The sequence below is a fragment of the Xanthomonas sp. NCPPB 1067 genome, from assembly GCF_020783795.1.
Taxonomy (GTDB): domain Bacteria; phylum Pseudomonadota; class Gammaproteobacteria; order Xanthomonadales; family Xanthomonadaceae; genus Xanthomonas; species Xanthomonas melonis.
The window spans coordinates 57,045-114,715 of record NZ_JAJGQG010000013.1; the positions used below are offsets into that span (position 1 = coordinate 57,045).

At 66.8% G+C, this 57,671-nt stretch carries 46 protein-coding genes and 1 other RNA gene (2 of these 47 cut by a window edge); 26 read left to right on the forward strand and 21 right to left on the reverse strand.

All coding sequences use genetic code 11. The features are described from left to right. Positions 1-308, reverse strand: the start of a protein-coding gene (locus LL962_RS11725; protein ID WP_228317012.1) for a LysR substrate-binding domain-containing protein. The gene continues 685 nt to the left of window position 1, outside the view; only the first 308 of its 993 coding nucleotides appear in the window; it begins with the start codon at positions 306-308; the stop codon falls past the left edge of the window. 170 nt (positions 309-478) lie between these two features. Between LL962_RS11725 and LL962_RS11730 the strand changes: the two genes are divergently transcribed. Then, entirely contained in the window at positions 479-1,366 is an 888-nt protein-coding gene (locus tag LL962_RS11730) for a DMT family transporter (RefSeq protein WP_228317014.1), read from the forward strand. A gap of 43 nt (positions 1,367-1,409) precedes the next feature. Here the strand turns inward: LL962_RS11730 and LL962_RS11735 are convergent, their stop codons facing one another. The 4 genes from LL962_RS11735 to trxA form a co-directional block, all read right to left on the reverse strand. Then, complete coding sequence (locus tag LL962_RS11735; RefSeq protein ID WP_104587368.1) at positions 1,410-2,312, reverse strand: peptidylprolyl isomerase; 903 nt, start codon at positions 2,310-2,312, stop codon at positions 1,410-1,412. Positions 2,313-2,573: 261 nt separating this feature from the next. Continuing rightward, positions 2,574-2,813, reverse strand: coding sequence for a DUF378 domain-containing protein (locus LL962_RS11740; protein ID WP_104587369.1), 240 nt, complete (start codon positions 2,811-2,813; stop codon positions 2,574-2,576). A 165-nt stretch (positions 2,814-2,978) separates the two neighbouring features. Then, positions 2,979-3,428, reverse strand: a complete 450-nt coding sequence (locus LL962_RS11745) for a DUF4442 domain-containing protein (protein WP_104587370.1) — start codon at positions 3,426-3,428, stop codon at positions 2,979-2,981. A 285-nt stretch (positions 3,429-3,713) separates the two neighbouring features. Next, positions 3,714-4,571, reverse strand: coding sequence for a thioredoxin (trxA, locus tag LL962_RS11750; RefSeq protein ID WP_228317015.1), 858 nt, complete (start codon positions 4,569-4,571; stop codon positions 3,714-3,716). A gap of 161 nt (positions 4,572-4,732) precedes the next feature. Here trxA and LL962_RS11755 point away from each other — a divergent pair, with 161 nt between their 5' ends. The 7 genes from LL962_RS11755 (at position 4,733) to LL962_RS11785 (ending at position 12,828) form a co-directional block, all read left to right on the forward strand. Further along, positions 4,733-5,350: a DUF998 domain-containing protein gene (locus LL962_RS11755; protein WP_104587372.1), complete on the forward strand. Its 618-nt coding sequence runs from the start codon at positions 4,733-4,735 to the stop codon at positions 5,348-5,350. A 67-nt stretch (positions 5,351-5,417) separates the two neighbouring features. Beyond that, a complete protein-coding gene (gene leuS / locus LL962_RS11760; RefSeq protein WP_228317016.1) occupies positions 5,418-8,060 on the forward strand; it encodes a leucine--tRNA ligase in 2,643 nt (880 codons plus the stop codon). 413 nt (positions 8,061-8,473) lie between these two features. Beyond that, positions 8,474-9,115 carry an LPS-assembly lipoprotein LptE gene (locus tag LL962_RS11765; RefSeq protein ID WP_104587373.1) on the forward strand — a complete coding sequence of 214 codons (642 nt, stop codon included), beginning with the start codon at positions 8,474-8,476 and terminating at the stop codon, positions 9,113-9,115. Positions 9,116-9,269: 154 nt separating this feature from the next. Continuing rightward, a complete protein-coding gene (gene holA / locus LL962_RS11770; protein ID WP_104587374.1) occupies positions 9,270-10,298 on the forward strand; it encodes a DNA polymerase III subunit delta in 1,029 nt (342 codons plus the stop codon). Beyond that, on the forward strand, positions 10,295-11,227 hold the full coding sequence (gene nadD / locus LL962_RS11775; RefSeq protein ID WP_228317017.1) for a nicotinate-nucleotide adenylyltransferase: 933 nt from the start codon (positions 10,295-10,297) through the stop codon (positions 11,225-11,227). The genes holA and nadD overlap by 4 nt, the downstream gene beginning before the upstream one ends. 56 nt (positions 11,228-11,283) lie before the next feature. Next, on the forward strand, positions 11,284-11,694 hold the full coding sequence (gene rsfS, locus LL962_RS11780; protein ID WP_104587376.1) for a ribosome silencing factor: 411 nt from the start codon (positions 11,284-11,286) through the stop codon (positions 11,692-11,694). Between the two features lie 9 nt (positions 11,695-11,703). Next, complete coding sequence (locus LL962_RS11785) at positions 11,704-12,828, forward strand: J domain-containing protein (protein WP_228317018.1); 1,125 nt, start codon at positions 11,704-11,706, stop codon at positions 12,826-12,828. Between the two features lie 293 nt (positions 12,829-13,121). Here LL962_RS11785 and LL962_RS11790 read toward each other — a convergent pair whose 3' ends face one another. Next, on the reverse strand, positions 13,122-14,657 hold the full coding sequence (locus tag LL962_RS11790) for an alkaline phosphatase PhoX (RefSeq protein WP_228317019.1): 1,536 nt from the start codon (positions 14,655-14,657) through the stop codon (positions 13,122-13,124). 120 nt (positions 14,658-14,777) lie between these two features. Between LL962_RS11790 and rlmH the strand changes: the two genes are divergently transcribed. Beyond that, positions 14,778-15,248, forward strand: a complete 471-nt coding sequence (gene rlmH, locus LL962_RS11795; RefSeq protein ID WP_104587379.1) for a 23S rRNA (pseudouridine(1915)-N(3))-methyltransferase RlmH — start codon at positions 14,778-14,780, stop codon at positions 15,246-15,248. Between the two features lie 131 nt (positions 15,249-15,379). Here rlmH and LL962_RS11800 read toward each other — a convergent pair whose 3' ends face one another. From LL962_RS11800 to LL962_RS11810, 3 genes are all read right to left on the reverse strand, one after another. Continuing rightward, the gene (locus LL962_RS11800) at positions 15,380-16,054 is read right to left on the reverse strand and encodes a TonB family protein (protein WP_441004868.1); all 675 of its coding nucleotides are present in this window, start codon (positions 16,052-16,054) and stop codon (positions 15,380-15,382) included. Positions 16,055-16,527: 473 nt separating this feature from the next. Continuing rightward, positions 16,528-19,638, reverse strand: a complete 3,111-nt coding sequence (locus LL962_RS11805) for a TonB-dependent receptor domain-containing protein (protein WP_425509877.1) — start codon at positions 19,636-19,638, stop codon at positions 16,528-16,530. Positions 19,639-19,941: 303 nt separating this feature from the next. Then, the gene (locus tag LL962_RS11810; RefSeq protein WP_228317020.1) at positions 19,942-20,685 is read right to left on the reverse strand and encodes an SIMPL domain-containing protein; all 744 of its coding nucleotides are present in this window, start codon (positions 20,683-20,685) and stop codon (positions 19,942-19,944) included. Positions 20,686-20,814: 129 nt separating this feature from the next. On the opposite strand from LL962_RS11810, the gene LL962_RS11815 reads away from it, so the two are divergent. The 4 genes from LL962_RS11815 to tldD all read left to right on the forward strand — a co-directional run bounded on the left by LL962_RS11815 (position 20,815) and on the right by tldD (position 28,502). Continuing rightward, positions 20,815-21,387 carry a Maf-like protein gene (locus LL962_RS11815; protein WP_104587383.1) on the forward strand — a complete coding sequence of 191 codons (573 nt, stop codon included), beginning with the start codon at positions 20,815-20,817 and terminating at the stop codon, positions 21,385-21,387. Continuing rightward, on the forward strand, positions 21,388-22,887 hold the full coding sequence (gene rng, locus LL962_RS11820; RefSeq protein ID WP_104587384.1) for a ribonuclease G: 1,500 nt from the start codon (positions 21,388-21,390) through the stop codon (positions 22,885-22,887). It begins immediately after the preceding gene. A 140-nt stretch (positions 22,888-23,027) separates the two neighbouring features. Further along, a complete protein-coding gene (locus LL962_RS11825; RefSeq protein ID WP_228317021.1) occupies positions 23,028-26,936 on the forward strand; it encodes a YhdP family protein in 3,909 nt (1,302 codons plus the stop codon). Between the two features lie 120 nt (positions 26,937-27,056). Further along, complete coding sequence (gene tldD / locus LL962_RS11830; RefSeq protein WP_228317022.1) at positions 27,057-28,502, forward strand: metalloprotease TldD; 1,446 nt, start codon at positions 27,057-27,059, stop codon at positions 28,500-28,502. Between the two features lie 122 nt (positions 28,503-28,624). Here tldD and yjgA read toward each other — a convergent pair whose 3' ends face one another. Beyond that, positions 28,625-29,176, reverse strand: coding sequence for a ribosome biogenesis factor YjgA (gene yjgA / locus LL962_RS11835; RefSeq protein WP_228317023.1), 552 nt, complete (start codon positions 29,174-29,176; stop codon positions 28,625-28,627). A gap of 308 nt (positions 29,177-29,484) precedes the next feature. Between yjgA and pmbA the strand changes: the two genes are divergently transcribed. Continuing rightward, positions 29,485-30,852 carry a metalloprotease PmbA gene (pmbA, locus tag LL962_RS11840; protein WP_228317024.1) on the forward strand — a complete coding sequence of 456 codons (1,368 nt, stop codon included), beginning with the start codon at positions 29,485-29,487 and terminating at the stop codon, positions 30,850-30,852. Between the two features lie 353 nt (positions 30,853-31,205). Beyond that, complete coding sequence (locus LL962_RS11845) at positions 31,206-31,595, forward strand: DUF4870 domain-containing protein (protein WP_104587388.1); 390 nt, start codon at positions 31,206-31,208, stop codon at positions 31,593-31,595. Between the two features lie 69 nt (positions 31,596-31,664). Here LL962_RS11845 and LL962_RS11850 read toward each other — a convergent pair whose 3' ends face one another. From LL962_RS11850 to LL962_RS11870, 5 genes are all read right to left on the reverse strand, one after another. Continuing rightward, entirely contained in the window at positions 31,665-32,753 is a 1,089-nt protein-coding gene (locus LL962_RS11850; protein WP_228317025.1) for a M35 family metallo-endopeptidase, read from the reverse strand. Between the two features lie 426 nt (positions 32,754-33,179). Then, the gene (locus tag LL962_RS11855) at positions 33,180-34,055 is read right to left on the reverse strand and encodes a polyprenyl synthetase family protein (RefSeq protein WP_228317026.1); all 876 of its coding nucleotides are present in this window, start codon (positions 34,053-34,055) and stop codon (positions 33,180-33,182) included. A gap of 1 nt (position 34,056) precedes the next feature. Continuing rightward, entirely contained in the window at positions 34,057-34,320 is a 264-nt protein-coding gene (locus tag LL962_RS11860; protein ID WP_228317027.1) for an exodeoxyribonuclease VII small subunit, read from the reverse strand. A 31-nt stretch (positions 34,321-34,351) separates the two neighbouring features. Beyond that, the gene (tilS, locus tag LL962_RS11865; protein WP_228317028.1) at positions 34,352-35,656 is read right to left on the reverse strand and encodes a tRNA lysidine(34) synthetase TilS; all 1,305 of its coding nucleotides are present in this window, start codon (positions 35,654-35,656) and stop codon (positions 34,352-34,354) included. A 12-nt stretch (positions 35,657-35,668) separates the two neighbouring features. Then, positions 35,669-37,402 (reverse strand): alkaline phosphatase, encoded by a 1,734-nt coding sequence (locus LL962_RS11870; RefSeq protein WP_228317029.1) that lies wholly within the window; start codon positions 37,400-37,402, stop codon positions 35,669-35,671. A gap of 115 nt (positions 37,403-37,517) precedes the next feature. Here LL962_RS11870 and LL962_RS11875 point away from each other — a divergent pair, with 115 nt between their 5' ends. The 3 genes from LL962_RS11875 (at position 37,518) to LL962_RS11885 (ending at position 40,380) form a co-directional block, all read left to right on the forward strand. Beyond that, entirely contained in the window at positions 37,518-38,858 is a 1,341-nt protein-coding gene (locus LL962_RS11875) for a dicarboxylate/amino acid:cation symporter (protein ID WP_104587393.1), read from the forward strand. A 9-nt stretch (positions 38,859-38,867) separates the two neighbouring features. Continuing rightward, positions 38,868-39,704: a class I SAM-dependent methyltransferase gene (locus LL962_RS11880; RefSeq protein WP_228317030.1), complete on the forward strand. Its 837-nt coding sequence runs from the start codon at positions 38,868-38,870 to the stop codon at positions 39,702-39,704. A 184-nt stretch (positions 39,705-39,888) separates the two neighbouring features. After that, positions 39,889-40,380, forward strand: a complete 492-nt coding sequence (locus LL962_RS11885) for an acyl-CoA thioesterase (RefSeq protein ID WP_104587394.1) — start codon at positions 39,889-39,891, stop codon at positions 40,378-40,380. Between the two features lie 153 nt (positions 40,381-40,533). On the opposite strand, the gene LL962_RS11890 is transcribed toward LL962_RS11885, so the two are convergent. Together LL962_RS11890 and LL962_RS11895 are read right to left on the reverse strand one after the other, a co-directional pair. Further along, a complete protein-coding gene (locus LL962_RS11890) occupies positions 40,534-41,283 on the reverse strand; it encodes a C40 family peptidase (RefSeq protein ID WP_104587395.1) in 750 nt (249 codons plus the stop codon). 109 nt (positions 41,284-41,392) lie between these two features. Next, on the reverse strand, positions 41,393-41,932 hold the full coding sequence (locus tag LL962_RS11895; RefSeq protein WP_167395323.1) for a C40 family peptidase: 540 nt from the start codon (positions 41,930-41,932) through the stop codon (positions 41,393-41,395). Between the two features lie 110 nt (positions 41,933-42,042). Between LL962_RS11895 and LL962_RS11900 the strand changes: the two genes are divergently transcribed. From LL962_RS11900 to LL962_RS11930, 7 genes are all read left to right on the forward strand, one after another. After that, complete coding sequence (locus tag LL962_RS11900; RefSeq protein ID WP_104587397.1) at positions 42,043-42,522, forward strand: FKBP-type peptidyl-prolyl cis-trans isomerase; 480 nt, start codon at positions 42,043-42,045, stop codon at positions 42,520-42,522. A 60-nt stretch (positions 42,523-42,582) separates the two neighbouring features. Next, positions 42,583-42,658: non-coding RNA, sX9 sRNA (locus LL962_RS11905), on the forward strand. A 236-nt stretch (positions 42,659-42,894) separates the two neighbouring features. Then, complete coding sequence (locus LL962_RS11910) at positions 42,895-44,124, forward strand: DUF418 domain-containing protein (protein ID WP_228317031.1); 1,230 nt, start codon at positions 42,895-42,897, stop codon at positions 44,122-44,124. 5 nt (positions 44,125-44,129) lie between these two features. Further along, positions 44,130-45,380, forward strand: a complete 1,251-nt coding sequence (locus LL962_RS11915) for an NAD(P)/FAD-dependent oxidoreductase (protein ID WP_228317050.1) — start codon at positions 44,130-44,132, stop codon at positions 45,378-45,380. Further along, positions 45,377-46,747, forward strand: coding sequence for a glutathione-disulfide reductase (gene gorA, locus LL962_RS11920; protein ID WP_228317032.1), 1,371 nt, complete (start codon positions 45,377-45,379; stop codon positions 46,745-46,747). Before LL962_RS11915 ends, gorA begins: the two co-directional genes overlap by 4 nt. A 297-nt stretch (positions 46,748-47,044) precedes the next feature. Next, entirely contained in the window at positions 47,045-47,452 is a 408-nt protein-coding gene (locus LL962_RS11925; protein WP_228317033.1) for an MGMT family protein, read from the forward strand. A 40-nt stretch (positions 47,453-47,492) separates the two neighbouring features. Further along, positions 47,493-48,182, forward strand: coding sequence for a rhomboid family intramembrane serine protease (locus tag LL962_RS11930; RefSeq protein ID WP_104587402.1), 690 nt, complete (start codon positions 47,493-47,495; stop codon positions 48,180-48,182). Between the two features lie 98 nt (positions 48,183-48,280). Here the strand turns inward: LL962_RS11930 and LL962_RS11935 are convergent, their stop codons facing one another. The 3 genes from LL962_RS11935 to LL962_RS11945 all read right to left on the reverse strand — a co-directional run bounded on the left by LL962_RS11935 (position 48,281) and on the right by LL962_RS11945 (position 54,985). Beyond that, a complete protein-coding gene (locus LL962_RS11935; protein ID WP_228317051.1) occupies positions 48,281-50,296 on the reverse strand; it encodes a M13 family metallopeptidase in 2,016 nt (671 codons plus the stop codon). Between the two features lie 182 nt (positions 50,297-50,478). Next, on the reverse strand, positions 50,479-52,578 hold the full coding sequence (locus tag LL962_RS11940; RefSeq protein WP_228317034.1) for a M13 family metallopeptidase: 2,100 nt from the start codon (positions 52,576-52,578) through the stop codon (positions 50,479-50,481). Between the two features lie 304 nt (positions 52,579-52,882). After that, entirely contained in the window at positions 52,883-54,985 is a 2,103-nt protein-coding gene (locus tag LL962_RS11945) for a M13 family metallopeptidase (RefSeq protein ID WP_228317052.1), read from the reverse strand. 402 nt (positions 54,986-55,387) lie between these two features. Here LL962_RS11945 and LL962_RS11950 point away from each other — a divergent pair, with 402 nt between their 5' ends. Continuing rightward, positions 55,388-56,983, forward strand: coding sequence for a phytoene desaturase family protein (locus tag LL962_RS11950; RefSeq protein ID WP_228317035.1), 1,596 nt, complete (start codon positions 55,388-55,390; stop codon positions 56,981-56,983). A 109-nt stretch (positions 56,984-57,092) separates the two neighbouring features. Here the strand turns inward: LL962_RS11950 and LL962_RS11955 are convergent, their stop codons facing one another. After that, positions 57,093-57,671: the end of a TonB-dependent receptor gene (locus tag LL962_RS11955; protein ID WP_228317036.1), read on the reverse strand. 2,514 nt of this gene lie beyond the right edge of the window; 579 of the gene's 3,093 nt are visible here — the last part of the coding sequence; its start codon lies beyond the right edge, outside the window — the gene reads right to left on this strand; the stop codon is at positions 57,093-57,095.

Below are 57,671 nucleotides of genomic sequence, written 5' to 3' on the forward strand. Positions count from 1 at the left end.
GAGCGCAGGGTGGTCACGCGCAACGGAATGGCGTCTTCGCGCGGATGCAGGTTGCCTGCCACTGCGGCGATCTCGGCCAGCGCGGTGGTGGCGGCATCGGCCAGCTGGCGCCCTTCGGCAGTGAGCTTGACCCCGCGCGGCAACCGCTGGAACAGGGTCGTCCCCAGCAGCGCCTCGAGCTTGCGCACGTGGTGGCTCACTGCGCTGGCGGTCAGATGCAGTTCCTCGGCCGCGTGCGCGAAATTCTGATGGCGGGCGGCAGCGGCGAACACGCCCAGCGCGGGCAACAGGGTCGGGCGGAACTTCATCGAGGCATGAGTCAGATTTGTGGCTGACCGCGATACTACGCGCTTGTCGTGGCTTGAGCGGCGGCGGATGCTGCGGTCTCCCATCGCAATGATCGTGCCATGTCCAGCCTTCCATCCAGCGCCGTTTCCTCTGTTTCAGGTGCATCGAGGCCGGCGGAGGGGGCATGCCCATGAGCGCGCAACCGTCGCTGCAGCAGGCCGTGACCACGCGCGACTGGCGCACCCCGCTCGAGCTGGGTTTCCTTGGCGTGGTCTGGGGCTGCTCGTTCCTGTTCATGCGCGTGGCGGCGCCTGTCTTCGGCACGGCGGCGTTGGTGGAGATCCGCCTTGCGCTGGGTGCGTTGGTGTTGCTGCCGTTCCTGTGGCTGGCACGCGCGCGTTTTCCGCTGCATCGCTGGCCGATGCTGGCGGCGATCGGCGTGCTGAACTCTGCGTTGCCCTTTCTGCTGTTCGCCTGGGGTGCCCAGCACGCACCGGCCGCCGTCGGGGCGATCTGCAATGCGATGACGGTGCTGTTCACTGCACTGGTCGCCTTCCTGTTCTTCGGCGAGAAGATCGGCACGCGCCGCGCGCTGGCCTTGCTGGTCGGATTCATTGGCGTGCTGGTGCTGGCCACGGGAAAATCCGCCGGTCTGAGCGTGGGCCCGGCCGCATTGGCCGGCGCCACCGCCTCGCTGCTGTACGGCATCGGCTACAACCTGGTGAAGCGCCACATGGGCGACCTGCCACCGGCGGCATCGGCAGCGTCCACGCTGGGCTGCAGCGCCGCGCTGCTCGCTCCGCTGGCCTGGTGGCAATGGCCCGCCACACCGGTGCCTGCGGCGGCCTGGGCCTGCGCAACGGCCCTGGGCGTGGTCTGCACCGGGTTGGCGTTCCTGATGTATTACCGCCTGATCCAGCGCATCGGCCCGGCGCGTGCATCCACCGTGACGTATCTGGTGCCTGTGTTCGGTGCGTTACTGGCCTGGTCGCTGCTGGGCGAGCCGCTGACCTGGACCATGCTGCTGGCCGGCGTCCTCATCCTCGGTAGCGTGGCCTTCAGCCAGCGCGCGCGCTGAGCAAGCGCGCCCGCTTTATAAATCCCGAATCCCGAATCCCGAACTAGCCACCCGGCGGTGCCCGCACCGGCAACGGCACATTGCACAGGTCGATATGCCCGGCCGGGCGCTTGTAGAAATCGTCCTTGCGATTGCGACGGGCCTCGACCACCTCGCGGAAGGTCTGGCTGTCGGTGCGCAGTAGCTGCAGCGGCGTACGCTCGGGTTCCGGCACTTCGCTGGCCAGGCGGATCGCACGGATCGGCGAGCGTTGCGCTGCTTCCTTGTAGAAGCCCATCGGGTCAGGTCCGCGTGGGATCACGCTGAGCAATTCCATGCCCTTGACCACGCGGCCAACCACGGTGATGTTGCGGTCCAGCTGACGCGGCGATTGCCCGGTGACGACGTATAGCTCGGCGCCGATGCTGCTGTCTTCGTCGTTGTTGCGGCCCGCGCCCAGGGTGCCGTAGCAATGCGCCAGCCAGGTCTTGCCGCTGGCCGGGTCGCGGCCGACCGGAAAACCGTCGACGAAGCCGACCTGCGGTGCCCATCCATCGCTGTCGGGCAGACGCTGGAACTGCAGGCCTTGCGATGCGCGTTCGAATTCGGCAGGCAGATGCGTCTTGGCCGATCCCAAGGACTTGGCCTTGCCAGGAGTTTCACCCTCCGGGTCGCCGAACTGCACGACAAAATTGTCCTGCGAGCGGTAGATGCTCAACCCGTCCCAGAAGCGCTCGTGCGCCAGGACGCGGATATTGGCGACATGTGCGGGAGCGAACTCCGGCGCCAGTTCGATGATCGCTCGACCGGTGTCCAGCTCTAGATACAGGGTGCGCGCAGGGTCCAGCACGCGCCACGCAGACGCCGGCGAGGCATCGAGTATCTGTTGCGGACTCCGATACGCGGCGCTGGCGGTCAACGGCGGCAGGGCGAACAGGCAGGCAAGAGCGAGAGAACGTAGACGCATGAAGACGGCCGGCGGCAGGGATGGCCGATTCTTGCCGACTCATCGCCACAACGCAAAATCCGGACGCCGACAGTGTGCAGCCGGCGTCCGGATCGTCCTGTTGGCGCTTGGATAACGTGGTTGCAGTGCGAGCATTACGCTCGACATTGCATCTTTGCCGAGAGCTGCCGCCGGTCGGGTGGTCTTGCCTGTCCTTCCGCGATTGCCTCAGCGTGTCGATGCGTTCGCGCCTGCATCATGCGCAATACCCGGGCAATGCGCTCAATGGCTGCGAACATGCGGCGAGGTGTGATGCTGCGCCGGCGCATGGCTGTTGCGGAACAACGGGACCAGTTGCCACAGTGCGGACACGCCGACCAGCACGTACACCGCGCGCGCCAGCAACGCATCCTGACCACCGAACAAGGCGGCGACCAGATCGAACTGGAACAGGCCAACCAGCCCCCAGTTCACTCCGCCAACGATGAGAAGCACCAGGGTGATGACATTGATCGTTTTCATGGGGCAGTCCGTAGTGGGATTGGAGACCACAGGGTTTACTGCACCACCGAAATGTAGGGTGAGGCTATGCCGCATGGCGTTGGCGCGCCAGGGACGTGCGCGTCACATGGCAGGGACACTTATGCAGACGCATCCATGCACGCATGGCGGCCGAGGCCGCAACCGTCAGCGGCCGGGTTTGCGCTTGACGTAGAGCTGCTTGCGCACGCGCGCGACCACTTCGCCAGCGCTGTCGTGCACCTCGTTCTCGAACCAGCGCAGATGCTTCTGACCACCGTCGGTAGCCTCGCGCACTTCGGCCAGCACCGCAGTGTCGATCACGAAATCCGCGCTCACCGTGCCACGCCCGGGCTTGACGAAGTCGATGCTGCCGGCCTTGTCCCAGACATAATAGTCGCGGCCGAGATTCTGCATCATCAGCAACATCCAGAACGGGTCCGTCATTGCGAACAGGCTGCCGCCGAAATGGGTGCCGACGTAGTTGCGATTCCACGGACGCTGCCGCAATTCCACCCGGGCATAGCGGTAGTCCGACGACAGCACGGTGATGTGGATGCCTGAGAACAGATACGGTGGCCACACGTTGAGGCCGAGCTTGAACAATGGGGCACGCATGCGGGCCGGATTCCCTGGCGAAGTGGAGACGCAGCATAACATTCGCATGCGTATGGTGGCGATGCCACAGGGCCGACATCGCAGTGTTCGTGCCCGTGCTGCGCGCCGGATCAGGCGGCGCGTCATTTCTTGTCGCGCAGTCGCGCAGCAACGCACCTCGGTGGGAGCGGACCTGGCCGCGACGGCGCGTTATCAGGGATGCGTCACCAGCAACTGGCGGGCAATGCCCCGCCGCGGCCGGGTCCGCTCCTGTGTCTCCATGTGGCGCCGCAGCGCCACCGGCTGTCAGAACACCAGCGCCGACATCTTGCGGCGATAGCGCCCGACCAAGTCTTCGTCTTCGATGACGCGGAACGCGTCGATCAGGCTGCGACGCGGCAGGTTGTCGTCGAAGGCACGGTCCTGCCGCAGCATTTCCAGGAACTGCTCCAGCGCCGCTTCGTCGTCACCGTCGAGCAGGTGGCGCACGCCCAGCAGATGGCGCGCGCGCAGGTCGGCGCCGTCGGCGGCCACGCTGGCCTGCAATGCCGCCACGTCCGGGGCGTCCTTGAGCACGTTGGCAAAGCCCAGCCGTGCCTTGGCGCGTACCGCGCGGTCGTCGGTGGCCAGGTTGGCGGGCAGTGCGTCGATCAACTGTTCGGCCTCGGCGCTGTCGCCGGTCTTGAGCAGTGCCAGCGCCAGATCCAGCTTGAGTTCGTCCTTGTCCGGCTCGGCGGCGATCGCCTCGCGCAACGCCGCGGCCTGTGCCTGCGGGTCGAGGGGTGCGGCGGGAAGTTCTTCGGCCACCTGCGGCTCGGCCGGCAGCACACCGTGTTGCGTCAGAAATTCGCGGATCTGGCCTTCGGGCATCGCGCCGGGGAAGCCGTCCACCAACTCGCCGCCCTTGACCAGGAACACCGTCGGTACCGAGCGGATCTGGAACGCCGCTGCGATCTGCTGCTCCTTGTCCACGTCGACCTTGGCCAGCTCGAAGGCGCCGTGATAGTCGGCCGCCAGCTTCTCCAGGATCGGGGTCAGCGTCTTGCACGGCCCGCACCAGGTGGCCCAGAAGTCCACCAGCACCGGTGTCGTCAACGATTTCTGCAGGACCTCGGTCTCGAAGGTGTCGGTGGTGACATCGAATACATGCGTTTTGTCGGACATGGGTTTCCTGGAAGTTAAGGACGGCAACAGTGGACCGTAATGGTGGCAAACCCGGCCGACACAAGGCCGGGGCAGGGGGCGGCAGGGGTTCACGCCGCTGCCGCCCGGCCCGACAATGCCGCGTCCTGGTGGCGCGCTGCGCCCCGAACCGGAGTACCACAATGGGAAGTACCGACGGCGCGCAGCGCTACCTGGGCCTGATCGCGGCAAGCGTGTTCGTGCTGGCGCTGGCCGGTTTCGGCGCCACGCTGCCGGGCTATCTGCAGGCCAGCCACCCGGTCGCACTGCTGGGCGCGGCCGGCGTGCCGCGTGCCCTGGCCTTCAACCTGCTGGCCTTCGTGCTGGTCGGTGCGCTGGGCATGGTCACCGGGGTCAGCCTGCTGGCGCGCATGCCGCTCAAGGCCGGTTGGGGCCTGCGCGTGGGTGGCCAACTGGTCGTGCTGGCCGGCCTGGCCTTCGTCGGCATGGGCATGCTGCCGCTGGATCCGGCCGACCTGGATGGCCGCGCCAGCCAGGCGCATGCCACGGCCTGGCTGCTGTGGGCGGTGGCCTTCGTGCCGGCCATGCTGCTGATCGCCGCGGGCCTGCTCAATGCCCCCGGCACCCGTGGCCTGGCCTGGCTGAGCCTGGCCGCCGGCCTGCTGGTGGCGGTGCTGGCATTTGGCCCGCCCGGCCTGCTGCGGCAGGCCATCGCCCAGCGTCTGGCGTTCCTGGCCTGGGTCGGCTGGCTGGCGGTGGCTGCCTGGATCTGGCCGCTGAAGTCGGCGGCGCTACGGTAACGGTTTGGTGCACCTGCTGCACTGCGGTACCCTGTACCGCTTTGCACCGCCCGAGCATCCGCTCCCAATGTCCACCGTCGAACCGAACGCCTACGACCCGCAGCAGGTCGAATCTTCCGCCCAGCAGTTCTGGGATGCCACCCGCGCCTTCCAGGTCGACGAGAACTCGGAGAAACCCAAGTTCTATTGCCTGTCGATGCTGCCGTACCCCTCCGGTGCGCTGCACATGGGGCATGTGCGCAACTACACCATCTCCGACGTGGTCAGCCGCTACAAGCGCATGACCGGCCACAACGTGATGCAGCCGATGGGCTGGGATGCGTTCGGCCTGCCGGCAGAGAATGCCGCGATCAAGAACAAGACCGCGCCAGCCAAGTGGACCTACGCCAACATCGCGCACATGCGCGGGCAGCTGAAGTCGCTGGGCTATGCGATCGACTGGTCGCGCGAGTTCGCCACCTGCACGCCGGACTACTACGTGCACGAGCAGCGCATGTTCACCCGGCTGATGCGCAAGGGCCTGGCCTATCGCCGCAACGCGGTGGTGAACTGGGACCCGATCGATCAGACCGTGCTGGCCAACGAGCAGGTCATCGATGGCCGCGGCTGGCGCTCCGGCGCGCTGGTGGAAAAGCGCGAGATTCCGCAGTGGTTCCTGCGCATCACCGATTACGCCCAGGAGCTGCTGGACGGCCTGGATCAGCTGGAAGGCTGGCCGGACTCGGTCAAGACCATGCAGCGCAACTGGATCGGGCGCTCGGAAGGGCTGGAGATCCAGTTCGACGTGCGCGACACCGATGGCGCCGTGCTGGACCCGCTGCGCGTGTTCACCACCCGTCCCGATACGCTGATGGGCGTGACCTTCGTGTCGATCGCCGCCGAGCACCCGCTGGCACTGCATGCGGCCAGGTCCAATCCGGAGCTGGCGCGGCTGCTGGAAGAACTCAAGCACGGCGGCGTGTCCGAAGCCGAGCTGGAAACCCAGGAAAAGCGCGGCATGGCCACCGGCCTGACCGCGGTGCACCCGATCAGCGGCGAGCAGGTGCCGGTGTGGGTGGCCAACTTCGTGCTGATGGGCTACGGCACCGGCGCGGTGATGGCGGTGCCCGGCCATGACCAGCGCGATTTCGAATTCGCCAACAAGTACGGCCTGCCGATCGTGCAGGTGGTCAAGCTGCGCGATCCGCGCAACGACGAAGAGCGGACCTGGGACACCAGCCAGTGGCGCGACTGGTACACCGACAAGAGCCGCGAACTGGAACTGATCCATTCGGCCGAGTTCGACGGGCTGGACTACCAGGGCGCCTTCGAAGCGCTGGCCGAGCGCTTCGAGCGCAAGGGCCAGGGCCAGCGCCGGGTCAATTACCGCCTGCGCGACTGGGGCGTGAGCCGCCAGCGTTACTGGGGTTGCCCGATTCCGGTGATCTACTGCGCCAAGTGCGGCGCGGTGCCGGTGCCCGAGGACCAGTTGCCGGTGGTGCTGCCGGAGAACGTGGAATTCTCCGGCACCGGTTCGCCGATCAAGACCGATCCGAGCTGGCGCCAGACCACCTGCCCCGATTGCGGCGGTCCGGCCGAACGCGAGACCGACACTTTCGACACTTTCATGGAGTCGAGCTGGTACGTGGCGCGCTACACCAGCCCGAATGCGCGCGACATGGTGGACCGCCGCGCCAATTACTGGATGCCGGCTGACCTGTACGTGGGCGGTATCGAACACGCCATCCTGCACCTGATGTATTTCCGCTTCTATCACAAGCTCATGCGCGACGCGCGGCTGGTGGATAGCGACGAGCCGGTGACCAACCTGCTGACGCAGGGCATGGTCATCGCCGACACGTTCTATCGCGACGCCGACAACGGCGGCAAGGACTGGATCAACCCGGCCGACGTGGAGATCCAGCGCGACGAGCGTGGCCGTGTCACCGGTGCGGTGCTGATCGCCGACGGCCAGCCGGTGCAGATCGGCGGCACCGAGAAGATGTCCAAGTCCAAGAACAATGGCGTGGACCCGCAGTCGATGGTGGCCAAGTACGGCGCCGACACGGTGCGGCTGTTCTCGATGTTCGCTGCGCCGCCGGAGCAGTCACTGGAATGGAACGAGGCCGGGGTGGATGGCATGGCGCGTTTCCTGCGCCGGCTATGGGTGCAGGTACACAAGCATGTGGGCGATGGTGCTGCCGTTGCGCTGGATGCCGCCAGCCTGAGCGCCGAACAGAAAGCGATCCGCCGCAAGACCCACGAAACCATCGGCAAGGTCGGCGACGATTATGGCCGCCGCCACAGCTTCAACACCGCGATTGCGGCGGTGATGGAGCTCTCCAATGCGTTGGCCAGGTTCGAGGACGCCAGCGCGCAGGGCAGGGCGGTGCGACAGGAAGCGCTGGAAGCGATGGTGCTGTTGCTCAATCCGATCACCCCGCACGCCAGCCATGCCCTGTGGCAGGTGCTGGGCCGTGGCGAGACGCTGCTGGAAGACGTGCCATTCCCGCAGGCCGACGCCAGCGCGCTGGTGCGCGATGCACTGACCCTGGCGGTACAGATCAACGGCAAGCTGCGCGGCACGATCGAGGTGGCGGCGGACGCGGCGCGCGAGCAGGTCGAAGCGCTGGCCCAGGCCGAGCCGAACGCAGCGAAGTTCCTCGACGGACTGACGGTGCGCAAGATCATCATCGTACCGGGCAAGATCGTGAATATCGTGGCCGGCTGATCGTTGCTGATCGGTCGGGTCGCCGTTGCCGCTGCGGGCAGTTGCCCGGAGCGGGGCGGCGAGGCGATGCAAGGGTGCCGCAGCGGTCTTGGCGAGGTGTTGCCCTGGCGTGCGGTGTTGCGCAGGCCGGGTTGCTGCGGTGGTCCTCTGCGATTTGACTGCACCGGCGCGTCGCGACGCATGGGTGCAGTTTCCGCGATGGTTCCCGCTACGCCAGTTCAGTGGCGCGTGGCGACGTGCAGGTGAGATTGCCGGGGTGGCTTCTGGTCATCCAATTCACTGGCGCGTGGCGACGCGTTCGCCATTCCTGGGCGCTGCGTTTTTTCGCGGCGCCCTATCAAGCCCCGTTCACGCGGGCTGCGTCAGGCTAGCCGCCTGTTGCCGCCACCGGGGCGCTCCTCCAGACTGTGCCCATGATCCGATTTCCTACTGCCTTCGCCGCATCCCTCGTGCTGGTTTCCAGCCTCACCGCCTGCGGCTTCCATCTGCGTAATTCGCTCGCGTTGCCACCGGATACGCCGGCGGTGAAGGTACAGTCCACCACGCAATACAGCGAGCTGGCCAAGCTGCTGCGCCGCGGGCTCCGGGCAGCCGGCGCCACGCTGGCCGAAGACGATGCCAAGACCGGCTTCGCGCAACTGCAGGTGCTGTCCGAACGCTGGGGCGACCTACCCATCGCCATCGACAGCCAGGGCCGCGCGCAGGAATACAGCCTGCGCTATGCCGCCATCTTTACGCTCACCACCGCCAATGGCTCGGTGCTGGTGCCGCAGCAGGTGATCGAATTGTCGCGCGACTACGTGTCGCCGCCGGTGGACGCCACCGGTACCGCGACCGAGCGCGAGATCCTCGCCGACGAACTGCGCAAGGACATGTCCGCCTCGATCCTGCGCCGCATCGACAGCGTGGTGCGCGCACGCGTGCAGCGCGGCGAGGGGCTGGAAAGCACCCCGAGTGCGCCGCTGCCGCCAGCCGCCACACCGCCGGCGCAGCCGTCCACGCCCGAGTCCAGCGTGCCGGCATCGCTGCCGCCAGCGCCGACGTCGAACAACTGAGCGCGTGGGTATCGATACGACGACGCAGTGGCCAGGCGGGCACCGCCGACCGGCGCCGGCACGCGCACGGGCGGCAGCGCGACTGCTGCCTCAGCGGGCCATGACGCGCCGGCCTCGCCTAGTCGTCGCCGGTCTGCACGCGCGGTCGTAGCCCATGGAACTTCGCCCAGAACAGCTGGCCGGCCAGTCCAGCCAGCCCCTGCAGCCGGCCTATCTGATCGCCGGCCCGGAAACCTTGCGTGTGCTCGAAGCCGCCGACGCCATTCGTGCGCGCGCCCGCGCCGAAGGAATCGGCGAACGCGAGGTGTTCGATGCCGACGGCCGTGATTTCGATTGGCACCAGCTGGACGCCAGCTTCAACGCGCCCAGCCTGTTCAGCCCGCGCCGGCTGGTCGAGGTTCGCCTGCCCAGCGGCAAGCCTGGCAAGGAGGGCGCCGAGGTCATTACCCGCTTCTGCGCCGATCCGCCACCGGATGTGGTGCTGCTGATCACCGCCAACGACTGGAGCAAGGCGCACCAGGGCAAGTGGGCCGACGCGGTCGGCCGGATCGGCACGATCGCCGTGGCCTGGGCGATCAAACCGCATGAGCTGTCCGACTGGATCGAACGTCGCCTGCGCAGCCATGGGCTGCGCGCCGATGCGGCCGCCGTGCAGCGGTTGAGCGAGCGGGTGGAGGGCAATCTGCTCGCCGCCGCGCAGGAAATCGACAAGCTGGCCCTGCTGGCCGACGGCAAGCCGCTGGACCTGGAAGCGATGGAATCGCTGGTTGCCGACGCGGCTCGGTACGACGTGTTCCGGCTGGCCGAGACCGTGCTTTCCGGCCAACCGGCTGCGGTGATCCGCATGCTGGCCGGCCTGCGTGCCGAGGGCGAGGCGGTGGCGGCACTGATGCCGATCCTGATCAAGGAGCTGCTGCGTACTGCCGCGCTGGCCAAGGTGCAGGCCAACGGCGGCAATCTGGCTGCCGAAATGAAGTCGCAGGGCATCTGGGAATCGCGCCAGGCTCCATTCAAGCGCGCGCTGCAGCGGCATCCCGAACCGCGCCGCTGGGAGCGGTTCGTCGCCGAGGCCGGGCTGGTCGACCGCATGGCCAAGGGGCGCGCCGACGGCGACGCCTGGGTCGGCCTGGAACGTCTGCTGGTGGCGGTGGCCGAAGCGCGTGCGGTGAGATTGCTGGTGTGAAGGCCGGGAGAGCCGGGACGGCCGGGACCGGGGACCGGGGACCGGGGACCGGGGAAGGGCAGCAGCAACCGCGGCAGCCGCAACGCGATCAGCGTGCGGCCTTCGGCGTTACGCCTGGCTCTTCCGGGTCCCCGGTCCCGGGTCCCCAGCCCCCACTCGAGCAAGGGCTAGCGCAGCACCAGCAGCCCGACAAGCGTGCGGCTGCCGATTCCGCAACCCACTCTCCCGGGTCCCCGGTCCCCGGTCCCCGGTCCCGGCTCCCCCAACTCCATCTTTACTACGGCGGCACCTTCGACCCGATCCACCTGGGCCACCTCGCCATCGCCTGTGCGGCGCGCGACGAATGGGACGCCTGCGTGCATCTGGTGCCGGCCGCCGATCCGCCGCATCGCGCGGTCCCGGGGGCGACGGCCGAGCAGCGGGCCCGGATGCTGGAACTGGCGCTGGCCGGGCAGGCAGGGCTGGTGCTGGATGCGCGCGAGCTGCAACGCGCCAGCGCCGACGGCGTGCCGTCCTACACCGTGGATACCCTGCGTGAGCTGCGCGCCGAGCTCGGCCCGCAGACCCCGATTGCCTGGTTGTTGGGCGCCGATGCCTTCGTCGCATTGAGCAGGTGGCATCAGTGGCAGGCGTTGTTCGGGCTGGCGCATTTCGTCATCGCCGCGCGCCCTGGAACCACGCTGGATCTGTCCGCCGCGCCCGAGCTCGCCGCAGCGGTGCAGGCGCGATGGGCCGCCCACGCGGACGAACTCACGACCGCGCCGGCCGGCCGGCTATGGCGCTTGCGGCAACCGTTGCGCGGCGAATCGGCCAGCGCCGTGCGTTCCCGCATCGCCAGTGGCGCCCGGTGGCAGGCGCTGGTTCCGGCTGCGGTGGCGGACTTCATCGCGCAGCACGGTCTGTACGGTTGCGCCCGCCCTGCAAGCTGAACACGCATCCGTGCGGACCGGCCTATAATTCGCGTCAATTCCATCGAGTTGCCGCTTTGACCAGTCAAGCCCACGTCATCAAGACCTCCATTCCCAATCCGCCGCCGTCCGTGCCGGCGCTGTTGGCCACCGTGCGCGCGGCCGTGGAAGAGCTCAAAGCCAAGGACGTGGTCGAGATCGACGTGCGCGGCAAGTCCAGCGTCTGCGACTACATGGTGATCGCCTCCGGTACCTCCACCCGCCACGTCAAGTCGATCGCAGACGAAGTGGTCAAGTTCGCCAAGCGTCTGGACGTGATGCCGCTGGGCGTGGAAGGCGAGCGCGAAGCCGAATGGGTCCTGGTGGACCTGGGCGATGTCGTGGTGCATGTGATGCTGCCGCGTGTGCGCGAGTTCTATGCACTGGAGCGGTTGTGGACCGTGGGCGACCAGCGGCCCGAGGACGATGACGTCGCCGGTTCCGAGTAACCGCCGAGCATGTCTCGCAAGTCCCCTGCATCCTCGTCCCAAGCGTCCATCTCCAGTGCATTGCAGTCCCTGAGCCAGGTGCCAGGCGCTGCGGGTGGCCAGGACATCTCGCCCGCGCGCAAGCGCTTCGACCGGCTGCTGCGCGATCTGCAGAAGCATCGTGCGCAGCTGCATGCCTGGCGCGAAGCGGTCGACCGTTGGCGGGCACGGTATCTGGACGAAGTCGTGCCGTTGCTGGATCAGCACCGAGCGCTGGAGATCGAACAGATCCATCTGCTGGACAACATCGCCGCCACGGTGAAGCTGAGCAAAACCGACCGCGAGTTCGTGTCGGACGAGATCTGCGATCTGGCCGGGCCGCTGATCGACGACGGTCATGTTGCGCTCAAACCGATCTATGAACGCCACAGCGAGATCGGTTACGACGAGGAAATGAGCGAATCCGACGCGATGATGAAACACGTCATCGGTCAGATGTATGGGCTGGACCCCGAGGAAGTGGAGGCGGTCGATTCGCCAGAGGAACTCTTCGAGCGGATCAATGCACGCCTGGACCAGGCACAGGCCGATGCCGAGTCCGCGCGCGCGCAATCCCGGCAGCACCGTCGTCGCCGCCCGGACAAGAAGACTGCGGCCGTGCCGGCAGAGCCGCCCCCGTTGCGCGAGCTGTATCGGAAACTGGCCAGCAACCTGCACCCGGATCGCGCCAGCGACGCAGGCGATCACGCCACCCGCACCGAACTCATGCAGCGCCTCAATGCCGCCTACAAGGCGAGCGATCTGCTTGGCCTGCTCGAACTGCAGGCAGAGATCGGTCTGCTGGATGCGCAGGGCGTGGATGCGATCAATCCAGTGCGTTTGCAGGACTACAACCGCGAGCTGGATCGTCAGTGCAAGGAGCTCAGACAGCAACTGACCCTGCATGCGATCGAGTTCTGCGACGAGTACGGACTCGACCTGCCGACGCAACCCAGGCCCGAGCAACTGGACAGGCTGCTGACGCACTGCAAGCGCGACGTGGTCGATGATGTGAGCGAGCTGCAGCAGGTATTGCGCCAGATGCGTGCGCTGGGCGATGCGCAGTCGATCAAACGTTGGCTCAAACTGCAGCGCACCAGTTTTCGGTTCGGCTGAACGCGGCGGCGCACCGCTGCGTCCACGGACGGATAGCAGACGGCGGGCGATGACGTTTTACGCGTCCATGCCGTGATGGCTCCGGACTGCAGCGTCGCGCACGTCCGTAACGCAGTCATCGGCGGGAGTCGCGCTGCCTGACTCGCCGTCGCGCCATCCCTTGGATGCGTACGAGGGCGCGTGGCCGAGGCATTCGGCCGTCGAGGACTGCACGCGCGGCGCGATCGCCCGATCGCGCCGCTACCACTGCGGCCACCGCCTGAAGAGCATGCCTCCAGACAGTGGCCCCTGCATCACAGCGGCCCGCGTTCCCACGGCCCGGTGATCGCCAGGGTGATGCCCGGGGTCTGAATGTTGACGAACAAGGTACGCGCCAGCGGGTCCCAGCAGGCACCGCAGAACTCGGTGTCGCGGTAGTCGCCCTCGGTGATGTTCTTGCCGGCGTCGGCGATCTGCTGCGAGGTGAGCTGCACGTTGTTCTTGGCCAGGTAGAACGACTCGCCGTTGCGGGTCAGGCCGAGCAGACGCGCGCCGGGGCCGTATTCGTCCGGGCTTTCGCCACCGTCTTCGCACAGCACCACGCCGCCGCGCGCGCTGACGGTGACGTTGTCCGGGTTGTGCGCGGCCAGCTGATTGCCACTGACGAACAGCGCGCTCAGGCGTTGGGTGAACAGGTCCAGCACCCACACCGCACCATTGCCGTAGCCACGCCGGCCCTGCGCATCCATCCCGGTGCTGGTGTCGACGATGAACAGCTTGCCGTAGCTGTACCAGATGCCTTCGCCACGGCTCATGCGCAGCGCGCCATCGGCCCAGGCCTGGGCGAACGGGCCGCTCAAGGTGTCGTTGGCACCGATATCGGGGAAACCTGCCGGTGCGGCGATGCCGTCCAGATCGGGTTCTGCGATATCCACCCACTCCAGCTGGAACTGCTGGCCGATGCCGGCCACGGTCAGGTCCGCGTTGCGTCGCCCACGCACACGCGCGGCCTGCAGCCGTCCACCGTTTTCCAGCGAGCCGTTGCGGCCGCGGCGATCGTTGGGGATGAAGCGGTACAGGCCCGACTTGTTGCGGTCGTCTTCGGTGAGATAGACGATGCCGGTGCGCGGGTCGATCGCCACCGCCTCATGGCTGAAGCGGCCCAGGCCCACCAGCGGCCGGCCGGTGGTGCGATGGCTATCCGGGTCCACTTCGAACACGTAGCCGTGCTTGCGGCCGGTGCTGGAGACCGCGTTGGTCTTGATCTCTTCGCAGCTCAGCCAGGTGCCCCAGGGAGTCGGACCGCCGGCACAGTTGACCAGCGTGCCACCGAGACTGGGCTCCAGGCTGCCCCAGCCGCGCCGGCCGTAACTCAGCGTGGTGGTGCCGCCACCGGCTTGCTGGGTGCCGCTGACGATGCCGGTGTCGTACATTGCCGGCGCTCGGAACGGGTTGCCGGCGCCGCGCTCGTGATTGCGGATCAACACGTACTCCAGGCCGCGCAACGGGTTGCTGCCGGGGCGCCAGTCGGGTCGGCGCAGGCCGACCACGGCCATGCCGTCGTGACGGTCGGGGCAGGGCTGGCCGTCGTCCATGCGGTCGCCGCTCCAGCCGAACGAGCGGTAGCTGAATCCGCGTGGCAACTGCAACAACGGCAGGCCGGTGCTCTGGTCGGCCACCGGTGCCAACGGGCCGTAGCGGCTGGGCACCGGCGCCAGGCGCAGCGACGGCGAGGTGGCGGCCAGGGCCTGGCGCGACTGCAAGGCGCTCAGGCTGCCAAGGGCGCCGGCAGCCATGACGGCAGCGCTTCCCTTGAGGACCTGGCGGCGGGCGGGATCGAAAATCGGCATCGAACGACTCCTGCGGGCTGGGTGGTCGAGCGACACTAATTGCCGCCTGTAACCACGCCATGACACGCGACGACACACCTTCGCGCGATGCCCAGGCTGTGACGCGGATATCATGTAGCGATGAAATGCCGATTGATCGCCACCGGCGAACGCGCACCGGCCTGGGTGGCGCAGGGGTTCGCCGAATACCAGAAACGTCTCTCGCACTGGATGCCGCTGGAGCTGATCGAGATCGAGCCCGGCCTGCGCGGTAAGGGGCGCGATGCGCAACGCGCCATCGACGACGAAGGCCGCCGCGTGCTGGCGGCGCTGCCGAAGAATGCATACGTCGTGGCGCTGGATGTGCCGGGCCGCCCGCTCAGTTCCGAACAGCTGGCCCAGCGCATGGAGCACTGGCGCGGCCAGGGGCGCGACCTGGCGTTTCTGATCGGCGGCCCGGAAGGCCATGCAGCCGATGTGCTGAAGAGCGCCGGCGAAAGCTGGTCGCTCGGTCCGTTGACCCTTCCGCACATGCTGGTACGACTGGTCGTGGCCGAGCAGCTGTACCGCGCCGCCGCGATGCTGGCCAATCATCCGTATCACCGCGCCTAGCTACGCGCGCGATGCCGTCTGGGGGCGCGGCGCCGCGTGATTGCTCGGCGGATGGTGCGCACGGGCGACGCCTGTGCGCAGTTGTGCCGATGCGGCGGCCGCAACTGCAAGCCGCCGCAGCCGGTTGCGGCTCAATGCAATGAGAAGCTCACCGGCACCAGACCATAGGCCTGCACGGCCTGACCGTTCTGCATCGCGGGCTGGAAGCGCCAATTGCGCAGCACCTGGCTGCGTGCCGCCAGGTCGAGCACACGATGCCCGCTGCTGGTCTGCACACTCACCTCGGTTGGCCGTCCATCGGTGCCGACCAGTACGCGCAGCAGCACGGTGCCTTGCTGGCCTGCGCGCAAGGCGGCTGCCGGATAACTCGGTGCAGGCGAGCTCAGGTACTGCAATTGACCCGCCTCGACCGGGCCGCTGCTGGGCGTTGCTGCAACCGGCGCAGTCTCGGCCACCGGATCGGCCGCAGCGGGAATTGCGACTGTCGCGCTGTCCACCACCGGCGCCTCGCTGTCGACAGGGGTTTGCACCTGCACGGCGACCGGCTTGGGGGGCACCTGCGTCTTCGGAGTGAACTCCACGTCGATCGGAATCACCTTGGGTGGCGCCGGCGGGGTCTGGAGGGTGATCGGCATGATCCAGCGCGGTTCCGGCGCGGGCTGTGGAACCGCCCGATACGACAAGGGAATCAGCAACAAGCCACCGGCCAGCAGATGCAGGGCCACTGCGGTACTCATCGCCAGAACGCGCGAAGCGTCGATGCCTGTGGGACGGAAGGAAACCTGCGATTGCGTGCGAACCATCATCCACCTCCAGAACGGAACTGCGGAAAGGACCAACGCGGCCCGGACGCGTTACACCATCCGGTAGCGTAGGTTTACCGCAGCCGGGGCAGCTGTACAAGCGATTCGCGTGGCCTTGGATGCGCGGAGGCCAGGTCTCCGACGGGAGCGAATTCGGCTGCCCCATCACGCATGCCCAGGCGTCGTGACAGGCGCAAGCCTTCGCGCGCGCCGATTGATGTACCGGCTTGGTCAATGCACGCACCGGGCGCACGACGCATTGCCTGCCGATGACGATTCCCGACTAGCTCCGGCAGTTCGGCAGTTCGGCAGTTCGGCAGTCGATGAGTCGACGGTCGGCGATCCCGTGCGCGTAAGCGCTGCTCTGCCTCAATCCCCCTCGTGCCTGCTGACAGATGCGGTGCAACGCCGGTAGCCGTCCAGAAAAAGCCCAGCCCGTTGCAGGGCTGGGCAAGCGACGCTGACGGGAGAGGGCGTCAGTAGTCGTACGACACCGAGAACATGGCGTAGCGCGGCTGGGTGAAGAAGCGGCCGATATCGTAGGTATTGGACAACGTGAAGGCGTCGTCTTCCCAGGTGGAATCAACCTGCAGCGGCTTGCGCTCGTTGAAGATGTTGAAGGCCTGCAGGGTCATGGCGAGCTTGTTGCCCGCGAAGGCAGGGCGATAGGTCAGGCCCAGGTCGACGATCCTGGTCCAGGGAAGGCGCCCGGCATCTCCTGGACGCGAAGGCCGGCCGTTGCAGGTGTGGTACGCCGAACCGTAGCCCACCGGATCGCCGGCATCGGAATCTTCGCTGATGCCGTTGATGCTGACATAGCCCAGGCAGGACTTCGGTGTGCCGGACAACACGCGGATATTGCCGGCGAGCAACCATTCGGGGGCGATCTGGTACGAGCCGTAGATCTTGATCTGGTGCCGACGATCGTTGGCCAGGTAGCCGCCCGAATACCACATCAATGCGGCCGCATCCCAATCCTGTGTCTTGGAAACATCGGTCTGGCCGATATCGGACTTGACCTGGCCTTCGGTATTGCCGAAGTTGCGCGACCAGGTGTAGTCGATGCGGCCTTCCCACTTGCCATCGAACGGGTGTTGCAGGAAAAGATCCACCGCCAGATAGGTGCGCTTGGCCTTCTTGTCGAATCCCCAGTCCGACGGCGACATCGAGACCGCGGTGCGGCCGGACCCACTGAGGTTGGCCAGGCTGAAGGAGTTTGTTTCGCCGGGATTGAAGATGATGCAGCCGGGCACGTTGACGGTGCTGGGATCCACCCCGATCGCGGTCAACTTGGTACGCATCCGGTCGGCGTCGCAGACGTCGTCGATGGTGGTGCCCAGGGTGCGATAGGTGGCCTTGGCGCCAGTGACCCAGCTTTCGCCCAGTGTCTTGTCGAAGCCGAGCATGAACTCGTCCTGGTACATCGACTTCAGGTCGGTGGCGGCGATACCCGCTGCGTCGGGTGCCTGACCGCACTCGAGGTTGGAAGAGACGATGTTGCCCGAACACGAGAACCCCGCGCTGGGATCCACTGCCACTGGCGTCAGTCCGGTCGGGTTGCCCTGCGCATCGATGCCGGAATAGGTGAAGTACTCGCGCGTGAACGTGGACGGCGATGCGCCGCGGATCGCCACGCTATTGGGAAGCGCCAGATAGTAACGGCCCGCGTTGCCATAGACTTTGAGCGAGGAGTCGCCGAACACGTCCCAGCTCACTCCCAGGCGCGGAGCCCACTGGTCGCCGCTGGTGACATAAGGGGCGCCGACATCGTTGAAATTGGTGAACTTGTCGTTGCGGATGCCGAGTGTCAGCAGCAAGGTATCGCTGACTTGCCACTTGTCTTCGAGAAAATAGGCTTTCTGCTGCACAGACATGCTGGTCGCGGTGTTGAACACCGATTGATAGACGTAATACCCGTTGCCGCCGGCCGGACCCACTCCCAGCGATGCGCTGATGGGCGAGGTCGGACGGGAGGAGCGACCGTAGATCCAGCGATAGCCGGGGCCGGTGGTGATCACTCCTTCGTTGTTGGCATTGAAATACATGTTGTCTACGCCCGCAGTCAGCGTGTGGCTGCCCAGAACGTATTCGAGGTCGATGCGCAGGCCACGGGTGGAGTTTTCGCCGTCGCGGGCCTGGCTGGAGGTCTGGTTGTTGCGGATCTCGCTACCACCGGTGATTGCCGGATCCTGCAGATTGGTATTGGTCAGCAGCGGTGCGGTACTGGGGTTGTTGCGGAAGTCGGTCTGACGGCTCTTGCCGTAGGTGGCGCTCAGGGTCAGATCGTCGGTGATGTAGCTGGTGTACTTGCCGATGTAATAGCGGTCGTTGACCTTGATCGTATCGGCGAATGCGCCATTGGCCTCGCCTGGGACGCCCGCATAGCCAGTGAAATCGCTGTAAGCACCGGCCTCGCGGTAATTGTTCTTGACCCCGGTCAGTTCGAGGATATTGCTGTCATTGATGTTCCAGTCGATCTTGGCGTAGACCTTCGGTTCATCGATGCGGTAGCTGTTGCGGCCGATCACCGGATCGTCCCGGCGTGCAGTGGAAACGCCTTCGCTGCGTTCCTGCTCTGCGGCAACGAACACGAACAGGCGATCCTCGATCAGCGGGCCGCCGCCATAGACGCTGTAGACCGTGTTCCAAAAAGTGTCGTCCTTTCGACTACGGTAAAGAGTGCCGGGCAGGCTTTCATCGCTGTATTCGTAGCCGGCAGGTGGGGCGGTATCCGGATAGAAGACATTCTTGTACTCACTGGATAGCGACTTCGGGCGCCACAGGACCTGTGCGCCGAAATGCCATTCGTTGGTGCCACGCTTGCCGACCTGGCTGAGCACGCCGCCTGCAGAGCGGCCATACCGAGCGCTATATCCGCCGGTGTAGGTCTCCTGTTGATCGATGGCGCCGAACGGAAGGGTCACGCCGCCGATATTGGAAAGCGGATTGGAGCTGAGGTAGCCATTGAGGTAGTAAGCGTTTTCGGTGACGCCGGCGCCGCCGAACGAAATGGCATTGCCGAAATAGCCGCTGCCTTGTACGGCACCGGGCGACAGCAGGGCGATGGCCTCGCCGGAACGTGCCAGCGGCAGGCGCTGCAATTGCTCGGCGGTGATCACGGTACGCGAAGCGGTGGCGGAGACATCCACTGGCGAGATGTTCTTGCCGGTCACCGTGATGGTGCCCAGGGTGGCGGTATCGCCGGATGCGTCGCTACCGCCGAAGGACACGTCGGTGCCGGCGCCTACGCGCAGGGCGATGTTCCGACGCGTCTCCGCTGCCTGGCCTTCCCGTTGCAGGGTGACGGTGTAGGTGCCGACCGGGAGATTGCCGATCGCGTAACGTCCATTGGCGTCGACCGTGGCTGAGCGGGTGAAGCCGGTATCGCTCTGTGCGGTCACGGTGGCTCCGCTGTTGCCGGGCGCGTTTCCATAGATGCCGGCAGTGGTGCTCTGCGCCGCTGCAGGGCCAATAGTCAGGACCCCCACCGCTCCACCGAGCGCAAGTGCAAGCACACTGATCCGCGCCAGGCGTGAACGCGAAGGCGGTCGAGAACAACGTAACGAAACCGGGTGGGCAATCATCATCTCTCTCCAGATGGGCGCCGTTACGAAATGTGACGGTGCGCTGACAATCGATCCTAGAGAGAGGCAGAGCCTGCTTAAAGAATGATTTCTCTAAATTTCATGTTTTTTTAAGCACAAAAGCCAATAACTGCCTATTCATAATATCTATTCGTGACTTAGGGCACTTGTAGGTTACCTGCCTTTCAGTATCTGGTCGGCTCGTTGGCGCAGGAGGCCGCTTGCCAAGCCACACTAACGAAACTGCCCTCAGAAGAGGGCAGTTCGAGCAAGGTCACGACATCTTCGAGCGTGTTGCCAACCGCCTCAACGTCCCAATTCGAACGTCACATCCAGGTTGATCGACAAGGTGCTCTCGCCTGGGGCTACCGGCGTATCCATTTCGGCCTTGGCCGAGCGCATCGAGGCGGCCATCATCATCGGGCGGGCGCCGCCACCGCTGCGCCCCTCGGAGATGCTCACGATGCGGCGCACCTTCAGGCCCAGCGACTTGGCATAGGTCTCGGCGCGGGCCTGGGCCTTCTTCAGCGCGGCGGTGCGGGCTTCGTCATACACCGGTTCGGGCTGGTCGATCGAGAAGCTGGGGCCGTTGATGTCGTTGATGTCGTTGGCGCCGTTGGCGACCAGGGCGTCGAGCACCTTGCCCAGCTTGGCGATGTCGCGCACCTTCAGGCTGACGGTGTTGCTGGCCTGGTAGCCGTTGATCTTCGGCGCTTCGTTTTCCTTGTAGGTGTACTGCGGGCTGAGGTTGATGCCACTGGTCTGCACATCCTTGTCGGCAATGCCGGCGGCCTTCACCGCGCTCATGACCTTGCTCATCTGCTCGGCGTTCTGGCGCATGGCGGCGTTGCCGTCGGCGGCCTGGGTGACCACGCCCGCGGACAGCGTGGCGATGTCCGGCACGCGCTTGGCCTCGGCCTCGGCCGAGACGTTGAGCAGGGTGCCGTCGTTGGGAAGGGCGTAGCTCGGCGCAGGTTGGGCGTGGGCGGTCATGGCGGTTCCGGCGGCGAGGGACAGAGCCAGTAGCAATGGCTTGAGGGTGGTACGCATGGGATCTCCTTGTCTGTGTCACGAGCGTGTTGGGGCATCGATGAACATGTTGTGAGTCGGACCCGGGCCGGCCGCGCTGCGCGTCCGCGAAGCGAGCGGGCGAGCGCGGGCAACAGGTATGCTGGGCGGATGCTCTATCTCGCCTCCCGTTCGCCACGCCGACAAGAACTCCTGCAGCGTCTCGACGTGCCTTTCCATACCCTGGAACTGGACGTGCCCGAGCTGCGCGCGCCGGGCGAATCGCCTGACCAGTATGTGCAGCGCGTGGCGCTGGACAAGGCGCGTTTCGGCCTTGCGCAGGTGCAGGCCCGCGACCCCGATGCGATCGTGCTGGGCTCCGATACCGAAGTGGTGCTGGGCGATCGGGTGTTCGGCAAGCCGGCCGATGTGGACGATGCGATCGCCATGCTGCGCATGTTGTCCGGGCGCACCCACCAGGTACTCACGGCGGTGGTCCTAGTCTGCGCACAGCGCGCCCCGGCGCAGGCGTTGGTGGTGTCGGAGGTGACCTTCGCCATGCTGGACGACGCGCAGATCGCTGCATACGCGGCCTGTGGCGAGCCGATGGGCAAGGCCGGCGCGTACGCGATCCAGGGCCGTGCGGAAGGCTTCATCACCCATCTGTCCGGTAGCTACTCCGGCGTGATGGGATTGCCGTTGTTTCACACCTCGCAGTTGCTCACAGCCTTCGGAGCGCATTAGATGTCGGAAGAGATTTTGGTCAACGTCACCCCGCGCGAGACTCGCGTGGCGGTGATCGAGAACGGCATGCTGCAGGAACTGCATATCGAGCGCGGCTGGCGCCGGGGCGTGGTCGGCAACATCTACAAGGGCAAGGTGCAGCGGGTGATGCCGGGCATGCAGGCGGCCTTCGTCGAAGTGGGGCTGGAGCGGGCTGCGTTCCTGCACGCCAACGACGTGGTGCGGCCGGTGCCGGCACCGGCAAGCGTGGTCGACACCGAGGAAACCCCGCTCCCGCCACCGCCGGCGACGTCGGTGCCCATTGTCGAACTGTTGCGCGATGGCCAGGACATCGTGGTGCAGGTGGTCAAGGATCCGATCGGCACCAAGGGTGCGCGCCTGACCACCCAGATCAGCATCCCATCGCGCTATCTGGTGCTGCTGCCGCAGTCCAAGGTCGTGGGGGTTTCGGCGCGGATCGAGGACGAGGCGGAGCGGTTGCGCCTGAAGACCATCGTCAGCGAGGTCTCGGCCCAGCACGGCGGCTTCGGCTACATCATCCGCACCAATGCCGAGGGCCAGCCGGCCGAGGCGCTGGCCGAGGACATCGCCTATCTGTCGCGGGTCTGGAACGTGGTCGAGCGACGCGGCCGCGAAGGCCAGCCGTGCAGCATCATCTACGAAGACCTGAGCCTGCCGCTGCGTGCGGTGCGCGACCTGATCCGCCGCGACGTGGAAAAGGTCAAGGTCGATTCCAACGAGACCTTCGTGCAGTTGCAGGCGTTCGTGGCCAAGTACATGCCGGTGCTGGCCGAGCGCCTGGAGCTGTACACCGGCGACCGGCCGATCTTCGACCTGTACGGTGTCGAGGACGAGATCGGGCGTGCACTGAACAAGCAGGTGCCGCTGAAGTCCGGCGGCTATCTGGTGATCGACCAGACCGAGGCGATGACCACCATCGACGTCAATACCGGCTCGTTCGTGGGGCAGCGCAATCTGGAAGAAACCGTGTTCCGTACCAACCTGGAAGCGGCGCAGGCGGTGGCGCGGCAACTGCGGCTGCGCAATCTGGGCGGCATCATCATCATCGACTTCATCGACATGGACGATGCGGAGCATCGCCGCCAGGTGCTGCGCACCCTGGAAAAGGCGCTGGCGCGCGACCACGCCAAGACCACCGTGTACGAGTTCTCGCCGCTGGGTCTGGTAGAGATGACCCGCAAGCGCACGGTCGAAAGCCTGGAGCGGCAGCTGTCGGAAACCTGCGGCCACTGCGGCGGGCGCGGCACCATCAAGACCGCCGAGACGGTGACCTACGAGATCTTCCGCGAGATCACCCGCGCAGTGCGCCAGTTCGACGCCGCCCGGCTGCTGGTGATCGCCTCGTCCAAGGTGGTGGCGCGCATCACCGACGAGGAATCGGCGGCAGTGGCCGAGCTCGAAGAGTTCCTCGGCAAGAGCATCCGCTTCCAGTCCGACGACCAGTATCTGCAGGAGCAGTTCGATGTGGTGTTGCTGTGAGGCCGGGATTGGGGAGTCGGGATTCGGGATCTGTAAAAGCCGGCGCCGCCATGATGTGCGGCCAGCAGGAGCGTTGACGTTACCGTGCTCGGACACGCTGTAACCAATCCCGAATCTCCAATGCCCAGTCCCCGCCCCTGATGCCCACCCCGTTGCGCCGTCGCCTCCGCCTGTTCCGCCGCTATGCGATCACTGCCACCGCGCTGGCGGTGGTGGCGATCGCGTTGCTGGTGGGCGCGGTCAGCCAGGTGTTGCCGCTGGCCGAACAGCGGCCACAGCAGGTCGCCGACTGGCTGAGCCAGCGCGCGGGGCAGCCGATCGCCTTCGATCGCCTGGACACCGAATGGACACGCCGCGGTCCGCTGCTGCGGCTGGACGGGCTGCGGATCGGGCATCATGGCGAGGTGCGGGTGGGGCAGGCGGAGATCCTGCTGGCGATGTATGCGGGTCTGTTGCCGGGGCATTCGTTGACCGAAGTGCGCCTGCGGGGGCTGGCGCTGACCCTGCAGCGCAGCGACGACGGCGTCTGGTCGGTGCAGGGGCTGCCGAGCGGCAAGGGCTCCGATCCGCTGGAGGCGCTACGTCGCCTGGGCGAGATCCAGGTGGCCGAAGCGCGCCTGCAGGTGCGGGCGCCGTCGATCGGGGTGGAGACCACGCTGCCGCGCATCGACCTGCGTCTGCGCGTCAGCGGTTCGACCGTGCAGGTAGGCAGCCGCAGCTGGATCGATCTCGGGCACGCACCGCTGACCGCGGTGCTGCAATTCGACCGCGAGAGCGGGGATGGCAATGCGTACGCGAAGGCCGATCCGGCCGATCTGTCGGCATGGGCGCCGTTGCTGCAGGTCGGCGGCATGCGTGTCGAAGGTGCCGGCGGCCGGCTGCAGGCCTGGGCACGGCTGCGCGCACGCCGCGTTGCCGAGGTGATCGTGGACACCGACCTCACCCAACTGCAACTGTCCGGTGCCGCCTTGCCGGACGAGACCGCCCGACGCACGCTGCGCTGGGAACGGCTGCAGGCGCGCGCGCGCTGGCAGAGCATCGACGGCGGTTGGCGGCTGGATGTGCCGGTGCTGCGGCTGGGCGATGCAGCGACGCCGCAGCGGCTGGACGGCCTGAGCATCGCCGGTGGGCGTCGCTATGCGGTGACCGCCCGGCAGGCGGATGTGTCCGGCCTGATCGCCGCCGCCGCCCTCAGCGACCAGATGTCGCCGGGCCTGCGGCGCTGGCTGACCCTGTCCAGGCCGCAGCTGCGGGTCGCCGACCTGCAGATCGCCGGCGAGCGGGGCGGCCCGGTGCGCGCGCAGGGCCGCATCGACGACCTCGGTTTCCTGCCGGTCGGCAATGCGCCGGGCATCAGCGGCCTGCGCGGTCGCGTCGATGGCGATGCGCAGGGCGGCGAACTGGAAACCGCCGCCGATGCCACGGTGCGCTTCGATTGGCCGACCGGCTTCGGCGTGGTGCACCAGATCCGGCTGGCCGGCAAGATCGTCGGCTGGCGCGAAGGCGCCGGCTGGCAGGTCGCCACCCCGGCCCTGCGCGTGCAGGCCAGCGACTACGGCGCCAACGTGCGCGGGGGCCTGTGGTTCCAGAACGACGGCAGCCGCCCGCGCATGCAGCTGGCCGCGCAGCTCGACGATGTGGCGCTGCCGGTGGCGCGCAAGTTCTGGATCCGCTCGAAGATGAGCAAGGCGGCCATCGACTGGCTGGACATGGCGGTGGCCGGCGGCGTGGTCACTGGCGGCACCGGCCTGGTCAGCGGCGATCTGGACGACTGGCCGTTCGACAACAACGACGGGCGTTTCGAGGCCTTTGGCCACATCCGCGATGGCGTGATCCGCTTCCAGCCGGACTGGCCGGCGATGCAACAGGTGCAGGCCGACCTGAGCTTCATCGGCAACGGCTTCTCGCTGCAGGGCCAGGGCGACCTCGCTGGCACCCCGATCGCCCAGATGGAGGCGGGCATCCCCAGTTTCGCCACCTCCGAGCTCTACGTGCGCGCCTCCACCCGCGCCGACGCCGCGCAACTGTTGGGCATGTTGCGGCAGAGCCCGTTGGAACGTCGCTATGGCGACACCTTGCGCAATCTCAGCGTCTCCGGCCCGGCCGCGGTGAGCTTCGATCTGTTGCGCCCCCTGCGCACGCAAGGCGTGGGCGGTCACCTGCAGGGTACGGTCGCACTGCAGGGCGCCAGACTGGCCGATGCACGCTGGAACCTGGCCTTCGACCAGGTCAGCGGGCAGGCCACCTACCGCGATACCGGCTTTGCGGCCGAGCAGTTGAGCGTGCAGCACCAGGGCCGCAGCGGTGAGCTGGCGTTGCGTGCGGGCGCGTTCGTGGAGGATCCCGGGCAGGCATTCGAAGCGCGGCTCAAGGCCACCCTGGATGCCAGGGAACTGTTCGACCGCGCGCCGCAGATGGCATGGCTGCGCCCCTATGTGCATGGCAGCGCGCCGTGGCAGGTGGGCGTGGATGTGCCGCTACCGACGCCAGGCCAGTCCGAGGCGCAGGCGCTGCTGACCCTGCGCTCGGATCTGGTCGGCACCACGCTGGATCTGCCGGCGCCGCTGGACAAACCCGCGCCCCGGCCGTTGGACACCCAGGTCAAGGTGGCCCTGCCGGTCGGCGACGGCGATATCGACGTGGCCTTCGGCAAGCTGGTGGCACTCAAGGCCAGCAGCCAGGGCGAGCAGACCGGCGTGCGCGTGGTGATGGGGACCGATACGGTGACCGAGCGCCCGCCCGCCAACGGCTTGGTGGTGACCGGCCGCACGGCGTCGCTGGATGCGATCGACTGGATCGGCCTGGCGCGCAGCGGCAGCGACCCGGAGATGCCGCCGCTGCCGGGTCAGCCGGCAACGCCGAAAAAGGACGCCCTGCCGCTGCAGCAGGTGGACGTGCAGGCCGACAGGCTGCTGATGATCGGCGGGGTGTTCCCGCAGACCCGGCTGCGTCTGCGCCCGACCCGCGATTCCGTGGCGGTGACCCTGAACGGCCCGTCCCTGGCCGGCCAGCTCAGCGTGCCCAATCTGGAGGGCGGGGTGGTGCAGGGCAAGCTCACCACCGTCCACTGGCAGCCGGTGGCGGAGGCGCCGATGCCCGCGGTGCCCGAGCCCGGCGACCCGCTGGCCGGTGCGTTGCCGGAACCGGCGCGGCGTGCGGTGGCCGACTTCGACCCGGTGTCGATCCCGCCACTGGCGCTGGATATCGACGACCTGCAGGTGGGCAAGATGACCCTGGGGGCCGCCACCCTGCGCAGCAGCCGGCTCACCGACGGCATGCAGGTGGATCAATTGCAGCTGCGTTCGAACGATCAGAGCATCGGCCTGACCGGGGCCTGGCGCGGTAAGGGCGAGGCGGCCAGCACGCGGCTGTCGGCGCGGGTGGATAGCCGCAACCTGGGCAACCTGCTGCAGAACCTCACCCTGGGCGGCCAGTTGCGCGGTGGCGAGGGGCAGCTGGAACTCAATGCCGGCTGGCAGGGCTCGCCGACCGGTTTTGCGCTGGGCTCGCTGGAAGGCAATCTGAAGGTCGATGTCCGTAACGGTCAGCTGCTCGAGGTGGAACCCGGCGCCGGCCGTGTGCTGGGGCTGCTCAGCGTGGCGCAGCTGCCGCGTCGGCTGATGTTCGATTTCCGCGATTTTTTCTCCAAGGGCCTGGCGTTCAACACACTGGGCGGCGAGGTGCGCTTCGGCGACGGCTTCGCACGGACCGATGCGATCCGCATCGCCGGCCCGGCCGCCGATATCGCCATCCGTGGCCAGACCGATCTGCGCGCGCAGACCTTCGACCAGACCGTGGACGTCAATCCCAAGGCCGGCAACCTGCTGGCCGTGGTCGGCGCGGTGGCGGGCGGGCCGGTGGGCGCGGCCGTGGGTGCGGCCGCCAATGCCGTGCTGGGCAAGCCGCTGGGCGCGATCGGTGCCAAGACCTACCACGTCACCGGGCCATGGAAGGACCCGCAGGTGGACGTGGTCGAGCGCGAGCGCGAACGCGAGCGTGCGCCGAGCAAGCCGGCGCCCACCGGCAGACCTGCCGCACCACCACGCTGACCCGCGCATGCCGCAGCCTCATGGCCGCCGGCGCGCACGGACCGCGCGCGCAGTGATCGCCGCGCCGCCGATTCAGCCGCACGACTTGTCTCCCCGGCGCGCGGGCCCCATCCTGACCGCATGACCGACAACGCTCTCACTCTGGCCGAAACCCGGCTGCTGCTTCCCTCCGGCCTGGACGCCGGCCATCTGGACCGCACCTTCGGCGCCCTGCTGGGCCCGGGCATCGACTTCGGCGACCTGTATTTCCAGCACTCGCGGCGCGAGAGCTGGAGCGTGGAAGACGGCATTGTCAAGGACGGTGCGCACTCCATCGAACAAGGTGTGGGCGTGCGCGCGATCGCCGGCGAAAAGACCGGCTTTGCGTACTCCGACGATATCCAGCGCGAGACGCTGCTGGAAGCGGCGCAATCGGCGCGCGCGATCTCGCGCGATGGCGGCGCGCAGGCCAGCCGCACGCTGGTGCGTGGCAATGGCCGCGCGCTGTACCCGGCCACCGACCCGATCGACGACATGGACAGCGCCACCAAGGTGGAGTTGCTGCGTCGCATCGACCAGTTCCTGCGTGGCGCCGATTCGCGCGTCAAACAGGTGATGGTGAGCCTGTCCGGCGGGGTGGACACGGTACTGATCGCACGCAGCGATGGCGTGCTGGCAGCCGATGTGCGCCCGCTGGTGCGCCTGAACGTGCAGGTCATCGTCGAGCACAATGGCCGCCGCGAGTCCGGCTACGCCGGCGGCGGCGGCCGTTACGGCTATGCCGACCTGTTCGCGGACGGCCGCCCTGAGGGCTTTGCGCGCGAGGCGCTACGCCAGGCGCTGGTCAACCTGGAGGCGATTCCGGCCCCAGCCGGCGTGATGCCGGTGGTACTCGGCCCGGGCTGGCCCGGCGTGTTGTTGCATGAGGCGGTCGGCCATGGGCTGGAAGGCGATTTCAACCGCAAGGGCACCAGCGTCTATGCCGGACGCATCGGCGAGCGCGTGGCCTCGCCGGGGGTGACCATCGTCGACGATGGCACGCTCGACGGGCGCCGTGGCTCGCTCAACGTCGACGACGAAGGCACGCCCAGCCAGTGCACCACCTTGATCGAGGATGGCGTGCTGGTGGGTTACATGCAGGACAGCCACAACGCGCGCCTGATGGGCGTGGCACCTACCGGCAACGGCCGTCGCGAATCGTTCGCGCATCTGACCATGCCGCGCATGACCAATACCTACATGCGCGCCGGCCAGCACGATCCCGAAGAGATGATCCGCTCGGTCAAGAAGGGCATCTATGCGGTGAACTTCGGTGGCGGTCAGGTCGACATCACCAGCGGAAAGTACGTGTTCTCGGCCACCGAGGCCTACCTGATCGAGGACGGCAAGGTGACCGCGCCGGTCAAGGGCGCCACCCTGATCGGCAACGGGCCGGAGACCATGCAGAAGGTGCGCATGATCGGCAACGATCTGGCACTGGACGAGGGCGTGGGCGTCTGCGGCAAGGACGGGCAGAGCGTGCCGGTCGGCGTCGGCCAGCCATCACTCCTGATCGACGGCATCACGGTGGGCGGGACGCAGGCGTGAGGCTTGTCGGGAGCCGGGACCGGCGATCGGAGAACCGGGACCCGGGACCCGGGACCGGGGACCCGGGAAAATCAAAGGCTGTGGCTTGCCTGCCTGAGAGGGAAACGGACCCGCTCTTGTCCTTACACGGGTCCCGGGTCCCCGGTCCCGGGTCCCGGCTTTTCACCCAGCTCGCGCAGTACCTGGAACAGCTCGCGGTAGGCGCGCGGGGGCTTGTTCTTGGTGCGCTCGTGGATCGCGTTGCGCACCAGCTGGCGCAGCTGCTGGCGGTCTGCGGCCGGGTAGGCTTCCAGCAGTTCGGCCAGCGCCGTATCGCCTTCGGCCAGCAAGCGTTCGCGCCAACGCTCGACGCGATGCATAGCGGCAACTTCGCGCCGCGCCGTGTCGCTATTGGCATCCAGCGCATCGCGGATGGCTGCCAGCGTCTCGTCGTCCTCGCGGCGCATGTGCTTGGCCAGAAACGCCAGCTGCCGCTTGTGCGCGATGTGCGAGGTGATGCGCTTGCTCTCCTCGATATGCGGGATCAGCGCTTCCGGCACCGGCAGTTTGGCCAGCTGCGCCGGGGTCAGCGAAACCAGCTTTTCGCCGAGCTCGAGAACTTCGAGCGCTTCGCGCCGCTGCTGGCTGCGGCTGGCGCCGCGGAATTCACCGGTTTCTTCATCGCGTCCGCGCATTGCCACTACATCCCGAAACGTGGTTGATAAAAATCTCCGGCCACCGATGGCCGGATTCCCTGCGGAAGGATCCGCGTCCCAATTCAACAGTCCGGCCACGGATGGCCGGGTTCTTGCGGAAGGATCCGCGTCCCAATTCAACAGTCCCGCCACGGAGGGCCGGATTCTTGCGGAAGGATCCGCGTCCCAATCCAACAGTCCGGCCATGGAGGGCCGGGTTCTTGCGGAAGGATCCGCGTCCCAATTCAACAGTCCGGCCACGGATGGCCGGGTTCTTGCGGAAGGATCCGCGTCCAAAGGATAAAGCATTGAACGCACTCTCCCCCGAAACCCGTGCCACCGACGACAGCCTGCAGCGCCTCGATGCGCTGACCGACACCGCCCAGCGCCTGCTCGAGCGCGCCCGTGCCGCCGGCGCCACCCAGGCCGAGGTGAGCTGCAGCGAAGAGCGTGGCCTGGACGTCAATGTGCGCCTGGGCGAGGTGGAAACGGTCGAATCCACCCGCGACCGCGGCATTGCGGTGACGGTGTACTTCGGCAAGCGCAAGGGCAGCGCCAGCACCGCCGACCTGCAGGATGCCAGCCTGGAGGCCACCGTGGCGCAGGCCTGCGCGATCGCGCGTTACACCGAGGACGATCCGGCTTCCGGCCTGGCCGACCCGGAGCTGATGGCGCACGACTTCCCCGAACTGGACAGCTGGCACCCGTGGGCGCTGGACGCCGATACCGCAGTGGACCTTGCGCTGGCCTGCGAGACCGCCGGCCGCGAGGCGGACGCCCGCATCAGCAATTCCGACGGCGCCTCGGCCAGTACCGGGCTCAGCCTGTCGGTGTACGCCAATTCGCATGGCTTTGTCGGGCGCGAGCGCGGTACCCACCATTCGATCAGCTGCGCGCTGATCGCCGGGCACGGCGATGGCATGCAGCGCGATGGCTGGTACAGCAGCGCACTGGCGCGCGAAGACCTGGAGGCGCCCGACGCAATCGGCCGTCATGCCGCCGAGCGCACCGTGGCGCGGTTGCAGCCGCGTTCGCTGCCTACCGGCCCATTGCCGGTGCTGTTCGCGCCGGAGCTGGCACGTTCGCTGGTGGGGCATCTGTTGGGCGCGGTCTCCGGCGGCGCGCTGTATCGACGCGCCAGCTTCCTGCTCGACAGCGTCGGCACCCGGTTGTTTCCCGACTGGTTCAACATCGAGGAGTTGCCGCATCTGCGGCGTGGACTGCGCTCGGCCGCCTTCGATGCCGAGGGCGTGGCCACCCGACGTTCGGCATTGATCACCGACGGCGTACTGCAGCGCTACGTGCTGGGCAGCTACTCGGCGCGCAAGCTGGGCCTGCAGACCACCGCCAATGCCGGCGGCGTGCACAACCTGCAGGTTGCCGCCAACGCGGGCGATCTTGCGTCGATCATCGCGGGCATGTCGCGCGGTCTGCTGGTCACCGAATTGATGGGCAATGGCGTCAACCCGGTCACGGGCGATTACTCGCGCGGCGCCGGCGGGTTCTGGGTCGAGAACGGTGCCATCGCCTATCCGGTGGACGGGCTGACCATCGCCGGCAACCTGCGCGACATGTTCGCCGGCATCGAAGCGGTGGGTAGCGACGTGGATGCGCGCTCGCACGTCAAGATCGGCTCGGTGCTGGTCAACCGCATGACCGTGGCCGGCGATCGCTGAGCCACGCTCCTGTCGGGTCGCTCCGAACCGACGCGACGGGCTCGCTATCGCCGCACGGTGAGTGCTGCGGCCGCGTACCCGTGTCGCCGCAGTTGCGGCGACACACATGCCTGCACGCGAGTGCCCGTGGCGGCGCGGTAGGCGCGCGGCTGCGATGGGACGGTCCGTGCCCGGATGCGCCGATCCACGCCTTCCTCATGCCGTCGCGATGGCGCACGGTGCCGATGGGCCCCTGGCGAGGACTTGCCGGTAGCGGGCCTGATCAGTTGCGCCGGCACCATGGCTTTGCGCACTGGTCGCTGGATGAATCGTTGTTATAGTCCGCCGCACCACAATCGTGTTTGGGGAGACAGATGAGCGAATTCGATACACATGCCGCACCGCCGCCGCCGCCGATCGGCAGCAGCGCACCGCCCGCCGAGCGTACGCTGGCGCTGGTCGCTCACCTGCTGGGCACGCTTACCTACTTCATCGGAGCCTTGGTGGTCTGGTTGATCAGCAAGGACGCCAGTCCTTCCAAGCCCTTCGCCACCGATCAGGCCAAGGAAGCGTTGAACTTCCAGATCACGGTGACACTGGCCATGATCGTGGCGGTGGTCCTGGCCACGGTGACCTTCGGTGCGTTGTTCTTTCTGCCTACGCTCGTATGGATCGCCAGCGTGGTGTTCTGCATCGTGGCTGCGGTCAAGGCCAACAATGGCGAGCATTACCGTTACCCGTTCACGCTGCGCCTGATCAAGTAATCGGCGCGGTGCCAACGACAAAGGCCCGGCAGCGATGCCGGGCCTTTGTCGTTTCAGGCGATGCCGTGATCAGTTCTGTGCCGGGGTGTTCTCGGCGAAGTACTCGTGGCTGTCGGCGTTGGTGATGGCCTGGGCCGGGTTGGTGCGGGCCAGGTTGCGTGCGCCCGCCTGCCCGTAGACCCGATCCTGGGTCCCGGCCACCACGGTGAAGTGGCTCATCTCGTGCACCAGGGTCCCGGCCTTGGAGTCGGTACCGGTTGTCGCCGCACTCCAGAACGCGTTGCAGACGTAGATTTCGTATGGTGCATTGGCGTAGACGTAGGCGAACGCGCTGTCGTTGCAATCGCAGTTGATGGTGATCTGGCCGTTGTTCTGGTCCAGCGCGTTGTCGATGTTGACGAAGTTCGAGCTGACCCGGCTATAGCGCGCCGCATTGTAGGCGCCGAACCAGGTGGTGTAGCGCGCGCCGGTACTGCCGCCGTTGAGGTAGTTGCGCGCGTTCTGCGAGTAGTTGCGAGCCGCGGTGACGGCGCTGGCGGCCTGGTTGGTGCGGGTGGTGCTGCAGTTGAGGTAGTTGATGCCGTTGACCACGGCAGTCGGGCCGATGGTCATCTGACGCTGTACGCCGCGGTTGACGCCATCCAGCCAGACGGTGAGCGGGGTGCTGGTCGCCACGGCCGGTTGGCCATTGGCGGCCTTCATCAGGCTGCCGTCGGACAGCGAGGCGTACTGCAGCGACGAGCGCACCTGGATGGTGTAGTTGCCGCTGGTGGACAGATCGTAGGCGCTGGCGAGATCCACCTCTGCCTTGATGCTCTGGCCAGGCTGCAGAATGGTGAAATCTGCGGCCTTGGGCAGACCCCGCTTGACCAGGCGCCCGGTGAAGTTCACGGGAGCGCCCTCACGACTGACCTCCAGAATGCCGTTATCGAGTGACTTCAACGGCAATTGATAGGTCGGCACGCGGGCGACCTGGCTGCCGTTGTTGGTCACGGTGACGGCGATCCTGCCCTGATGCCGCCCGGCCTGGTCGGCCACCGGTGCCAGTTCGATGGTCAACGGAACCGGTCCGCGCAGGGACTGAGCCTGCGCCGAACCGAGTACGCCGACGACAGCCAGCGTACCTGCTGCAAACGATGCGAGAAAAACGTTCTTCACCAGTGACTCTCCTTGGTCGGGGGATGCCCGCGAATGCGGGCGAACCAAACCTAGGCAGAGCGAGCAGACGCGACAAGTCTTTCGATTACCGATACTTCAGTAGTTAATAGAGCCGGTTGCGGGTCGGCGTGCTACTGACGTTGATTATTCAGCAATAAAGCGTGCGCCAGATCATGCATGGCATCGGCGCGCGTGGCATCGCGTGACACAAAGCGCGGCCGTGAAAGTTACGTTTTGTGACAAGCGGCGCGGGTTGCGCGCGTTCTCAGGAGCCGCGCACCGTGCGCTGGCGCACGGAGTGCGCGAACGCGCAGTGAGGCAAGTCACGATGGTCATTGCAGGTGCGCGCGCCGAATGGCGAATGTCGGCCAAGTGGGCATTGCAGTGCGTGCCAGACGCGCCTTGGCGCGTGGTACGCGCGGTCCACTAGTGCGCGCGGTCCACCGCGAACCGGCCCAGCGTCGCCAACGTGTCGGCCCGCTGGCCGTAGGGCTGCAGGACGTCGTGCATGCGCGCGGCCAACTCGGCCAGCTTGGCCTTGGCGCCTTCCATGCCGAGCAGGGCAGGGTAGGTGGATTTGGCCTGCGCGCGGTCCTTGCCTGCGGTCTTGCCCAGCTGCGCCGAGTTCGATTCCACATCCAGGATGTCGTCGCGGACCTGGAACGCCAGGCCCAAGGCATCGGCGAAGTCGTCCAGGCGTTGCAGATCCGCTGGCGCGGCAGCGCCGGCCAGTGCGCCCATGCGGACGGCGGCGCGGATCAACGCGCCGGTCTTGAGTGCATGCATGCGCTGCAGGTGGTGCAGCGATTGCAACTGGCCGGTGGCGTCGATGTCCAGCGCCTGGCCGCCGCACATGCCGCCAGCACCTGCGGCAACGGCCAGACTGTGCAACCAGGCCACGCGCAGGTCGGCGCTCGCCTGCGAGTCGGCCAACAGCTCGAAGGCACGGGTCTGCAGCGCATCGCCGGCCAGGATGGCGGTGGCTTCGTCGAAGGCGATGTGTACGGTGGGCCGGCCACGTCGCAAGGCATCGTCGTCCATCGCCGGCAGGTCGTCGTGCACCAGCGAATAGGCGTGGATCAGCTCCACCGCCACCGCCGGAAGATCGAGCAGGTCGTCGGCAGCGCCGAACAGCGCGCCGCTGGCGTACACCAGCAGCGGCCGCATGCGCTTGCCACCGCCCAGTACGGCATGCCGCATCGCTGCGTGCAGGCGTTGCGGCGCCAGCGCGGCATCCGGCAGGCATGCGTCGAGGCCGCGCTCGGTGCGAGCGATCCAGTGGTCGAACAGGGCCGAACCCACCTCAGCCGGCATCCGGCACGGGCGGTTCGAAGGCTTCGGCGAGTTCGGGGCGCGCCGGGTCGGTCAACAGACGCACCCGCAGTTCGGCCTGTTCCAGCGCCTGCTGGCAATCGCGGTACAGGCCGATGCCACGTTCGTAGGCGCTGAGCGACTGCTCCAGACTCAGGTCGCCGACTTCCATCTTCTGCACCAGTTGCTCGAGTTCTTCCAGCGACTGTTCGAAGCGGGCAACCGGAGAGGTTTCGTTCAAGGACTTCTTGGCCATCGTGGAAGTGTGCGGGGCGCGGGCAGGCCGGTCAATTCGCCTGGTCGCTCGCCCGCCATCGCAGGCTGGCGCGATGGGTCTGCAGCCAGTCGTGCAAGGAGGCCGAAACGATGCGGTCGCCGGCGGCCATCACCTGCCTGTCGGCCCACAGGACCGGCAGGCGATCGCGCTTCCAGGGGGGCAGGTCCAGATCCTGCAGCAGGTGCTTGAGCCGATGCGAATGGCCGCGCCGTGGTAGCACGATGCGTTCGCCGCCCTGGCGGGCACGCACCTGCATCGGGCGGACGAAACCCAAGCCCGGCGAGCCATGCAACTGCAGCTGCGCGCCATCGGGCAGCTGCAAGGGATGCACGCCATCCCACTGCGCAGTCCATTGCGGCGGCCAGGCGGGTGCGGGGCGGTGCAGATACAGGGATTGCCTCCAGCGCCGCACTTCGACCTGTTGCCAGGCGAAGCAGGCCTCGCGATCCGGCGCATGCAGATCGATTTCCCGCTCCAGCGCAGCCACGCCGTGCGCGGGGAGTGCCGGCGCGCCGGTCGCGCCGACCCAGGCGCGCAACAGCCGCGGCTGCCGTGCGACCGGCTGCGCACGCAGCCGCCGCAGATCCAGCGCGCCGTCCGCTGCGCACAGGCTGGGCAGCAGCGCCAGTTCGTCGTGCAGCAACACCTCTGCGGCCTCTGCGCTCAAGTGTGCGCTGCGCGCCAGCGCCGCGGATGCCTGTGGCCAGCGTTGCGACAGCAGCGGCAGGACGTGGTGGCGCAGAAAGTTGCGGTCGTGGCGCGCGTCGGCGTTGCTGGGATCCTCGATCCACTGCAGACCATGGGCGTGCGCGTACGCCAGGAGCTCGGCACGCGCCCGGCTCAGCAGCGGGCGCCACAAGGTGCCGTGCGCGAAGGGACGCTGGCCGCGCATGGCGGCCAGCCCGTCCGGCCCGGAGGCACGCAGTGCGCGCAGCAGGAAGGTCTCGGCCTGGTCGTCGCGATGCTGCGCCAGCGCCAGCCATTCGCCAGCGGCAAGTGCGTCCGCGAACGCAGCGTGGCGCGCATCGCGTGCTGCCGCCTCCAGTCCAAGGCCGCTATCGCGTGCGACCTGTACCTGCACGATCCGCAACGGCACCTGCAAGGCATCGCATGTGCGTTGGCAGTGCGCGGCCCACGCATCGGCGTCGGCATGCAGGCCGTGATGCACGTGCAGCGCGCGCAGTCCGGCGTGGCGGTAGCCCGGTATCGCCGCCATCAGGTGCAGCAGCACGCTCGAGTCCATTCCGCCGCTGTAAGCGATCAGCACCGGACCAGGCGGGGGGGAGGGCAGCAGGAGCGGCGTATCGATCGGCACGGCTGCGGCCCATCAGCGTCCGGTAGCAGCCTCGAAACTGGCCGGCCTGGGCAGTTCCACCGGCACGCCAGCACGGTCGCAGGTACCGGCCTTGCACAGGCGCGCGCGCAGCCGCGGGGTGGCCTGCACGATGACGTGGTAGATCACGTTCTCTTCCAGTGTGCCGCGGAAGGCCGCGCTGCCCGGGCCGGTGGCCCAGATGCCGACGTCTTCCCCGCCGTGGCTTTCGGACTTGGTCGACACCAGCGACTCCTGCATGTAGTTGGGCGACTCGGTGTCCACGTGGGTCAGGTCGGGGCGGCCGGTGGCGGGCTCGCTGCTGCCGGGGTCGTGCGGGAAGGTCTTCGGGCCGGCCGGCTGTGCGTCGCTGGCGCCGGTATAGCCAGGGCCGTTGGCGTAGCTCAGGGTGGTGTAGGGGCGGCCGGCCATGTCGGTGGCCAGTTGGCTGCGGTCGCCTTCCTCACCACCGCCACCGCGAACCTTGCCCAGGATGGGATTGCCGCGTACCGGGTAGCCGACGAAGTTGAGCGTGTGCGAGTGGTCGGCGGTGACGACGATCAGGGTGTCCGGCGGCGCGGTCTGCACCGCGGCGCGCACCGCGTCGGACAACGAAACGGTTTCGTCGAGCGCGCGATAGGCGTTGCCGGCATGGTTGGCGTGATCGATACGGCCGCCTTCGACCATCAGCACGAAGCCGTTGGGATCGCGCGACAGCGATCGGATCGCGGTGCGGGTCATCTCGGTCAGGCTGGGCTCGCCCTGTGGGCTGCGGTTGCGGTCGTGATCGAACTGCATGTGATCGGGCTCGAACAGCCCCAGCAAGGCAGGCGCGTTGGTTGCCGCCTGCAGCTGCTGGCGGTTCCAGACATAGGCGCCCTGCGGGTGCGCGCGTTTCCATTCGCCCACCAGGTCGCGCCCGTCCAGGCGCCGGCCGGCCTTGCCGGCGTATTCGGGGTCGCGGTCCTGCACGGTCTGGAACTGGCTGCGGCCGCCGCCCAGCACCACCTGCGGCCCACGCCCGTAGCGGGCGCTGGTCAGCAGTTGCTGGGCGATGTCCTGGCAGCCGGCTGCGCGCGCAGCTGCCGGCAGGTCGGTGTCGTTCTCCCAGTTGCGATCCGGCGAGTGCGCATAGGTGGCCGCCGGGGTGGCATGCGTGAGCCGCGCGGTGGTGACGATGCCGGTGGCCATGCCGGCGCTGTCGGCCAGCTGCAGCCAGCTCAGCAAGCCCTTGCCCAGGCTGTCGGCACAGTCGTTGCGCGGACCGCTGCTGACCCCGATCGCGCCCATGTGCGACTTCACTCCGGTAGTGATCGCGGTCATGGTGCCGGCCGAATCGGGTGTCTGCGAATCGGTGTTGTAGGTCTTGCTGAAGGCGGTGGCCGGGAACTGTTCCCATGACAACAGGTTTTCTTCGCCGGGGCCGCCCTTGCGCTGGCCATCGAGAATGCGTGCGGCCGCCACCGTGGTCAGGCTCATGCCGTCGCCAAGGAACAGGATGACGTTGCGTGCCTTGCCGGACATCGCGCCGTTGCCGGCGGCGCGCGCTGCGCCGGAGCGATACCACCACTGCGGGGTTTCGCCAGCCGGATGGGTCACCGACGGCACCTCCACCTTGACCGAGGCCGGTGCAGGGACGGTGGTGCCGGCAGTGGAGGCGCAGGCGGCGATGCACAGCGTGGTCAGGGCGGCGAGGGCAGGCAGGCGGTAACGCATCGGTCTCGAACTCGTGGCTGAATCGACGCCCATTATGCCGGCCCGCGTCCGTCGCACCGATGGCACGCCGCTGTTCCAGTCGTGGCCTCGCGGGCAACGCAGCCCTGCGATATGGTGCATGCACCCTCCCCCCGGATGATTCGACGACATGAGACTGGTTGCGGCCTGGTTGCGCATTCCGTTCTGGCAGCGCGTGGTGGCCGGCTTCGTCCTGGGCGCGCTGGCCGGCTGGGCCATGGGGCCGGCCGCCGAAGTCTGGTTCGGCCCCCTGGGCGATCTGTACGTCACCCTGATCAAGATGATCGCCATTCCGTTGGTGTTCTTTGCGGTGATCAATGCGATCTCTTCGCTGCACGGGCAGAAGTCGGTGGCCGCGCTGGGCGGGCGCACCTTCCTGTGGTTCGTGATCACGGCGGCCCTGGCCGTCGGGGTGGGGTTGGCCGTGGGGACCTTGCTGCAGCCGGGCGCCGGCCATTTCAACCTGAGCGTGGACTCGGGCTGGACACCGCGCGATGTGCCCAGCCCGATCAAGGTGCTGCTGGACGTGGTGCCCTCCAACCCGTTCTATGCGCTGACCGGCATCGGCACCAGGACCAATGCCGCTGGCGAAACCGTGCTGGCGGCTGGGCGCGGGTCGATCCTGCCGGTGATCTTCTTCGCCGCGCTGCTTGGCTTTGCGATGGTCAAGCTCGGCGAGCGGGTGGCCGAGGCGCGCAAGCTCACCGCGCAGATGAGCGACATCATGATCCAGGTCACCCGCTTCGTGCTGGAGATGACCCCGCTGGGAACCTTCGGTCTGATCGCAGGCCTGGTCGGCAGCTATGGCTTCACCAAGTTGCTGCCCTTCGGCAATTTCGTGCTCGCGCTGTATCTGGCCTGTGCCATCCACATCGTGGTGGTCTACAGCGCCCTGTTGCTGCTGCACGGCTTGAATCCGTGGAAGTTCTTCCGCGGCGCCGCGCCGGGCATGCAGGTAGCCTTCGTCAGTTCGTCGAGTTTTGCCGCCATGCCGGTGGCGCTGCGTTCGATCACCCATAATCTGGGCGTGAGCAAGGATTACGCGGCGTTCGCGGTGCCGCTGGGCGCCAGCATCAAGATGGATGGGTGCGGCGCGATCTTCCCGGCGCTGTGCGCAGTGTTCATCGCGCAATACACCGGGGTGCCGTTGACCGCCAATCAATACTTCGTGGTGCTGATCGCCTCGGTGCTGGGCAGCTTCGGCACGGCCGGGGTGCCGGGCACCGCGGTGATCATGGCGACGGTGGTGCTGAGCGCGGCCAATCTTCCTCTGGAGGTGATCGGTTACCTGTATGCCATCGACCGCATCCTGGACATGATGCGCACCATGACCAATGTGACCGGGCAGATGCTGGTACCGGTGCTGGTGGCCAAGGAAACCGGCCTGCTCGACACCTCCGTCTATGCGACGGCATCCACGAATGTCGGGCTGGAAGATCCGCTGACCGACGGCTCCAAGCCGCTGCGCTGAGCGCCGCCGATGGCAGCCGGATTCCCGTTCCTGCGCGAGTGCCTGGCACAGCTGCCCGCGCTGGACGTCATCGACGGCGTGTTCGTGCAGCGTGGGCTGGCACGCGATCCGTTCGAGCAGCGGTATCTGGAAGTGCGGCGCAAGGAAGGCCGGCTCTACACGGATGCCCAGGTGCGTCGTCTGCCGCATCCCGGCGGCAGCCTGGGAGCCAGCCTGGAATGGCGGGTGCGCGCGCTGTCCAGCGCGATGCTGGTGCAGCACCTGCGTGCCCGAGGAGGCGAGGGCGCCATCCTGGAGCTGGGCTGCGGCAATGGCTGGCTCTCGCAACTGCTGGCGCAGTCGCTGCAGCGCGACGTCTGCGGCATCGACGTCAACCGCACCGAACTCACCCAGGCCGCGCGCGTGTTCGGTCACGAGCAGCGCCTGAGTTTCGTCGCCGCTGACATCCAGACCCTGGTCCTGCCGCGCGCGGTCTTCGACGTCGTCGTGCTGCCGGCGTGCATCCAGTATTTCGCCGATCCGGCCGCCCTGGTCGCCCGCCTGCTGGCGCAGCTGCGCGACGGCGGCGAACTGCACATCATCGACAGCCCACTGTATGCAGATCGGCAGCGCGCCGAGGCGAGCGCTGCCCGCAGCCTGCGTTACTTCACCGACCTGGGGGTGCCGGACCTGGCCGGGCAGTACCACCAGCACACCTACGCCATGTTCGAGCGCTTTGCGGTGCGGTGGCTGTTCGATCCACGCCGCCCGGGCGCCCGGCTGCGCCGGTTGTTCAAGTTACGGCAGCCGCACTTCCCCTGGTTGTGCATCCGCAAGCAGGACAATCTGCAGGTGATCGCGCGCTGAAATACGCCTGCCGTGCTTCCCGACGGAAGAAGGGCAGGGTCGCGATGCGATGGTTCGCCAGGCGCGTGCCGAGGCCGTGATCGGTCGAACGGCGCAGATCGCGGCAGAGCGTTCCAGCGGTGCGCATGGGCCGGCCTGCAGGCGTATGACACACTGCGGACGCATCCATCGACGAGGGCGGGCAGTGATTGGTCAACAGCGCGATCTGACATTCCGGTTTCTGGCCGAGCCCAGCGACGTCAACTTCGGCGGCAAGGTGCACGGCGGGGTGGTGATGAAATGGATCGATCAGGTCGGGTTTGCCGCGGCCAGCGGCTGGAGCGGGCACTACTGCGTGACGGTGGCGGTGGGCGGCATCCGCTTCGTTGCGCCGGTACGGATCGGCGATCTGGTCGCGGTGTCGGCCAAACTGGTCTACACCGGGCGCAGCAGCATGCATTTCGCCATCGATGTGCGTGCGCGCAGCCCGATGGGCGGCGACTCGCGCCTGTGCACGCATTGCATCATCGTGTTCGTGGCGATGGATCCCGACGGCGTCACCCCGGTGGAAGTGCCGTCCTGGCGGCCGGACACGCCGGAAGACCAACGCCTGGCCGAATACGCGCTCAAGGTGATGGAGCTGAGCAAGGGCATCGAGGACACCATGGCGCACTACCAGGCCGACGCTCTGCGCTAACTGCGATCGTCTCTGCCACAGCTGCCGATGGCGCGGATGCGGCGGAAACGCCTGCCGCAGGGCAGCCGGATGACAGCGCCGGCCGGATATCGGGACAGGAAAAAGGCCGCGGGGTCGCCGCGGCCTTCGTCATCGACAGGATGCAGCGGGTTCTTACAGCACCCGGCGTGCCTGGATGAACTTCTCGCTCCAGTAGCCGGTGGCGAGCGAGTCCACGCGCACGTCCTTGCCGCGGCTGGGCGCGTGCAGGAACTTGCCTTCGCCGACCACCAGGCCCACGTGATCGATACGGCCACGCTTGCCGAAGAACACCAGATCGCCGGCCTTCAAGGCATTGGGGTCCTTGATCAGTTCGGCCGACTCGTCGCGGGCGATGTCGCGCGAGACGCGCGGCAGGTCGATCCCCAGAGCGGTCTTGAAGACATAACCCACCAGGCCGCTGCAGTCGAAGCCCTCGGTGGACTCGCCGCCCCATACGTACGGGGTGCCGAGCAGGGCCATGGCGCGCTGCAGGATGACCTGCACGCGGCTGTCGGCCACCGCGTTCTGCGCGGCATTGGCCGCGCTCTGCGACACGTCGTAATTGGCGAGCAGGCGGCTGAGGTCACCGGCGAACATCGCCGAGCGGTCCATCAGCGGAATGGCGTCGTTGGCGGCCAGATGCGGCAGCAGGGCGGCCAGGGTAGCGGTGGCGGCGGCATCGGCCCGGCTGCGGGTGGCGGCCTTCTCGGCGGCGGCCGCGCTGTCGGGCGTCTGCTGCTGCGGAGCGGGCGGGACGCTGTTGGCGGTCTGCGCCACAGCGGGCAATGCAGCAATCCAGAGCACGGTAGCGCAAAGCAGGCGAAGCGGTTTCCGGAGCGGAAGCGGGGCGGCGCCAGGGTTGATCTGTTCGTCGTTCGTCACGCGGGAATCACAGTTCTGCTGTCGATACGGGATGATGCCCTGGTGAAAGGATCGTTACGTTCAAAAAAAGTTAACTTTCCGTTTTACTACTTGTGACTTGAATCACATTTCAGTGCAAAACCCGCTTGGAACCTGAATAATGGTCACGCCAGTAGGCCCCGTCCAGAAAATCCAGGCGGACTGTACCGCCGCTGGTCGGCGCGTGCACGAAGCGGCCTTCACCGACATAGATTCCGACATGGGTCACGCTTCCTCCGGCCCCGAAAAACACCAGATCGCCGGTCGCCAGCTTTTCCGGCGAAATCTTCGGTCCCTGCACCGCTGCCAGTTCACGTGACGTCCGCGGCAGCGCCAACGCCAGCACATCCTTGTAGACATAGGTGACCAGGCCGCTGCAGTCGAAGCCGGTCTCCGGGGTATTGCCGCCGTACCGATAGGGCGTCCCTACCAGACCGAGGGCGCGCATGAGGATGTTGTTGGCGGCCGCCGGATCTGCCGGCGGTACCTGCGGCCAGACGCGCGCCGTCGGCGGCGGTGCCGCGCGGCGGACCGGAGCCTGCGACGAACAGCCGCCCAGCAGGAGCAGGCCCAGCAGCAGGCAGGCCGCGCTGCGGTGCGTGCGTGCGGCGAAAACTGGCGTGATATGCATGGAGCCGGGATAATGGACGGTTCGGAAGGTCGCCATGATGGCGGCGCACCCGGCGGCCGACAAGCCGTCTTCACCCCTCTGCCACCGGGCAGCCTCATTCAGAGCCACGCATGAAGATCGAAAAAGACAGCGTCGTCCGCTTCCACTACACCGTTTCGGAGATTGGCCAGGAGCCGATCGAGAGCTCCAAGGAGCGCGATCCCTTGGCCATCCTGATCGGCCACGGCAACATCATTCCCGGCCTGGAAGCGGCCATGATGGACAAGGAAGCCGGCGAAAGCTTCGGCGTCGACGTCAAGGCCACCGAGGCCTATGGCGAATACCGCGAAGGCCTGAGTCAGCGCGTGCCCAAGAAGCACTTCGGTGCCACCAAGCTGGTGCCGGGCACGCAGGTGGTGCTGCAGACCAACTTCGGCCCGCGTGCGGTCACCGTGCAGAAGGTCGGCATGAGCGTGGTCGATGTCGACCTCAATCATCCGATGGCCGGTAAGGACCTGCATTTCGATGTGGAGATCGTCGAGGTGCGCGAAGCCACTCAGGAAGAGCGCGATCACGGCCACGTCCACGGCGATGGCGGTCATCACCACTAAAACAGTTCGCAAAACGCCTGTGCAGCCATCAGGTGGGCGCGGCCGCTGCCCCGAATCGGCATGTACCCCTCGTACACGCCGCTTACTCCGTGCCGTCCACACCCGCCTGACGACTGCGCGCAACGTTTTGTTGGCTGCTTCAAGCGCAGCGAACGGCAGGCTCGCGCAGCCACGCCTGGTGGACGGCAGTTGCCCAGGTTCGGCCTGCACCATAGCAGCACTCCGGTGTCTGGGCCTGGCCTGTGTCGAGACGTTCGCTGCGCAATGCCATTCGACCACAGCCGGTAACGTCCGTGCCTGCGACGGCCCGCCATTCGGCGGGCCGTTTGCATTGTGTGCGGCGCCGCGTTGCGCCGGGATCTTTGAACTGCAATGACACGACGCGATCTGTTGCCCATTGCCGCCAACGAGCGCATCGTCGTGCTGGATGTGCTGCGCGGGTTTGCGTTGCTCGGCATCCTGCTGATGAATATCGAAGCCTTCGTCGGCCCGCTCGACCTGGCCGTCAGCGGCGTGGAGCCGCACTGGCGCGGCGCCGACCGCATCGCCGATGCGCTGGTGTACATCTTCGTGCAGGGCAAGTTCTATACGTTGTTCGCATTATTGTTCGGCATGGGCTTTGCGGTGATGGCGCAGCGCGCCGAGCAAGGCGGGCGTGGTTTCTATGGGATGTACCTGCGCCGAACCGCGGGCTTGCTGGCGATCGGGCTGGCGCATGCGCTGTTGTTGTGGTCCGGCGACATCCTGGTGACCTACGCCTTGCTGGCGGTCGTGCTGCTGGTTACGCGCAGCGTACCGACGCTGGCCTTGCCCTGGCTGGCAGCGCTGGTCTACGCCTGCGCCCCTGCGCTGGTGGTGTTGTCCGGCCTGGTCGGTGTGCTGGTGCAGGCCGATCCGGCGGCGGCGGGGGAGTGGAAGGCGGCCATGGCCGAGGTGGCGCAGCAGACTGCGGCCAACGTGCAGGCGCAACGCGCCGCATTCGGCAGCGGCAGCTATCTGCAGGCCACCGCACAGCGCTGGCACGATCTGCGCCAGGCACTGAGCGGGCTCAGCGTCAACGGCCCGACCATGCTCGGCATGTTCCTGCTGGGTGGCTGGTTCGTGCGCAGCGGTGCGATCGCCGCGCCCGAACGCTTTCCGCGCCTGTTCCGCACGCTGCGTTACGGCGCCTTGCCGCTTGGGTTGGGCGTGATGCTGGTGAGCTATGCGCTGGCGCCGTGGATGGATCCGGCGGACCTGAGCATGCGCGTCTGCGCAGCCTTCGCGCTGATGCTGATTGCGGGGCCGTTGATGAGTCTGGGCTACGCAGCGTGGGTGGTACGTTTCGCATCGCGTCTGGCCTGGCTTGCACCTGCCGGACGCATGGCCCTGAGCAACTACCTGCTGCAGTCGCTGCTGTGCACCTGGATCTTCTACGGCTACGGGCTGGGCTGGTTCGAACGATTGCCGCGGGTGTGGCAGTTGCCGTTCGCGGCAGGGCTATTCGCACTGCAGGTGGTGGTGAGCCAGTGGTGGCTGCGCGGGTTCCGCTTCGGGCCCGTGGAGTGGCTGTGGCGCAGTGCGACCTATCTGCGGGTGCCGCCGATGTGGCGCGGCCGCTAGGGCCAATGGTCGGCGGGCGCGAGGATGTCGTGGTGATCGGTGCCGGTGCGATCGGGCTGGCCACGGCGCTGGCGTTGGTGGAGGCAGGTAGACAGGTGCGTGTGCTCGACGCCGGCGCGTTGGGCGCCGCCACCTCGCATGGCAACTGCGGCACCATCACGCCCAGCCATGCGCCGCCGTTGGCGGCGCCGGGCATGATCACGCAGGCGCTGAAATGGATGCTGACGCCGGATGCGCCGCTGTACATTCCCCCGCGTCTGGACCCGGCGTTGTGGCGTTGGCTGCTGCGCTTCGCGCGGCGTTGCAATGCGCGCGATTGGCAATCCAGTGCGCAGGCGCGTGCAGCCCTGCTGCACGACGCGCGGCAGCGTCTGGACGACTGGGTCGCCCGTTACGCACTGGAGTGCGAATTCCGTAGCGATGGGCTGGACTATGTGTTCGGCGATGCGCGCCGCTTCGCGACGTACCGCGATCAATGCGCGCTGCTGGCACAGTGGGGGATCCAGGCGCAGGTGATCGAAGGTGGCGATTACACGCGCCAGGATCCGGCGTTCCGGGCGGGTGTCGCCGGTGCGATCCATTTTCCCGGCGACGCGCATCTGCGGCCGGAACGCTATACCGCCGAACTGGCCAGGGCGTTGCGCGCGCAAGGTGGGCAGATCGATGAACACTGCCGCGTGGAAGCGGTGGTTGCCGAGACTGCGGCCGTGTGCGTGCGGACCGCGCACGGGGCGCTGCACGCGCGCGAGGTGGTGATCGCCACCGGGCCATGGTCGCCGTTGCTGACGGCCCAGCTCGGCCTGCGTCTGCCGGTGCAGGCCGGCAAGGGCTATTCGATCACCTACAGTGCACCCGCCCTGATGCCGCGTCGCCCGGTGGTGTTGAAGGATCGCTGGGTGTTCGTGGTGCCGTGGCGCGATCGCTTGCGGATCGGCAGCACCATGGAGTTCTCCGGCCACGATACGCGGCTCAATCCCACCCGCCTGGCGGCGCTGGAGCGTGCGGCGGCGGAGTATCTGCATGCACCGCGTGGGCCCGCGGTACTCGAGCGTTGGTATGGGTGGCGGCCGATGATCTGGGACGATGTGCCGGTGCTGGGCAGCGTGCCGGGTCATCCTCACGTCTGGCTCGCAGCCGGACATGGCATGCTCGGGATCAGCATGAGTACCGCAAGTGGACAATTGATGGCCGATCTGATCACCGGGCGCGCACCGGCGCTGGACCCGCGCCCCTACCGCGCGGAGCGCTTTGCATGAGTGCGCGTCATGACTACGACGTGCTGATTCTGGGCGGCGGCTCGGGCGGCCTGGCAGCCGGTTTTCGTGCAGCCAGGCATGGCGCGCGCGTGGCGATCATGGAGCCCGGCGAGCTGGGCGGGACCTGCGTCAATCTCGGTTGCGTGCCGAAAAAAGCCATGTGGCTGGCCGCCGACCTGGCCGGCAAGATCGAGCTGGCGGGCGCGCTCGGCTTCGACGTGCCGCGGCCGATCCTGGCCTGGCAGGAACTGGTCACGCATCGCCAGGGCTATATCGCCAACATCCACGCCAGCTATCGGCGGCGTCTCAACGACGACGGCGTGGTACTGATTCCGCGGCGCGGCGTGTTGCGGGACCGGCATACGGTCATGGGCGACGACGGCATTCCGGTCAGCGCCGAACATATCGTGATCGCCACCGGCGCACACCCGCTGCGCCCGGAGATGAAGGGCGCCGAGCTCGGTGAGGTCTCGGACGACTTCTTCAACCTCTGCCATGCGCCGGCACAGGTGGCCATCATCGGGGGCGGCTATATCGCGGTGGAAATCGCCGGCCTGCTGCAGGCGCTCGGCAGCCGTGTGCACTTGTTCGTGCAGGGCGAGCGCTTGCTGGAGCGGTTCGATGCCGAGCTCACGCTGCAGTTGGCCGACAATCTGCGCCATCTGGGCGTGCGCCTGCATTTCGGTTTCAGCACCACCGGTCTGGAGCGCGATGCGCAGGGCGGTCTGCGCGTGCATGGCCATCCGGCACACCCTCGCGAGCAGGGCAACGACGTGTTCGACAAGGTGTTCTTCGCCATCGGCCGCCGTGCCAATACCGCCGGCCTGGGGCTGGATGCCGTTGGCGTGGCGCTTGGCGACAAGGGCGAGGTGCGGGTGGACAAGAGCCAGACCACCAGCGTGTCCAACATCCACGCGATCGGCGATGTCGCCGGAAAGGTCGGGCTGACGCCGGTGGCGATCGCCGCCGGACGCCTGCTGATGGACCGGCTGTTCGGCAACCAGCCCGACGCCTGCATGGACTACGAGGGCGTGCCGAGCGTGGTGTTCTCGCATCCGCCGCTGGGGCATGTCGGTCTGACCGAGGAACAGGCGCGCGCGCGCCACCCCGGGGCGGTGCGGGTATACCGCAGCAATTTCCGCCCGATGTTGCACGCCCTGGCCGATGCGCCGCAGCGCAGTCTGTTCAAGCTGGTCTGCGTGGGCGAAGAGGAGCGGGTGGTCGGCGTGCATCTGCTGGGCGAGAGCGCCGACGAAATGCTGCAAGGCTTCGCCGTGGCGGTGAAGATGGGGGCGACCAAACGCGACTTCGATCAGACGGTGGCGATTCACCCCACCTCGTCCGAAGAGATCGTGTTGATGCATTGAGCGGGTGTAGACGGTAGCCGGAATCAAGCCCCTCTCCCTGCGGGGAGCGGTTGGGGTGAGGGTGGTATCCAAGCGATGGGTCGGTCAACCTTGATCTGATGTTGACCCCCGGACGCCCTCATCGGCCGCTGCATGCCAGGTGATCGTGGCTTGCGTGGCTGCGTCCGTACCCTCACCCCAACCCCTCTCCCAGGGGAGAGGGGCTTGCAGTTTTTCCGTTGCGAGGCTTGTCACTTTCCCTTCGCTTGGAAGGATCCGATACGCGCACCCATGCCCGTCAGCTGGCATGCTTGCGCGATGTCGACATCTCGCCGTTCAATGCCGCCCCCATCTGCCGGTCCTGCCAGGCGAGTCGCCTCCAAGGGGGAGGCGCTGTCCGGCGAGCGGGCGCGGCTGCGAATTCTCGAGATGATCCACGCGATTCCGACGGGCGAGGTCGCCGGTTACGGCGAGGTTGCTCAGCGCGCCGGCCTGCCGGGCCGTGCGCGGCTGGTGGCGCGCGTGCTCAGCGGCAACGATGATCCGCAGCTGCCATGGCATCGGGTGCTGCGCAGCGATGGGCGCATCGCGTTTGCGCCAGACTCGCCCGGCTACGACGAGCAATGCCGGCGGCTGCGTGCCGAAGGCGTGCAAGTGGTGCAGGGGCGGGTGCGCCGTGCCACCGCCGCGCAGCGGCTGGATGCGGCCGTGTGGGGGTCTTCATGACGCTGCCGCTATCATGGGGCGCATACCGAAGGATGCCGCCATGCCCCAGTTGCCGCCCGTCACCAAAGCGTTGTTGATCGCCAATATCGGCCTGTTCCTGCTGCAATGGGCCGTGGGCGACCTGGGGGGCGGGGCCCTGCCTTCGGACAGCGTGCTGTCGTGGCTGATGCTGTGGCCGCTGTCCAACGGCTTCGATGCGTTCTCGCCCGGCGCCAGCTTCATGCCGTGGCAGTTGCTGACCTACGCGTTTCTGCATGGTGGCTTCAACCACCTGTTCTTCAACATGCTGGCGCTTTTCATGTTCGGCGCACCGCTGGAGCAGACCTGGGGCCAGAAGCGTTTTCTGACCTACTACCTGGTCAGTGTGGCCGGCGCCGGCGTATGCCAACTGCTGATGGCCTGGCTGACCCAGAACGGTGCGCCGGTGGTCGGCGCGTCCGGCGGCGTGTTCGGCCTGTTGCTGGCGTATGGCATGTTGTTCCCGAATCAGCGGGTGATGCTGTTGTTTCCGCCGATCCCGATGAAGGCCCGCACCTTCGTGATCGTGTTCGGTGCGATCGAACTGTTGCTCGGCGCGACTGGGTGGCAGCCGGGCGTGGCGCATTTCGCGCACCTGGGCGGCATGCTGTTCGGTTGGCTGATGATCCGTTACTGGCGCGGCCAGCCACCGTTCGGGGGTGGCAAGGGCGGTCGCAAGGGGCGCAAGCCGCCGCTGCGTGTGGTGCGTTGAGCCAAACGGCACGGTGCCGCTCCTACGGAATTTCGCAGGCGGTGGACAAAAAAAGAGCGCGGATTCCGCGCTCTTTTTCATTGCCGCCGGCTAGATGATCAGCGCCAGAGCTTGATCTGATCGGCGTCCACGCGCTGCATCGGCTGGCCGGCCTTGCAGCTGAACGCCGCACCGAATTCCGGCATGTTGGACAGCGGACCATTGGTGCGCCACTGACCCGGCGCGCGGATGTCGGCGCTGGCGCGCTGCACCGCTTCGTTTGGCGACAGCTGCTGTGCCCACAGGCCGGCCCAGGCGGTGAAGAAGGCCTGCTTGTCGGCCTCGGTCGCCGCCGGCTGTGCCTTGCCGAAGGTCTGCCAGGCCAGTTCGACGCCCGCGAGGTCAGCCAGGTTTTCTTCGGCTGTCTGCGCGCCATTGACCTTGACGTTGGGCACGCCCGGGTACGGGTAAGCGGCGTACTGGTTGGCCACCTTGCCGGTCAGCTGGGTCCACAAGGTCTTCTCGGCCGGGGTCCACCAGTTGCGCAGCTCGCCCTTGGCGTCGACCAGCGCGCCCTTGGCGTCGATCGCGCGGGTGAGTTCGTGCGCGACCAGCGCGCCGTAAGCCCCGTACTGTGCCGCCGGCGTGCCGCCAGCGGACAGCACCGGCGCCTGCAGCACGGCTGCGGTGACGATCAGGCGGTTCTGCGCGATGTCGTAGGCCACGGCGGGCTGCTGCGGCAGCACGTCCCAGCGACGGTCGGCGTTGCCCTTGCCGATGCGCTTCATTTCTTCGCGATGGCGCCAGGTCGATGCGATCAGCATGTTGCCGCCGAAGCTGCCGCGGCCCATCGGTTGTACGGTGTAGTCCAGGTCGCGGCGCGGTGCGCCGACTTCGATCTTCATCGCAGCCAGCTTGGCCTTGGCCTCGGCAACCGCCTGGCCGTTGCCCCAGCCGGTGCGCTCCAACGCCGCCAGCTGCGCATCGCGCACCTGATCGGCAATGGTTTCGGCCTGGCGACGCGTGTCGCTGCTCAGGTAGCGGGCCACGTATTCGCGGCCGAGCATCGGGCCGGCGGCCACGTTGATCGCGTCCAGCACCTGCTGCCAGCGCTGCGGCGGCACCGCTTCGCCACGCAGCAGGCGGCCGCGGAACTGATATTCGGCGTCGTGGAAGCTCTTGGACAGGTACGGCGCCATCGCATCTCCCACGCGCCAGCGCAGGTAGGCCTTCCACTGTTCCGGCTTGATGCTGACGATCATGCTGTCGAGCTGCTTGAACATGGCCGGGTCGGCCATGGACACCAGATCGTCCTTGACGCCCTGCGCTTCCAGGAAGTCGGCCAGGCGCAGGTTCTTGTACTGCTTGGTCAGCTCCTTGGTGGCGATCGGCGCGTAGTTGTTGAACGGGTTGTTGATGCCCTGCACCGATTGCGCGCTACGTGCCAGTGCGGTTTCGATCTGCAGCACCGAGGCGGCGTCGGTGTCGAGCTTGTCGGCGGCGGTGCCGGTCAGCGCCAGGATCTGCTTGACGTAGGCGCGATAGCGGCCCATCAGCGCCTGGGTGTCGGCGTCGGTGCGGGTGTAGAACGCCGGGTCGGGCAGGCCCATGCCACCCTGCATGAAGTAACCGATATGGCGGTCCAGCGCCTTCAGGTCCACGTCCGGGCCGAAGTTGAAGCCCACCGGGATGCCGACCTGATGCAGTGCGGCGATCGAGGCGGGCACGTCCTTGGCCTTCTTGATCGCATCGATGCGCGAGAGCAGCGGGGCGATCGGGGTGGAACCGTCCTTTTCGACGGCAGCTTCGTCCAGACCGCTGGCCCAGAAGTCGCCGAGCAGCTTCTGCACGTTGCCTTGCGGTGTCTTCATCGACGCGTCCAGCAGCTCGCGCTGCTGCTGCAGGGCGCGTTCGGACAGCTGACCCAGCGCGGTGACGGCGCCGGCCTGCGGCACCGGATTGGCCTTGAGCCAGCCGGCATTGGCGTAATCGTAGAAATTGGTGCAGGCCGCCGAGACCGCGGGAGCCTTGGGCGCCGCGGCCTTCTTCTTGCGAGCGGCGTCGGCGTCGGGGGCGGACAGCAGCGAGATCAGGCTGAAGCCGAGAGCGAGGGCAAGCGGGCGAATGGTGGGCATCGAGAAGAAGGTGGCCAGAGTAAAGTCGGCGGAGTTTAGCAAGGCCGGGGGCCGTGCAGGCAGGCGCCGCTGCCGTTCGTCATCGCTGCTGGCCGCTTGCATGAACGCAACAGGCCCGCGGGTGCGGGCCTGTGCGTGTTGCGATCGTGCTGGAAGCGCTTGCAGTCGCTGGCTGTTTGGGCTTACCAGATCACCACGCGGTCTTTCTCCGGGCGCACCATCGCATCGCCCGGCTTGCAGGCAAAGGCGGTGGCGAACTGCGGCATATTCGAAGGCGGCGCAATGGCGCGCAGGTTGCTGGGCGCGTGCGGGTCCGAGGCCAGGTAGACCATCTGCTGCTGTTCGCGTACGCGTTGACGCCAGCTGCGCGCGAACGCCAGAAAGAAACGTTGATCGGGGCTGTAGCCGTCGATCGTCTTTGCCCGCTCGGGATGCTGATGCAGGGCGGTCCGCAGCGCGTCGTAGGCCACGTTGGTGCCGCCCAGGTCGGCGATATTTTCGCCCAGGGTGAGCTTGCCGTTGACGTGCAGTGTCGGGTGTTTGGGCAGTGGGGTGTAGGCATCGAACTGGTCGACCAGCTGCGCGCTGCGCTGCTCGAACTTGCGTCGATCCTCGGCCGTCCACCAGTTGACGTTGTTGCCTGCACCATCGAACTGGCTGCCCTGGTCGTCGAACCCATGTGTCGCTTCGTGACCGATCACCGCGCCAATGCCGCCGTAGTTCAACGCCTCGTCGGCGCTGGCGTCAAAATACGGCGGTTGCAGGATCGCCGCGGGGAAATTGATGGAATTGGTGCTGGGGTCGTAATACGCGTTGACCGTCTGCGGGGTCATCTGCCAGCGTTTGCGGTCGGTCGGTTTACCGATCTGCGCGATGTCGTAGCGATAGTTGAACTTGGCCGCTGCCTGCAGATTGCGGTAGTACGCGCCGCGGACGATCTCCAGTCCGGACCAGTCGCGCCAGGCATCCGGATAGCCGATCTTGGGCAGGAAGGTGTTCCACTTGGCGATGGCCTTGGCCTTGGTTTCCGCGCTCATCCAGTCGACGTTCTCGATGCGCGTCTTGAGCGCGGCGCGGACGTTGTCCACCAGTTCGCTGGCGCGCTGTTTGGACTCGGGCGTGAACACCTTGGCGACGTAGAGTTGACCCACGCCTTCGCCCATTGCGCCATTGACCGCGCGCAGGACGCGCTTCCAGCGTGGAAGTTGCTCTGGCTGCCCAGAGAGTGTCTTGCCGTAGAAAGCAAAGCGATTGTCGACGAATGCCTTGCTGAGCTGCGCGGCTGCGTCATCAATCGCATGGAAGCGCAGGTAAGCCTGCCACTGCGCGATCGGCGCAGTGGCCAGTTCATGATCAAACGCAGCGAAAAAACGTGGCTGCGCCAGCGAGAAGCCCTTGCCGACCTCCACGCCCTGGGTGGCGAAGAAGTCTTTCCACGGAAAGTGCGGTGTGAGCTTGTCCGCCTCGGCGAGACTGACCAAGCGATACTGGTTTTTCGGCTCACGCGCCTCCACTGGCTTCATCGACGCGGCAGCCAGACGTGTTTCGAGTGCCAACACATCGTTTGCCTGCGTCTTGGCCACGTCGGCGGAACTGCCGGTGAGTTCGAACGACCTGGCGATGTAGGCCAGATAGGCGGCGCGGATGGATGCGTGCCCGGCGTCGGTGTAGTAGTCCTTGGTTGGAAGGCCCAGGCCGCCTTCCTGGGTAAAAGCGATCTGCATGTCGGCATTGTGGAAGTCTGCGCCGGCACCGAATGCGAACACCTGTCCATCGCCTTCGCCATGACGACTGATGATGTAACCGGCGACATCCTTGCCTGACTTCAACGCGGCAATGGTGTCCAGTTGTGGCTGGATCGGCTGGGCGCCTGCCGCTTCGATTGCAGCTTCGTCCATGCCGGCGGCATAGAGCGTTCCGATTTTTTGCTCCAGCGAATTTGCAGCTTTGCCTGGCTGTGCGGCCGTTTCGACAATGTTGCGCTGAATGGCCATGCTTTTTTCGGTCAGGATCTCGTCCACGCCCCAACTGGTGCGATCGGGCGGAATCGGATTGGCGTTCGCCCATTTGCCGTTGACGAATTCGTCGAGATTCTGGCAAGCGCTGGCTGCTGGGCCGAGTTCGCTGATGTCGAACGCAGGCGTTGCCGGCGTAGCAGGGGCAGCCGCAGGTGTGTGGGGTGAGGTGTTTGCCTGTGTGCCGGTGTCCTCGGCGTTGCGCTTGCAGCCTGTCAGGGCAACAACCAGAGCAAGGGCGAGCGTGGAAGTCTTGAGCAATGGCATGAACGTCAGCTGCAGTGAGGGGCAAGGGCGCTAAGCATAAGCGGGCGCGACCTTGCCTGCGCACGCATTGAGCTTTGTTGAGGCTTGTGTGCCAATACCGTTGTGCCTGCAGTCCCGGTGGCGTGCAGCGTGCCGCGAGGGCGGCGTTGGGATGCCTGCAGCGTTGGTTGAATTGTTGTGGGAGAAACGAACGTGGCTGGCTAGCCTGATTTACCTGTCAAGCATGAAGAAAGATCCAAAGAACCCCAAAAAAACGGGCGACGATCTTTCGATCGCCGCCCGCCTGGTTTACCGCGATGCGCAATTACCAGATCACCACCTGCTTGTCGCCCTGGCGCACCATCGCATCGCCCGGCTTGCACGAGAACGCAGCGGCAAAGGCCGGCATGTTCGACGGCGCACCGATGGCGCGGAAGTTGGCCGGCGCGTGCGGGTCGGTCTTCAGGCGCACCACCAGTTCTTCCGGGGTGAAGTTGCGGCGCCACACCGTGGCCCAGTTGAGGAAGAAGCGCTGATCGCGGGTGATGCCGTCGGTCTTGGGATCGTCCTTGCCCGCGGTGGCGGTCTTCATCGCGTCGTAAGCGGTGTTGAGGCCGCCCAGGTCGGCGATGTTCTCGCCCAGGGTCAGGTCGCCCTTGACCTTGTCGCCGGCCGGGGTGCGGTAGCCGTCGAACTGCGCCACCAGCTTGCCGGTGCGCGCCTTGAACGCATCCAGGTCCTTCTGCGTCCACCAGCCCGGATCGGGGATGAAGTTGCCGTCGGCACCGAAGCGGCTGCCCTGGTCGTCGTAGCCGTGCGTCATCTCATGCCCGATCACCGCACCGATGCCGCCGTAATTCATTTCCTCCGGCGCGTTCGGGTCGAAGAACGGCGGCTGCAGGATGGCGGCCGGGAACACGATCTCGTTCTGCAGCGGGTTGTAGTAAGCGTTGACCGTCTGCGGGCTCATGCCCCATTCGGTCCTGTCCACCGGCTTGCCGATCTTGGACAGGTTCCACTTGTAGTTGAACGCCTGCGCGGCCAGTACGTTACCCAGGTAGCTGTCGCGACCGGTGGTCAGGCCGTTCCAGTCGCGCCATTTTTCCGGATAGCCGATCTTGGGCGTGAAGCTTTCCCATTTGGCGATTGCCTTGGCCTTGGTTTCCGGGCTCATCCAGTCCAGCTTTTCGATGCGGGCCTTCAACGCGGTGCGAAGATTGCCGACCAGCGTTTCCATCTTGGCCTTGGAATCGGCCGGGAAGGCGACCTTGACGTACATCTGGCCCAGCGTTTCGCCGGCCTGCCCGTTGATGGTGGCCAGCACGCGCTTCCAGCGCGGCTTGATCTCCTTCTGCCCGCGCATTGTCTTGTTGTAGAACGCGAAGTTCTCGTCCACGAACGGCTGGCTCAGGAACGGCGAGGCGCCGTCGACGGTGTGGAAGCGCAGGTAGGCGCGCCAGATCGCCGGATCGGTATCGGCGATCATCTTGCTCACTTCCTGGTGAAAGGCCGGGATCGCCAGCGAGAACATTTCCGGCGTGGCCACGCCCTGCGACTTGAAGAACTCGGTCCAGGACCAGTTCGGAGTCAGCTTGTCGGCATCGGCCGGGGAGATCGGGTTGTAGGCCAGCGAGGCGTCACGCGACAGCTCGGTGCTGGTCTTGGACACCTTGGCCAGACGGGTTTCGAACGCGACCACCTGTTTGGCCTGTGCGGCGGCATCGGCGGCGGACACGCCCGATAGCTCCAGCACCTTGGCGATATGCGCCTGGTAGGCCTCAAGCTTGGCCTTGTTGCTGGCGCTGGTGTAGTACTCCGGATCGGGCAGGCCCAGGCCGCCCTGCATGGCGTAGGCGATGTTCTGGCTGGACTTCTTGAAGTCTGCCTCTGCACCGAAGCCGAACAGATCGTTGTTGCCCTTGGCGGCGCTGCTGCGCAGGTAGTCGACCAGCTTGGCCTGGTCGCTGATCGCATCGATCGCAGCCAGTTCCGGCTTCAGCGGCTCGATGCCCTGGGCATTGATCTTGGCTTCGTCCATGCCGGTGGACCACAGGTCGCCGACGATCTTTTCCACGCCGGTGGCGCCGGTGTCGGCGGCGGCCTGTTCGGCCAACTGCTGCTGGATCGCATTGGAGCGCTCATCGAGCATTTCGAACGCACCCCAGCTGGTGCGGTCGCTCGGTACCGGGTTGGCGGCCAGGAACTTGGCGTTGGCGTAGGCGTTCAGGTCGGTACAGGCATTGGCGTTGGGATCCAGATCGGCCGCGGTGAACTGGTTTACCGCCGGCAACTTGCTCTGGTCCAGGGTCAGCGTCTTGGGCGCGGCAGGCGTGGTGGCCGCAGCGTCGCCCGCAGGGGCGGCAGGTGCCGTGTCGTCGGACTTCTTGCAACCGCTCAGCGCGGCCGCCACGGCCAGGGTCAGCGTCAGTAGATGAGGTGTGCGAATCACAAAGGCTCCAGGAGCAACAGTCGATTGGGTGGCGCCGTCACAGCGGAGCCGTGACGGCACTCTACCGTTCCATAGGGAATGACGCATGGTGTCGAAGGTCATGGTGTGGGGATGCCGCGTCCATCACGGCCGCAGCGCCCAGGCCGCCAGCAGGGTGCCTTGCGCGGCAGCCGAAGGACCAGAAGGCTCGGGCAGGTGCGAAACCGATCGAGGCCGCCGGATGCCGGATGAACACCCGGCAATAAACGTTCAGCCAGTCGCCCGCGGGAGCTGGCGCGGGATGGGGGTGGGCGGTGGTCCGAGCGCGATTCCCATCCGCCCCCGGCATCCTGGAGGACGCCTGCATGACCGGTTCGGGCCACCAGTGCTATATACAGGTGCATGCGCCGCCGCACGCCAGCGTTGGATGCCTTGATCATCGGCGCCGGCCATAACGGGCTGGTGTGCGCCGCCTATCTGGCACGCGCCGGCAGGCGGGTACTGGTGCTGGAGGCGCGGCCGGTGGTCGGCGGCGCGGCGGTGACCGAGGAATTTCACCCGGGCTTTCGCAACTCCGTTGCTGCGTACACGGTGTCGTTGCTGCAACCCAGGATCATCGACGAGCTGGCGCTGGAACGGCATGGCTTGCGTGTGGTGCCGCGGCGCATCAATAACTTCCTGCCGCTTCCCGATGGCCGTTACCTGCTCGCCGGGGCCGGGCGGACGCAGCAGGAGCTGGCGAATTTCTCGGCGCGCGATGCAGCGGTGTTGCCTGCCTATGAAGCCCGGCTGGAGCAACTGGCCGACGTGCTGCGTGCGCTTGCCCTGCAGGCGCCGCCGGACGTGACCGATGGCGGCTGGTTGCGGGCGTTGCCGCAGCTGTGGCAGGCCGGCAAGGTGGGCATGCAGCTGCAGGGTCTGCCGCTTGCGCTGCGGAGCGAGTTGCTGGACCTGTTCACCATCTCTGCGGCCGAGTATCTGCAGCGCTGGTTCGAGAGCGCGCCGATCAAGGCGCTGTTCGGCTTCGACGGCATCGTGGGCAATTACGCCAGTCCCTACACGCCCGGTACGGCGTACGTATTGCTGCATCACGTGTTCGGGCAGAGCAACGGGGTCAAGGGGGCATGGGGCCACGCCATCGGCGGGATGGGCGCCATCACCCAGGCGATGGCGGCCAGTGCGCGCGAGTCTGGCGCGCAGATCCGCACCGCGTGCGCGGTGGAGCGTGTGCTGGTGGAGCGCGGCCGGGCCGTGGGCGTCGTCACCGCCGAGGGGCAGGAGATTCGCGCCGCTACCGTGGTTGCCAACGTCAATCCGAAACTGCTGTATCAGCGGCTGATGCGGCGCGAAGACGTGCCTGACGAAACGCACGCGCGCATCGCGCACTACCGCTGTGGATCCGGTACCTTCCGGATGAATGTCGCGCTCTCGCGTCTGCCGGACTTCGCCGCGCTGCCGGGCGAGGGCGACCATCTCACCGCCGGCATCATCCTGGCACCGAGTCTGGACTACATGGACCGCGCCTGGCACGACGCACGCACCTCGGGATGGTCGCGCGAACCGGTGGTGGAGTTACTGATCCCCAGCACCCTGGACACTACGCTGGCACCGCCAGGGCAGCACGTGGCAAGCCTGTTCTGCCAGCACGTGGCACCGCAGCTGCCAGACGGCAGGCGCTGGGATGATCATCGCGAAGAAGTGGCCGATCTGATGATCGCCACCGTGGAGCGCTACGCGCCAGGTTTTGCTGCATCGATCCTGGGCCGGCAGATCCTGAGTCCACTCGACCTGGAACGTATCTTCGGCCTGATTGGCGGCGATATCTTCCACGGCGCCCTGAGCCTCAATCAACTGTTCAGCGCACGCCCCCTGCTGGGGCAGGGCGCGTATCGCGGCGCGATCCCCGGGCTGTATCTCTGCGGCTCGGGCACCCACCCAGGCGGTGGGGTCACCGGTGCGCCTGGGCACAATGCGGCGCGGGTGATCCTCCGCGGCTGACGCACTCGTTGCGAACGCGCACGAAAAAAGGCCTTGGGTTCACCGAGGCCAGGAGCAAGCGCCATTCGATCGGCGGAAGCGTCATGATGACGCTTCCGCCGAGCATCGATCAGAAATCGTACGATGCGGTTAGACGAACGTAACGTGGCGTGTTGTAGTTATAAGGCTGCAGACCGACCCGGTAGGTGTTGGAAACGACGAACGGAGAATCTCCTTCGTATACACCGTCCACTCGATTGACTGTACGGTCGTTGAGGACATTGAAGACCTGCACGCCGATAGCCAGCTTGTGATCGGCGAAACCGGGGCGGTAGGTCAAACCGAGATCCAGGTTCTTGATCCACGGGGTGCGGCCCGCATCGCCAGGGCGGGACGGTTCGCCACCACAGTAGTGATAACCAGAGCCATAGCCGATCGGGTCGTAGTTAACAGACTCCGCATCCGGGCCGCCGTAGAAGCCCAGGCAGGAAATCGGCGTGCCGGACATGACACGCAGCGTTGCCGAAGCCATCCATTCCGGATTGATCTGATATGCGCCGAATGCCTTCAGCTGGTGTCGACGGTCGTTGGCCAGGCTGCCGCCTGCGTAGTACATCAGCGCAGCCGCATCCCAGTCCTGGGTCTTCGATATGTCGGCCTGTCCCAGATCGGACTTCACTTGGCCTTCGGTATTGCCATAGCTGTGTGA

Coding starts and splice junctions, on each gene's coding strand:
- LL962_RS11730 (WP_228317014.1), top strand. CDS start 479: ATGAGCGCGCAACCGTCGCTGCAGCAGGCCGTGACCACGCGCGACTGG.
- LL962_RS11735 (WP_104587368.1), bottom strand. CDS start 2,312: ATGCGTCTACGTTCTCTCGCTCTTGCCTGCCTGTTCGCCCTGCCGCCG.
- LL962_RS11740 (WP_104587369.1), bottom strand. CDS start 2,813: ATGAAAACGATCAATGTCATCACCCTGGTGCTTCTCATCGTTGGCGGA.
- LL962_RS11745 (WP_104587370.1), bottom strand. CDS start 3,428: ATGCGTGCCCCATTGTTCAAGCTCGGCCTCAACGTGTGGCCACCGTAT.
- trxA (WP_228317015.1), bottom strand. CDS start 4,571: ATGTCCGACAAAACGCATGTATTCGATGTCACCACCGACACCTTCGAG.
- LL962_RS11755 (WP_104587372.1), top strand. CDS start 4,733: ATGGGAAGTACCGACGGCGCGCAGCGCTACCTGGGCCTGATCGCGGCA.
- leuS (WP_228317016.1), top strand. CDS start 5,418: ATGTCCACCGTCGAACCGAACGCCTACGACCCGCAGCAGGTCGAATCT.
- LL962_RS11765 (WP_104587373.1), top strand. CDS start 8,474: ATGATCCGATTTCCTACTGCCTTCGCCGCATCCCTCGTGCTGGTTTCC.
- holA (WP_104587374.1), top strand. CDS start 9,270: ATGGAACTTCGCCCAGAACAGCTGGCCGGCCAGTCCAGCCAGCCCCTG.
- LL962_RS11785 (WP_228317018.1), top strand. CDS start 11,704: ATGTCTCGCAAGTCCCCTGCATCCTCGTCCCAAGCGTCCATCTCCAGT.
- LL962_RS11790 (WP_228317019.1), bottom strand. CDS start 14,657: ATGCCGATTTTCGATCCCGCCCGCCGCCAGGTCCTCAAGGGAAGCGCT.
- rlmH (WP_104587379.1), top strand. CDS start 14,778: ATGAAATGCCGATTGATCGCCACCGGCGAACGCGCACCGGCCTGGGTG.
- LL962_RS11800 (WP_441004868.1), bottom strand. CDS start 16,054: ATGATGGTTCGCACGCAATCGCAGGTTTCCTTCCGTCCCACAGGCATC.
- LL962_RS11805 (WP_425509877.1), bottom strand. CDS start 19,638: ATGATGATTGCCCACCCGGTTTCGTTACGTTGTTCTCGACCGCCTTCG.
- LL962_RS11810 (WP_228317020.1), bottom strand. CDS start 20,685: ATGCGTACCACCCTCAAGCCATTGCTACTGGCTCTGTCCCTCGCCGCC.
- LL962_RS11815 (WP_104587383.1), top strand. CDS start 20,815: ATGCTCTATCTCGCCTCCCGTTCGCCACGCCGACAAGAACTCCTGCAG.
- rng (WP_104587384.1), top strand. CDS start 21,388: ATGTCGGAAGAGATTTTGGTCAACGTCACCCCGCGCGAGACTCGCGTG.
- LL962_RS11825 (WP_228317021.1), top strand. CDS start 23,028: ATGCCCACCCCGTTGCGCCGTCGCCTCCGCCTGTTCCGCCGCTATGCG.
- tldD (WP_228317022.1), top strand. CDS start 27,057: ATGACCGACAACGCTCTCACTCTGGCCGAAACCCGGCTGCTGCTTCCC.
- yjgA (WP_228317023.1), bottom strand. CDS start 29,176: ATGCGCGGACGCGATGAAGAAACCGGTGAATTCCGCGGCGCCAGCCGC.
- LL962_RS11845 (WP_104587388.1), top strand. CDS start 31,206: ATGAGCGAATTCGATACACATGCCGCACCGCCGCCGCCGCCGATCGGC.
- LL962_RS11860 (WP_228317027.1), bottom strand. CDS start 34,320: ATGGCCAAGAAGTCCTTGAACGAAACCTCTCCGGTTGCCCGCTTCGAA.
- LL962_RS11870 (WP_228317029.1), bottom strand. CDS start 37,402: ATGGGCGTCGATTCAGCCACGAGTTCGAGACCGATGCGTTACCGCCTG.
- LL962_RS11875 (WP_104587393.1), top strand. CDS start 37,518: ATGAGACTGGTTGCGGCCTGGTTGCGCATTCCGTTCTGGCAGCGCGTG.
- LL962_RS11880 (WP_228317030.1), top strand. CDS start 38,868: ATGGCAGCCGGATTCCCGTTCCTGCGCGAGTGCCTGGCACAGCTGCCC.
- LL962_RS11895 (WP_167395323.1), bottom strand. CDS start 41,932: ATGCATATCACGCCAGTTTTCGCCGCACGCACGCACCGCAGCGCGGCC.
- LL962_RS11900 (WP_104587397.1), top strand. CDS start 42,043: ATGAAGATCGAAAAAGACAGCGTCGTCCGCTTCCACTACACCGTTTCG.
- LL962_RS11910 (WP_228317031.1), top strand. CDS start 42,895: ATGACACGACGCGATCTGTTGCCCATTGCCGCCAACGAGCGCATCGTC.
- LL962_RS11915 (WP_228317050.1), top strand. CDS start 44,130: ATGGTCGGCGGGCGCGAGGATGTCGTGGTGATCGGTGCCGGTGCGATC.
- gorA (WP_228317032.1), top strand. CDS start 45,377: ATGAGTGCGCGTCATGACTACGACGTGCTGATTCTGGGCGGCGGCTCG.
- LL962_RS11925 (WP_228317033.1), top strand. CDS start 47,045: ATGTCGACATCTCGCCGTTCAATGCCGCCCCCATCTGCCGGTCCTGCC.
- LL962_RS11930 (WP_104587402.1), top strand. CDS start 47,493: ATGCCCCAGTTGCCGCCCGTCACCAAAGCGTTGTTGATCGCCAATATC.
- LL962_RS11935 (WP_228317051.1), bottom strand. CDS start 50,296: ATGCCCACCATTCGCCCGCTTGCCCTCGCTCTCGGCTTCAGCCTGATC.
- LL962_RS11940 (WP_228317034.1), bottom strand. CDS start 52,578: ATGCCATTGCTCAAGACTTCCACGCTCGCCCTTGCTCTGGTTGTTGCC.
- LL962_RS11950 (WP_228317035.1), top strand. CDS start 55,388: ATGCGCCGCCGCACGCCAGCGTTGGATGCCTTGATCATCGGCGCCGGC.